We start from the raw sequence: 55047 nt of genomic DNA, 5'->3' as shown, positions 1-55047 counted from the left end.
GCCCTCGCCGTTGTAGGCAAAGCCCTCGTCGCCGCCGATCGGGTGGTCGATGGCGGTGACGCGGTGGCGGGCGTCGTAGGCGAAGCGGGTGACGATGCCGGCGGCGTTGCGCTGGGCGGTGCGGTTGCCGTGGCCGTCGTGGGTGTAGACACTGCGGTGGCCCTCGGGGCTCTCGACTTCGATCAGTTTGCCGTCGGCGTCAAAGGCGTAGCTCCACTCGGCCGCGCCCGGGCGCGTTGTCTGCGTGCGGTGATCGGCGAGGTCGTAGCCGTGGGTGGTGATGGCACTCGCGGGGTCGGTTTCTTTGGTCAGGCGCTGGCGGGGGTCGTACTCGAAGGTGCGGACGAGGCCGTCGGCGTCGGTGTGGGTCTTCGGGCTGCCCCAGGGCCAATAGGTCCAGCGCTGCACAAAGCCCAGCGCCCGGGTTTCGGTGAGCACACTGCCCGCCGGGTCGTAGGTATAGGTCGTGTCTTCGTCGCGCGCGTCGGTGCGCTTCTGCACCCGGCCAGGGCCGTCGTAGACCAGGGCCTCGATGCGCAGGCCGTCGCGCGTGCGCTCGATCACCCGGTTCTCGCCGTCGTGGCGCTGGGTGTGGACGATGCCGCGGCGGTCGACGTGGCGCACCACGTTATCGGCGACGTCGTGGCCCCAGAGCTGGGTCGTCCCCGGCGGGCTGGGGTCGGTCTGTTCGATGCGCTGGTTGCGCGGGCTGTAGCGCCACGTGGTGGTGCGATTCGCGGCGTCGGTGTGGCTCAGCAGGTTGCCGACTAGGTCGTAAGTCCAGCTGCGGTCGCGGCCGCCGCCCGACACTGCCGGCAGCGTGCTGCCGACGCGGCGGCCCAGGCCGTCGTAGCGGTGGGTGGTGGTATTGCCGTTGGCGTCGGTTTCGGCCAGCACCTCGCCGTGGATGCCGGGCTCGAACTCAAGCTCGCGCGCGCCGCTCTGGTTCGGCGGCAGCGTGCGCAGGATCTCGTGGCCGAGGGCGTTGTACTCGAAACCCGTCACCTCGCCGCGGCCGTTCTCGCGCGAAAGCACGCGGCTGTCGGTGTCGTAGCTCAGGCGCTCGATCAGGCCGATGCCGTCGGTGCTGGTCTCCAGACGGTTCAGCGCGTCGAAGGTGTTGACGATGACGCGGCCTGCGGCGTCGCTGATGCCGACCCGGTTGCCGGCCGCGTCCAGCGTGTAGTCAACGAACTGGCCCGGGCGCGGGCCGCTCTCGCGGATTTTGCGGCCGGCGCGGTCGTAGGCGTGGGTCACCGTGGCGCCGCTGGGGTCGCTGCTGGCGATCAAGCGACCGGCACGGTCGAAGGCCTGCTCCCAGCGGCCGCCACTGGCATCGGTGTAGCGGGTTTGCTGGCCGCGCACATCGAACACCCAGCTGCGCTGCTGCGGTGGATCGGTATTGAGCGTGGAAGCAGTTCGCCGGTCGGCGCCGTCGTAGGCGAAGGTCTCGACACGATCGCCCGGGGCTTCGATGCGTATCAGGCGATCGCGCGGGTCAAAGACCTGTACGGTTTCGCGGGCTTCGGGGTCGGTGCGACGCTCGAGGTTGCCGTTGTTGTCGTAAGCGCTGCGCGTCTCGGCCCAGGCCTCGTCGCTGATGCGCTGACGCTCCAGGGTCACAAGGTTGAGCGGGTGGGCGTACTCGAAGCGGGTTTCACGGGGCTCGCTGGCGCCGCCCTCGGTGCGCTGGGTGAGCACCTGACCCAGGGCGTTGTGGGTGTAGACGGTGACGCGCTGCAGCGGCGCGTCCGTGCGGGTGCGGTGGTTAGCGGCGTTGTAGGTGTGGCGAGTGACATTGCCGCGGAAGTCGCTCTCGCTGAGCAGGTTGCCGTTGTTGTCGTAGCTCATCAGCCGCTCGCCGCCAGCGGCGTGGCGCTGGCGCAGCAGGCGACCCTGGGCGTCGTGCTCGAAGACAGTGGTGTTGCCGCGCTCGTCGCGCTCGGTGCGAACGCGACCCTGGTAGTCGATATACCGCACGCCCGCGGCGTGGGTGATGCTGCGCACCCGGTCCAGCGCGTCGTAGGTGTAGCTGGTCTCTTCGCCCTCGCCGTTGCGCTCGCTGAGTTTACGACCGCGGGCATCGTAGCTCGCCGACATGCGCTGGCCGAGGTCATCGCTCTCGCTGGTGCGCAAGCCATGCGCGTCATAACCATAGGTAACCAGGGCACCTGCGCCATCGGTGTAGCTGATGAGGTCGCCGTTACCGCTGTAACCATACATCTCGGTGACGCCACCGCGACTCTGGCCCGTGCGGCGGCCGCGGGCATCGTAGGCGTAAGTCGTCGCGGCTTCGCGGCCATCTGTGGCCACACGCACGCGGTCCTTGATCGGGACGGCGAAGGCAGTGGGAGGCGCATAGGACCAGCTGCGGCTCAAGCTGCCGGCGCTATGGGTGACCGTTTCACTGAGCCGGTTGCCATGCAGATCGAACGTCCACGCGGTGCGGGTTCCGAGCGGATCGGTAATCGCGCGCGGCTGCAGGTGCTCGAAATCCCACTCGGTCAGCGTGGTGCCCGCGGGCGCGACCAGGCGCTCCGTCCCGCCGTAGCGGTTCATGGTGTACGTGCTGGGGCCGCCGCGGGCATCGGTGACCGTGGTGACGGTGGGCTCCAGTGGGCGCAGCCCGCCGTAGTTGAAGCTCACCGTGCCGCCATCGGTTTCGGCCAAGGTTTCAACGCGCATCTCGGGGATCGGGTACACGCTGCCATCCGGCACCTGCAGACCTGTCCAGCCAACCTGCCAGGTGTACTGACGGGCACTGTCGAGAACGCTATCGCGCGCTTCGATAAGGCGGAAACCCATGTGGTAATAGCGGGATTCACTGCCTTGGCGAAGCCAGAGGCCACCGAAATCACGGTACTGGTAGGAGTCTTCGCGGCGCGCATCGCCGCCGCCGCTTCGCACAGCACGCAGCAGGTTTCCGTCGCCAGAGTAGGAGTACGCGACGCGCTGGCCGCCGGGGCCGGTGACGGATGCGAGGAGGGTACGGTGCTGCACTGCGGGCACTCCGAGCACAGTGCGCTCCAAGCGCTGGGTTGCATAACTGAAAGTCAGGCTGCGGCCAGCACTGTCCTCGGCCCGGGTGACCTGTAGTCCGGCTGGGGTGCGGCTGTACTCGTAGGTAACGCGGTTCCTGCTCGGGTCCTCGATGTAGCTAAGGCGCACCCCACCGATGTCGCGCTCAGCGAAGTGGTAGCGAGTGCCATCCTTGCTGAAGAAGTCGAAATCCGTGCTGGAGCCCGTGACCCTGCGCAGCGTGCCGTGGAAGCCATTGCCAGAGCGGAAGCGCGGGCTGCCATCCGCGTTGACGCCGTCAGGCACGTAGCGCTGCCCCTGACCAGCAGCGCCCATGACCACATAGCTGCCGCAGCTGTCCGGCACGATCTTCGACTCGATGTCACTGTGCCAGCCACGGCCAAGCACGGTCTCGTCGTCGCCGGAATGCGAGCTGTAGGTGCGGGTAAAGCGTAGCCCTGGCCCACGGCCAGCCACGGAGATGTCGTCGGCGCTGATGACCGCATGGCCGTCGTGCACATCCACGCCCTTGACCAGGCTGCGGCCCAGCGCCAGCGCACCGCGGCGCTTTTCGCGGTGGATCAGCCGCCCGACATGGACTTCGTTCTCATCGTCCGTCCGCGCGCGCAGCTCGAATTCGTAGGCACCGAAGGGCAAACGGCCGAGTGCAAGTTCCTCCTCGAACACGCCGGCCTCGTAGGCCGCGTTGCTCAGGGCCAGCAGTGCGCTCGCGCCGCGGGCGCCGTTCTCGTCCAGTGCAAAGAACTCGAGGTCGACCCGCGCCGGGGTGCCGAGCGCGAACATGAAGCGGTTGCCGGTCTGACAGATGTAGTCCGTCTGCGTGTCGATCTCGGTGCGGATTTCGAGCAGACGCGGGAACCGGTCACCGAGCAGCGTGTCCAGCTCGGGCAAAGGCAGCCCTGGCTGCAAGCTGCCGTAGGCAGCGACGATGCCGCGCGAGAACGCCAGCTCGACAGGCTCCGACTGCAGGCTGTTGGCGGTGTTCGGGTTGAGCGCGTAGTAGGCCCGGTAGGCGCCGGGGCGGCTGAAGTCGGTGCCGCGTGGAACTTCACACTGGCGCGCACTGCGCACGAACGAGCGGAAGCAGGAGAACACCGCGCGTCCATCGGGCCCCTCGATCTCAAAGTAAACACCGTCCGGAGACTGATAGTCCACCGGCTGGATGTTCGCGTTCAGAGTGAAGCTCGCCTTCGATCGCCCGAACTCGTCGAGGGCGATCACCGAGTCGCGAATCTCCAGCTCGGGAAGCTGGACCGCCCAGGAGCGCTGCAGGCTGAACGTGCGGAGCACGCTTCCATTCGCGGTCAGATGGATGTAAGGCCAAACCTCGCCAGGCTGCTCGCCGGCTATCAGATCGAACTCGTACATGCCTTCGCCGATCTGGCGCCCGGGGCTTGCCGAGCCTCCCTCGATCATGAAACCTGCGCCGGCGGAGGGGCCGAAGATGTGGGTGAGGGGAAGGTACTGCGCACGGGCCAGGTTGGAACGCAGGCGCATGGCTGCGAAACGTCGAGGCTGGGGGAACGCCTGCGCGGTGCGCGCGACCTGCGCCCGCCAGTCGTAGCCGAATTCGACAAGCAGGAACGCGTCAGGATCGTAGGTCTCAATGCACTCCGGGTGCATGGGCACACCCTCTACCAGTCTGAGGGTACGGAACTGCCGCTCGGTCAGCACCCCCGAGGATTCCGCGCTTACGCGAATGGAGGACAAGATGAGATTGGTGGGGACAAGGGTGACGCTTCGCCGACCCTGTGAGTTGGTCCGCGTAGCGATGGCCGGCGCGGCGCATGGGTGCTCGGGCAGCAGCAGCGGCTCGGAGGGACATTCCCGGAACTCGTACAGCCTGCTCGGCAGCAACGGGGTGCCTTCCGGATTAGGTTGATTCAGGCATTCCGGCTGGTAGGAGTCGACCGCACTGAGCGCGACCTCGGCGCCACCCACGCGATTGCCGAACTCGTCCTTGGCCTCAACGTTCATGGCGTAGCGACCAATGTGGGGGAACACATCGGTGATGCCGGAATGGTCCGGTGTGTCGGTGGGGTGTACCCACTGCGTGATGTTTGTCCCAATTGCATAGAGCAGGGCCAGCTCGGCCACGGGCCCTGAAGTCATGTAGGCACTGAACGGGCGTCCGGATCGAAGCGCGCCATCGCCCCCGCTGACCGACACATCGATTTCGGTCAGGTAAGCCGTCTCGACGCCCTCCTCGTCCAGGGTTCGAACGAGAGTCTCCTGCAGCCCTTCTCCGGTTCGCGGCATTCGAAGGCGGATCTGGGCCTGGCCTCGCCGGTTCGAGTCCACCTGGTGCAGTGATCCACCTGCGCCGCCAGCCTCTTCGATGCGCGCCCCGCCTGCGCGGCGCTCGAAACGAACCCGCGCCCCGACCACCGGACGGCCAGCCACATCCAGCACGTGAACACGCAGGGGGCGATCGAGCACGCGATTGGCCTGGGCCCGCTGGAACTCGCTGGCGGCATCCAGCTGAATCAGCGCGGCGGCATTCGGATCCTCGTTCGGCAGCTCGGCGTAGGGATCCGCCAGCGTCGCTGCGAGTTCCTGGAAGTACCAGAGGCCAGGCGGCACGCTGGTGGCGCCTCCGGCATATCCGCCACTGAGAAAATAGCCACTCTCGCCGGTGTCGATGTCGTGTACGCGCCAGACGCTGCCAGTCCACGCCTCGACCGTCTGCGGACCTCGAGGCATCTGCACGTGCTTGCCCTGTGCAAGCCAGTGCGCGATCTGCTGTCTCACCGCTTCGGGATGCGCGCCGAGCGAGTCGAGGCTGCCGCCCGGCTGCAGGTTCACGACATCCTGAGCCTGCTGCAGCAGGCGATCCGCCGAAACCGCTCGCACCGCCCAGTGGTCTTCGAAGGCCTGCGACTCCAGGGCGCTGCCGTGCAGAGCCGTCAGCCGCAGCCAATCGCTCTCCAAGCCCGGGTGCTCGTTCAGAGCCACCGGCTCCAAAGGGCGCCGGGCGGCATCCAGCACCACCCCCCGAAAATCCAGGCTCTCGGCAAACCCGGCTGCGCCCAAAGGGGTGACCGCGGGCAAGGCGATGGCCAGCGCAGGTGCGGGGCGAAACACACGAAGCCCCATGACGGCGGAGCTCTCAGACTCCGCGTTGGCCCAGGACGCGAGGTAGGTTTCCGCGAAACGACTGAGGATCAGGCCGCCCAGCGGGATCCCGGAAGCGCTACCGGTCGTTTCGGGCTCGCGCACGCCATCGCCATGGGCGTCGATGGCGAAGCCTGCGATGCTGCCTGCGTGAACGAGATTCCGGCTGCGAAGACTGCCGTTAGGTGTCGCAAGCTCGATCTCCATTTCCAGCGCGGTGCCGCCGATGACCTCGCCACGCCCTGGACGCGCCGCTATGCCTTCGCTCATCAGGCTGGGCCGCAGACGGATAAGATTGAGTGGGAACGCGCCTAGCGAGCCGTTGGCATTGGTCATGTGCTGGTCTTCCACCGTGGCGGGCAGGAAGGCCAGAACGAAGCGATGCGATTCCAGATCGCCGAGTGCGACACGCGCATCCAGAAGAGGCGGCGCCTGCGGCTGTGATGGATCGTGCAGGCGCACACGCATCCACTGACGCTCTTCCTCCGGCAGAACACCGTACTCGGCATGCACCGCGATCACTGGATAGGGCGTACTGGCCGGCAGCAGGCCGATCGCCGCGGCGTCAACCTCGTGCTGACCGCGCAAGCTGCTCAGTTCAACCGGTGGCTGCAGGGCGGCCAGTTGCGCCGCCCAGCGCTGCCTCAGTTCGGGCCAGGGCAGCACGGTCTGCGGTGAGCGCAGATAGGACTGCAGCCACGACGTCATGTCATGTTGGATGCGACTGTGCACGCCTGCGCCCGCTTGGAAACTCGCCGGCTTCAGGGCGGGCATCAGCGGTATCCAGGTCGGCTCGGTGGTATCGGCGACAGTGCCGCGATAGTTGCCGTAGGGCACCCGCGCGGAGACCCAGATGTGGCGGATCTGATAGGCCACAACGCGACCGCCGGAAACGCGCGGTCGGTGAGCGATGCCGGCGGCCGTGAGCGCACGGCCAAGCTGGGCTTCAGGCACGCCGATCTGCTGGGCGAGATCGGCAACAGGCACTTCGACCACGCCCAATACATAGCGTGCTGGAGCACCACTGGCACGCAGGAGGGCTATCAGCAGGCTGGCCTGCTCGACGTCATTGCCGGCAAGGCGACGCAGGGTGCGGTCGGGGCTTTGGGTGGAGCCGGCTGACCACTCGGTACGAACGTTCGAGCGCACAAAATCGAAGAGTTCGACGTAGCGGTAGCCCATCGACTGCGCCTGGCGCAACACGCCTTCGGTGAACTGCACTTCGCCGGCGGGCAGCAGATCCTCGTCGAGCGGGAGGGGATCACTGGCGTCGGCATAGCTGGGCGCGATGGCGTTGCCCTGCGAGAGCGCGGCAGGCGCGAAGCCCGGGCGATGCACGGGCAGCTGCGCATTGACTTGCAGGGTCTGCGAACTGACCGTGGGCAGCAGCTTGCCGAGGCTGATATCGAGCTGCACCTGCGCCGCCTTGGCGTTGGGCGAAGTGCGAAGCGTTTCTGCAGCGGACAGTAGGGGTGCAGACACTTCATTCCATCGCGAAACAGATTCAGCGGCGCGCTGCTGCAGAACCGATTGGAGCGCAAGCCCGGCCGCGAGGGACTGATCGCTAAACATGGGGTAGCCGGCACGCAGCAGCAGATCGGCAGCTCGCAGCCGGTCCATCGTGGGCGCCAGCGCTTGAGCGAGCGACTTGCCGGAATCCGGCGAGCGCGTTGCACGCTGGAGTTCGGCGGCAGCTTCCGCGATGCGCTGGGAAGCGCCGGGCTGTTCCTGCAAGCGCCATGCGCTCAGGGCCTTGGAGTCGACGCCTGCCGCCAGAGCCTGGGCGGCGAGGTGCCGGGTGTCTTCGCCGGCAACCAGCAGCGGCACGATGGAGGGCTCAGCCGCCGAACGGGTGGGGGAGTCCGCCTTGACGGGCTCAACCGGGAGCGACAGCAAGAGGGTCAGGCAGGCCAGCGCAGGCACGAATCGAAGAGACATAAGCAGCCGCCGCAAGTGAAAGGTGAACGAACGGCCCGGACGCGGCCGCCGAGACAAGGCGAAGAGGCGGCTCACGATTCGCGCCCCCTGCGACGCAGCGCTGCGCCAGCCGCTGCGAACAGGACGAGCAACAGCCACGCGAGCATCCAAGGCTGATCGATCGGAATCGGGCGCGGCCTGGGCAAGGGGGGCGGCAGAGCCGGCTGCCCGCGCAGCTCGACCCGGGCATCCGCCAGTTGCACTTCGACCTCATCGGCCGCAAGCAGACGCAGGTTGAGAGCCCCCGCCGGCCATTCGGCAGTCGAAGGACTCACCTGATACTGCAGGGACTCACCCGGCGTGAAGCTGTGCGTACGCACGTCCAAAGCCCGCTCAATGCCGCGCGAATCACGGGCCAGCACACGCAGTTGCACCGAAGGCTGCGGATGCGCGGCGTCGTTGTTGACCTGGATGCGGATCGGAAGCAGGGCACCGATGCTCAGATCCACAGGGGACTGCAGGGCGCCGCGCAGCACGAAGCCGCCTCGCCGCTCGACCTGTACTTCGGCCCAGGGGCCCGTGTTGCCTGCGACATCGGTAGAACGCACTTGCAAGCGATTGGCGCCGATGCGCAGTGGCACTCGATCGAATCGGAACTGGCCCTTGGCATCGGCCCGCAGGCTACGCTCCAAGCCGTTTGCACGCAGCAGCACTTCGGCCGCGCCTTCGGTATGGCCTAGAACAGGCGTTTCTTCGCTGCGGATCAAGGCCCCGGCTGCGGGCGCAACAATCGTCACCTCAGGTGGCTGCAGGTCGAGTTCGAACTCTAGGGTTCGAGTGCTGACGTTGCCGGCCGCGTCAGTGGCGCGCGCGACCAATTCGTATCGGCCGTGCGCTTCAACCCATTGCCCACTGGAGAACGCAGCGCCGTTGAGCTGCAGCCGCAGGTCGACGGGTGAGGCGTCGCTCGCGCTGACCTCGACCTGCACGCGCTCGCGATACAGGCCGCCCTCGGTTACGCCGGTGATCTGGAGCTTCGGCGGCGTGCGGTCGTGAATGACGCTGCGGCTCAGGATGGGTGTCCAGTTTTGCGCGGTGTCTTGCGCCCGGATCTCGATGCTCACTCGGCCCTCGTCGAGGGACTGCAGCGCGCCCTGCCAGAGCCCGTTTGAGGCCGACTGCAGTTTGATCCACTCGCCGCCGCCAACACGTGCCTGAACCCGCGCGACTTCGCTGTGCGCATCGCTGGCCTGGGCGCGAAGCTCGATGTCGCTTCGGTGGTAGCTGTCTGGCGCCGGATCCAGATAGGCCAGCTCAGGCGGCGTTCGGTCCACCACCGCGAGGCTGCGCTGGGCGAGGTCGACCCAAGCCCCATCGAGACGTGCCTGCAGGCGCAGGCTGACGAGACCCAGCTCGGACTGGACCGGCGGATCGAGTTCGCGCGATGCCACGCCATTCGCGGCCAGGGATGCGATCCAGACAAGTTCATGCGGCGACTGCCCCGGCCGCTCAATCAGCACCCGCATATCGAGCGAATCGCGCGCCTGCCCAAGGGTTTCACGCAGTTCGGCGCGAGCCGCCCAAGTTTGACCCACGGGAATCTCGGCGACGCCATCAAGCGCGCCCAGCAGGCCCTGCTGACCGGTGATGTCGACGCGCACGCTGCGGGCGACCTCGTTGCTGGGGCGGCCCAGCATGTCGACTGCGCGCAGGGTGAGGGTGTTGAGCCCGGCGTTCAGGCCCACATCGTCGACTCTGAAGCCTCCCGTAGCATCGGCCTGAACCTCGTGCTGGGACAGCGGCCCCTGCGCGGAGACTCGGGCATTCGGCTTGGTCAGGCCCAGCACGGAGACGCGATTGCTGGGGAGGATGACTCCCTCATCGGGCGAGAGCACCTGCAAGCTCACGGGTTCGAGATCGACCTCGAACTCGATCTGACGCTCGCTGAACTGTTCCAGCTGATCCGTCGCACGCACGCTCAGGCGATAGCGACCACTCTGATCGATCAGGCTGCCCGGCACGTAGAGCTGGTCGTTCAGCGTAACCACGAGCGAGCCGGGATGGGCATCGACCATGCGCACCTGCGGTCGCGCAGGCTCGCCATACAGGCCTTGGTCGGCCACCGCTTCGATGACGATCTCGGGCGGGGTGCTGTCGACGACGATGTTCACCGGTGCCGCAGTCGCGAGGTTGCCGCTGCGATCGAGCGCGCGCGCCTCGAGGGTATGGGCGCCGTCCGGCAAGGCCAGGCTGGCGCCGAACAGAGGCGGTGCGCCAGGCGTCATCGATGTCCATGCTCCCGGGGCGCTGCGATAGCTGACCTGATCCAACGCGTCGTCGTCGCTGGCTTCCACCTGCAGGGCCACCGGACTGGCCATCAAGGCGCCAGCCCCCGGCTGCAGCACCCGCACCTGGGGTGGCAATCGATCAACCAGATTCAGGCCAGCACTGGCGAGCACCGTCTGCTCGGCGCCGTCATCAAATACCAGCTGCAGGCCGATCACGCCGAGCGGCCACAACGCCGTCGGCAAGCTCTCGGACCAGGTCTGCTGCGCGCCAGCCAGCAGTTCAATGGGCCGCCGGCTCTCGGCCAGCACGTCACCACCGGCGGATTGCGCACGCAGTAGGGCATGACCCGCCACTGCAGCGGCCGTCTGGTTGTGGACCGTCATCTGCAGTGCCAGCGCTTCGCCTCGCGGCAGTTCGGCGACGGGGACGTCCAACTGCCCGACCAGTTCGCCACCCAACTGCAGACGCGTGACCTGCACGCTGACGCGCGGCGAGCGATTGCCTGCGCGATCACTGGCTTCGGCTTCGATGCGATTCAAGCCGACCTGCAAGGGCACGGCCGTGAGTAGCACCCTGCCCTGCGCGTTGGCCTGCGCTGTGGCCTGCCAGCTGCCCACGCTCAGCTCAACATGCGCGTCGGCTTCTGTCTGAAGCTCGACCGTGGTCTCGGGCGTTGAGAGCTGAGTGCCCTGCAGCGGCGCGAGGAACTCGATCGTCGGGGCCGTGAAGTCGAGCACGAAACTCAGCTCGCGCTGCGCGCGGTTGCCGGCCGCATCGACAGCTCGGACTTCCAGCCGATGCGCGCCCTCGGCGCTCACCATGGCCCCGGATTCGATCAAGACACTGTTGTCGAAGCCCCGCACTTCGGCCAGATGCGGATCCTGCGCGCTGAACAGCGGGTGCACCGGCGCGGCGTAGTGCTCGCCGTCGGCCACGCCCTGGATGTCGATCACCGGCGGCGAATTGTCGACAAGCACGATGCGCGGCGGCATCTGCCAGCGGTTACCCCAGATGTCCTGCGCGCGCAGGGCCAGCTGATGCTCACCGTCAGGCAAGGCGCCCAGCACGCTGGAGTAGCGCTCGCCGGCACCCGGCAAAGCCCGCCAAGGCGCTCCGTTGAGGCTGTACTCGGCGAAGTCCACGCGCGAGTGGCGATCGCGAATGGCCGCTTCGAAGTAGACCGGTGTACGCACGGGCTGGCCCGTCGCGGGCACCAGAAGTTCACCGCTGGGCGGCTCGACATCGTTACTTTGCAGGCCGAGTTGAGCCAACGCGCGCCAGCCATGATCGGTCTCGGTCTCGAGCACAGCGGCATACTGCGCGGGACGCTGTGGCAACGCCGAGAGATCGAGCTCGAAGTTCAGGATCTGGGCCGGGCTCAAGCTTACGTTGCGCTGGTCGGAGACGATGGTCTGCGGATCCGCTGCACCCTGCACCCGCACGCGGATGGGGCGTTCGCTCAGCGTCGCGCTGCCGCGATTGCCGACGCGGTAGTTCAGCTGTGCCGGTTGGCCGAGCGCAATGCTTGCAGCGGGCGCGAGCGTGAGTTCGCCAAACAGATCAGGCAAGGCCGCGTCAGGCAGCAAACGCAGAGACTGGAACAACTCGCGATCCATTCCCGGCGCGCTGAAGCTGAGCCTCAGGCGAACTTCGCCCGGGCTCTCTCCTGCGGTCGCCCACGACAGACTGCGCCGCAGCCGGTAGCCGGCGCCGAGCGCGCCGGTGCTGCCGCTCCACAGGCTCTGAACACTGCCGTCGGCGCGCTCGAGGCTGAGCTCCAGGCGCCCGCCCTCGACCATGGCGTTCGCGTGGCTGACGTTCAGTCCAATCGCGACGCCCAGGTTCTGGCCCAAGGGAAGTTCGAGACTCGCAGCCTGCAGGCTGAGCGCGATGTCGAGCGAGGCCTGCAGGCTGAGATCAAGAGACTGCTCGGCACGAGCGGTGCCAGCGGTGTCGAGCAGGCGCGCATGCAGGCGATAGCTGCCCGCCAGCAGGCCCTGTGCCGGCACCCAGGTCCACGGCCGCGACCACGGCGTCAGCGAACTCAAGGGACCGGTCTCGTATCCCGGCAGGGCGAGCACCAAGTCGCCTCCGGCATCCGCAATCCAGAGTTCAAGGCGACCCGTGAAGTCGCGCGCCACCGAGACCCCGATGCTGCCCTCGAAAGGCTGGCCCGGGGGACGTTCAGAGGCGTTGGCGCTGAGATTGAGCTGGGGTTCCGCATCAGGATGGATGCGCAGGTCCGCTTGAGCGAGGTTGTTGGCCTCGCTCAACTCGACGATGCGGCCTTCCGAGTCAAGCTCGACCTGAACTCGGTACTGGCCGCTCTGCAACAAGCCCAACGGCAGACTGAGCAGCGCCTGCTCCTGCGGCCCAAGGCTCGCACGCCGCACCTGACTCGTATTTCGACCTTGCGGGTCAGTCATGCTGATGCGAACGTCGAAATCCCAGGCGTGGTTGAAGCCCACGTTGCGCACTTCGATCAACAGCGAATGCGGCTGACCGGCCACGCCCGGGCTGGGCAGGAGTCGAATGTCGGCCGCGGCCACCGCCAGATCGGGCAACTGGGCGATGCTGCTGTCGAAGTTCAGATCCAGCTGGGCGGAGGGCGCGCTGCGTACGCCGGCCTCGTTGGCGGCAATCGCGACGATCTCGTTCAGTCCGGGCGCGGCCGACAGCTCGGCGCCACACCAGGCACCTGCCGTACGAACGATCTGCACCAAGGACGAAGCTGAGGGCGCTACCACCGCCAACGTGCCCGTGCGGGACTGCAGCAGGCGATCCGCGGGTTCGCCATCGTCCAAGGCAACGACTTCAATGGGCTGACTCTGATCGAAGGCATAGCGCAAGAGCGAGCGCTCGGCGAGCACCCACACGCCCTGGCCATCCGCGCTTGGGACGAAGTCGTCTACAGGCCCGGCAATGCTGAGGACCCGCCGAGCGCTGCCAGCATCCACATACCAGAAGTCATGGCCTGTGGAAGCGAGAGCCCACACAAGTACGCCAGAGCCCAGCGGCGATGCCCGCAGGGCCACAGCATCACCATCGATCGATACCCACTCGGCCGAAGCGGCGCCGACCTGCCAGTACAGGACCCGGCCCGTTTCGCTGACTGCGAAAGTCGAAGCGCTGCGAGCATCGACCACAAGCTCCGTCAGTGCTTCAGCGGTCGGTGTCTCGATCCGCTGCGGGTCAGCGCCCTCGCTTTCGATCCACCACAGACCCGCCTGGCCCATTCGCGAACCGTAGACCAGCCAGGCGCCCTCGCGCCCGATCTGCGCAACCAGACCGACCCGGTCCAAACCGAAGTCAAGCGCAACCTGGCCGGCTTCTTGGCTCCAGACACTCCAGCGCTGACCGTCGCCGTAGCGACCCTGGAACTCTCGGGCATCCGCGCCGTAGCGAAGTTCGCCTGCCATCCAGACCCCCAGGGGGCGGACCTGGCCCGTCTGCAGATCGCGCTCGTTCACTGCACCCGTTTGATCAAGCCAGGCCATCCGCCGCGCGTCAGGGCTGAAGGCGATATCGGCGGGTAGCCCACCACTCGCGCGGAAGGTTGACGCCATTCGCGTGCTTGCCTCCGCAACGGAGCCAGACCGCTCTTCGCCATTGACCCGCAACTCGATCCGACGCCCAGGCTCAGCCACGCCGCAGACGCGATAGCGCGGCTGCAGAACGTCGAGCTGGGCTGGCGCGAGCGCAGGCCAAGTGATGCTTGGCGCTGCTGGCGTGCGCAAGTCGCGTACCCAGGCTTCAAAGGGCGAACTCAGCGCACTGAGATTGCCCGACGCATCCTCCGCCTGAACGCGGTAGTAGAGCCGCATGCCGTAGCTCAAACCGGTGTGCAGCCAGGGTGAGGCCTGCGGCCGGGCGATTTCGCGGAAGGGCTCCGCCGGGTCGTCGGCACGTGTGCTGGCGAACAGGCGATAGCGAGATGGCGTCGAGCCCTCAGCCGCGCGCCAGTGCAGTTCAAGCGCGGGAGCGTCGAGCTGTGAGCGAGCCTCAGTAACCGTGGGTGCAGCGGGCAGAGCGCCCGACACCTCGATCACCACTTCGTTCGAGGGCAAAGACAGGTTGCCCGCCTGGTCTTCGACCACGATCACATAGCGATGCGGGCCGTTCGGAAGATTCGGGTCGCGGTACTGTCGCTCGCCACCGGCATCGACTTCTGTGATCAGGCGATCTCCACGCAGGAGGCGATAGCGGCGAAGGTCGGCTGCGTCGGAAGCCGTCCACGACAACACTGCGTCGCGACCTTCTCGAACACCACCCAAGACGACCGCAGCGGGCGGCACGACGTCGCCGATCTCAGCGATCCACTCCGAAGACGGCGCCCCCTCGAAGCCGAGTGGGCTGACCGCGGAAACCGTGTAGCGGTGGCGACCGTCAGCGGGGCGCTCACTCCATTCGCCGAGGCTGACCAGGCTGCGGCTGAGCACACGCGCTTCGGCCAAGGCATGGGCTCGACCCGGCCATTGCCCACGCAAGGGCGCAAACATCAGCGCCTGGGTCGGATAGGCCGTCGCAAAGGAAATCTGATAGCTGGGGCCCGATTGATTGCGGACTTCGGCAAGCCGATTCCAGCGTTCGTCATACCAACCGTAGACATCGAAGTCGCGCGCCGAGTGATCGGCATCGCGCCATACCAGCTCGATGCCGCCCACCAGCTGCGGCGACTCCCAGCGCAACTCAAGGCGCCGACTGAGACGATCGCTGAGCGCGGCGGGTTGCTCGCTCCAGGTGGTGCTGGGCAGGCCGTCGGTCACCTCGGGCACTGCGATACCGTTGGACCACGCACTGACATGCTGAGCCAGTTCTACATCGCTCTGCACCGCCGCCCCGTTGCGATAGACACGGTATCCCGCTGCACCAGACACCGACTGCCACTGCAGAGACACTTCATCTGCGCTCACCTGCCCCTGCAGCGCCTGTGGGCTACCCGGCATTTGTCCGCGCGTCACCGGCACGTGCGTGCGAAGGCTGCGATGGCCAATGGTGTCGAGCACGGCGGCACTCACAACATTGCGCCCAGACAGTAGAGGCGCCTGCACCGAAATGACGCGGTCGACGCTCACCGATGCACCGGGTAGTTCAACTGTTTCGCCCTCGACCTGCCGCCAAAGCTGGATCTCACCCACGCGGGGGCTGGTGCCCTTCAATTCGGCCTCTGCCTCCGCGGTCGGCGTGTGCGGAAGCGGGTGCAGATCGATGGAGAAGACGTCTGCCTCGGATTCCTCGGAGGGCTCGGAGCGGTTTCCTGATGCGTCTGAAGCCAGCACCCTATAGCGGTACGTACCGATGGACCGGCCTAGATCCGTAGTCGCCAGGCTCGGGGCGTTCACGCTTTCGATCTCGATCCAGCCGCTCTCGGCGCCGAATCGTTCAACGTGATACTGAGCAAGATCGTCAGCAGTAGACGCCAACCAGGACAAGCGCACTTCGTTGCCATCGGCAAGGGCACGCAAACCCGAGGGCGCGGGCGGCGGAGTGACGTCATCGTGACGCACGTGTACTACCGGCGGCTGAGGATCGCTCAGCCCGCCTTGATCCGTGGCTACGGCGCGCAGTTCGTAATCGCCGAGCGGCCGCCCGGTCGGATTGAACACCTGGCGCCAGGGCGGCGTGCGCACCGCCTCGCCCAGTGGCGACCAATCCGACTGCCCCTCGCCACGCACGTAGAACGCGATTTGCGCTACATCGCGGTGCTCGGTTTGGGCCAGAACCTCAATCGGCTGATCGAACACCAAGCCGTCCTCAGGCCGCACCAACTCGGCACTGGGAGGCCCGCGGTCAAGTAGCTGAGTGAAGGGTGCCGAGGGTGGGCTCAGGTTACCCGCCGAATCAATGGCATACACACGGTAGACGTGCTCACCATCCGGGACGCTGGGGTCGAGATAGTGATCCTGGGCCAGCGCGAGCGGACGCAGGTCCGCAGGCAAGGTGGCACCTCCCGTCAGAAGACGGCCATTGCGGTACAGCAGGTAGCCGAGAAGGTCGGGCTCGGGATTGGGCAACCAGCGCAGCTCAAGATCGGCGCCTTGCAGTTCGCCCATAAGCCCCTGCGGCGCTGAAGGCGGCAGGTTGTCCACTTTAATAACGTTCGTGACTTCGCCGACATTGCCGCTGCGATCCCAAGCGCGCAGGCGTAGCCGAACACGGGCGCCCTCAGGCACTTCGCGACTGTCCCACAGACCCAGCTGGCCCGCGCGCACGGGCACGGAGCTTTCTCGCAGAACCTGCAATGCGCTGCCGGCCTCGTCAAACAGCGCCAGCTCATAGCGCTCGAAATCTTCAGCGCTGGAAGCGGTGCCGCGGATCACCTGCTGACCACGTACGCGCTCTCCGTCCGCCGGCTGCACAACCGCGACCTCAGGCGGCGTGCGATCGACGCGCAGATGCGCCTGATTGCTCGGGACGCTTTCATTGCCCACTGCATCGATCGCCGTTACCCGATAGGCCCAGAGGCCTTCAGGCAAATCGAGATCAAGGTACTGACGCGCCGACACTGGCTCTGCGGTGATCCGTTCTTCGAAGTCGCCGCCGCTGCGGTAAACGTGGAAGCCCGCGAGATCCGGCGCGTCGCCGCCACGCCATGCCAGACGCGCGTTGCGGCCAGCTTCCAGGCTGGCACTGAGGTCCACCGGCACCGGAGGTGCTTCAGCATCTATCAGCCACCTTCGTTCGACGCGGCTCATCCAGCCGGCACGATCCTGCACTTCCAGTCGGAACAGGCGCTCGCCCTGTGGCAAGCCCTGAACACTCGACAGGTTGGCGGCGTCGATTGCTTGATCACCCTGCGAAAGGCGGGACCATTCGCTGCGTGCGGCCTGCTCGGGCGTCGCCGTCAGGAGCTGCCAGGATTCAAAATGGGTGTCCGTCGCGGTCACGGTGAGGACGAGATCCGCGGTGACAACCTCGCCTTCGTCCGGGGAGTGGATGAGGGCGACCGGCGGCGTTCCGTCGACAGCGACCGGAACCTCCAGCTGTGCTTCATTACCGGCACGATCGCGCGCCGTCAGATGCAGGCGATATGCGCCATCGGGCACCTCAGCCGTCCAGGCCGAATCGAACTCGGCCACCGTCTGCTGGGGTAGGTCCAGCAGCACTTGGCGCTCCTGAGGATTGGATTCGGAAACCAACTCCAGCAGCACCGACCCGTGGTTGGCATCCTGCGCTCGGCCCTGCAACCGATGTTGTCGCCCCTCGCCTCGCGCCAGCACGCTTTCAGCTTCGGGCGAAGTCAAGCTGATCTCGGGCGGTGTGCAGTCGAGGGTGAATTCAGCCTCGGCTTCGCTCCGATTGCCTGCGCCATCCAGGGCCACGGCATTGAGGCGATAGCTGCCTTCTACGAGCTGAGCAAAACCGCCAAAGGCATAGCTTCCGTCAACCGTGCCGTTCAGGGTACGAACGACCGCACCGGTGGCTGCAAGCAGTTCCGCCTGGAACTCGGCGAGCAGCGGATCGGACACCATCAGCTCGGGCGGCAACTCGCAGGCAAGCACGGCAGGCAGCTCGGGGGACCAGGCGAGCGCTGGCGGCTGGCGATCGACCACGAAGTCCAGTTCAGCCTCATGAGGCTCGCCGCCGAGTTCGGCATCGCGCGCGCGGATGTGCAGCCGGTAATCGCCGTCGGCGACTGCGCTGGCATCGATGTTGCCGCCCCAAGGCAGGCTGAAGGCGCCTGCATTGATCGATTGCGACTCTGCCAGCCGTTCAAGCAGCTGTCCGCTCGAAGTCAATAGATCGATATCGACCAGCGCGGCGCGAGCCAGCAGCAGACGCAGCTCAAGCGAGTCGAGGCGACCATCGCCATTCGGCGAGATCAGGCTGCGCGACAGTCGGGCAGAGGTCAGCACATCCGGGCGCGGCAAGATGCGTATAGCTCGGACGAGCTCGGACCCATTACCGACTCGATCGCGAGCGCTCAGCTGAATCCAGACGGGTCCGACGATCCCTTGCGTCTGCAGCACGCCCAGGGCGCGCGGCGTTGGCACATTGCCACGGCCCTCTGCCAATTGCTGCCAGGGCCCTTGAGCACCTGCGCTTGAGAAGGCGAGCTCCCAAGTACCTGGATCAGCATCCTGCACCGTACCCACGGCTTGCACCGACGCAAGTCGCAGCTCGGCGTTCTCGACGGGCGATGTCAACTGCAGCGCAGGCGGCGTTGCGTCAACGCGGACGAAGTAGTCAACCTCGCGCTCGTGCCCGCACTCGTCGCGGGCGTGCAGGCGCATTCCATACACGGCGTCGGCAGCGACCTGGCCCTGCAGTCGCGCATCCCACTCGATATCGAAGTCGCCGATGGGCTGCGCACCCTCGCGCAGCGTAGCGAGGGCGGGGCCATCAATCTGGTAGCGCGGGTTCGCAGCGCTACCCAGAGCGCGCACTGCGAAGATTTCTGCGCGCAGACTTACCGGTTCACGCGCGCGGAAAGACCAATGGACCATGCGAACTTCGGGGTCACCCTGCGGCGAGATGACCGGGGCCTGGCTGCCGATAGACTCTGGCAGGGGTTCGCGCCGCGAATCGACTTCTACACTGGCATCAATATGCACGGTCGTGGTGGCGCAGGATTGCGCGCCCGACCAGTCGAGGGCGCGCAGACGTAGGCTGACCGGGCCCTCCGGAACCGAGGGATCTGGCAACGCGAGCAATCGTCGGGAAAAGGAGGCAGACGTCAGCTCGCCCTTTCCAAGGGGCTCATCCAGCAGCGCGCATCCATCGGACGCACCCTTGCGCCCATTGCAGAGCACTTGGGTGAAGCGGGGTTCTGCGCTGGAAAGACTCGCTGCTTCGAGCGCGTAAAGCGCTCGGCTTTCCGTGTTGAGGAAGGCATCCACGCCCAGTCCTTGGCCTGCGATGGAGCACACTCGCGTACCGGTGGCGGGGAAGGAGAAGCCCAGCTCGGGCCGGGTTCGATCAATCGGAAAATGCTCGTTCGCAACAAATGAACGGCCCCGATCGTCCTCGACTTGGAGCCGCAAACGCCCCTCCACGCCGGGCAATCCGTCTGTTTCAACGCGATAGCCTTCCAGGCTAACGCCTTCAGCCGCGCCAGAAGCGATGACGACGGGGGTAAGCTGACGCGGATCAAGTAGCTCAAGCCGGAAACTGCGAGCGCGCGAATTGAGCACGGGCCGTACGCGAATCGCCGCCGATGGGTCAGAGCCGCAGACGGCGCGTGTATCCGGCCAGACTTTGATCGCGCTCGCCAGATCTGACGGACCAAAGGGGTCGGTTGGATTGCCATTGCCGTCTTCTGGTGTCCTGAACTCGAAGCGCATCGCATTCGATACCCGAACGCCCTCCGGATCACGCTGCCGCACGCGCAGTGCCACGAGCTCGTCCGCTCCCACATCGCTCAAGTCGACTTCGACCTGGAACAGTCCACCGCCAAGAGATAGAGGCAAGACCTCCGTTTGAGTCTGCCAAATGACGGGCGCTGATATTGGATCGGCATGGCCAGCAGTGCGCGCAATATCAAGTGAAACGGGCTTGGGAAGTTCTTGATGCGCCATGAAGAACACCGGCACCGCGCTCTCCTGCGGTAGCATGGGCGGGGTCCGAGGCACTTCACGCATTGTTGCAGCCTGAAACGGTGGCTGTTGCCAGCTCTCAGCCGAGGGCCTGCCAAGGACCCCTGCACCGACAATTGCCAGCACGGGCGAGATGGGTGGCATTTCGCGGTACAGACGATTGCCCGCCTGATCCTCGAGCAGCCATCGGTATTGGCCCGAGAACAGCTCGATCCAGCGCAAGGAAGCCCCTGCCTGCGCTACGACATAGTCGGCCGAATGATCCAACCATTGAGAAGAAGGCTCTCTCCTATGCTGCAGTTGCACACGGAGCTCAGAAGTGATGTCAATACGCCCCCGACGATCCTGAGCACCGCTAACCCGAGCCCCATGCCCTTCGCCAGGCTCAAGAATCGGCGGATATCCTGAAGTCAGGAATACCGAGTCCACCAACGGAAAGGTATTGTCGACAGCGACAGGAAAAGCGAATCCAGCCGTCAGTTCGAGCCGGTAAACGCCGTCGGGCACCGCGGCACCCTGCTCACTCTGGCCGCTCCATATCCACTGTTGATCGCCAAGGTCCGCCGCACCGAAGGTGCGGAAGTCAGCGAACACTGTGCGGCCGGAATCATCAAGTATCGCGAAGCCGATCTCGGTGGGACGCGACACCACGAAATCGACCTGCAGCCTGTCCTTCGAACCATCGCCATTCGGTGAGATGGCCCGATGGTCTGTGCGAGCGTTGCTGATCGGCGACGCAAACACCAGCTCGGCGGAAGCAAAGCTGTCCAAGCGATTGCCCGCTCGATCCACCACCCTCAGGCGGAAGACGTAGGCGCCTGACTGGGGCGGTGCCCAGGTCATGAACTCGTCACCGCGTACCTGTTCCCGCCTCGGTGGAACGAGACTCAGCCATTCTTCGGGCGACCCGACGCTTGCGTAGTCGATCTGGTAGTAGTCGAGGTTCGCGTCGGTCGCATATCCAGTGAAGGTCACCGAGCGGCCGTTGCTGGAGGCGCGCAAGTCGCTACGCAGTCGCTGAAGGCTGCTGATGACTTGCGTTGCACGTGGGACGCTGTCAGGCCCAGAGTCAGACAACAGCAGACGGCTCTCGTCGTGGATCGAAGCAAGAAGCTGCGCCGCACGCGCCCATGGGCGCCCGACGGCACCCTGAACGCTGATTCGAGCATCTTCTCGCAGGTGTGCGCCCGCGCGCTGGAAGAAGCGTGGCCATGCGGCAGGCAGCGATGCCGTGCCTTCGCTACCGGCAACGAGTAGGTAACGCTGCCGATCCTCTGGGGATAACAGCGGCCAAGCGGTTTGGCCCGCGATCCGGCGGATCTGTCCGGTGCCTAGCGAGAGTGCAAGGTAGTCAATAGCTCCCTCGCAAACGAAGCTGTATCCCGATCCAAGTTCGCTGCCCGCGTCACCCGGGTCGGCGTCGAGAAGCACGTCGCCAGATGAGAAGTACAACTCGCGCGCAGAGGGTTCGAACATATTGCGTTCGCCCTGCCCCCAGCGGGCAAGCTTCGGCCACTCCCGGAACAGGCGAGAGGGACACAGGGCGGTGAAGCCGAGCGGCTCGCCTCTGAGGACATGGTTGGGTGAGTTGCCCTGCAGCTCGCCGTATTCTCCAGCGATGGCAGGCCGGGGCACCGGTTGCTCGAGAAGTTTGGTTCCCTGCGGCGAGTACAGGCTCGCCAGCCCCGACGCATGATCCACCAGGAAGCCTTTTGCCTCAGACCCGATCCACTGGAAATGCGCCTGCGAGAAGCCGCGCTGAGAGTTGGGGTCTTTAGACCTCGCCAGACAACCGCCAGTGGGGTGACTCAGGAGATCTCGCGACTCGCCAGTCCGCAGGTTGAACCAACGAACCTCTTCCCCCTCCAGCCGCAGCGCGTGCCAGAACAGCACTGGCTCGGACTCGACCAGATGCACGCGTGCGAAGCAGTCAAGGTCATCTCGGTAGCTCAATTGAAGCTCGGTTGGGGTCAGCGAGCCATCGAACGGGAGGAATCTGGAAGGCAGAATCCCACCCTCGATCACGGCGTCCTTGCCCACAAGAACGCCAGATGCGTAGCCGCTGAGGAAACGTTCGTCGGTGTTGACCGAGAGGGTCTGAACAACCCCGCCGTCGAGGCCAACTCGCAGCATCACACCATAATTGCTCTGAAGCAGGACATGCCTTGGCCCGGCGGTTCCGACCAGGCGTTGGGAGTGCTGACCAGCGGGCAGATCAGCCACAAGGCGGGCTTGGTCCAAGGTGCCCGCATCCTGAACCCACAACTTTGCGCCCGCAGTGAAAAACAGCTCGCGCCCCTGCGTCGGCTCAATTAGGAGCGAAGTGACTTCGCCATTCCCGGCATGGCGCTCCAGCCAACGAGCGCTGAGTACCGACTCGACGCCGCCCATGTAGGCGTGAGTGCGGGCGATGCCGCGCTTCATTGCGGCAGCACTGTTTGCCGAACTGCCCCATGTGTACAGATAGTCCTCGACTGGCGAGCCCGCCACCGGCACCAGCCACTCGTTGATTGAGTTCGGCAAACGACGACTTACCACATCGCCCGACAGCACTGACGCGAGCGCCATAGGTTGATCGTTGTCGAGCACGACCCGGACCACGCCCAAGCTTCGTTCCGCTGCTCCAACGGCCACCACGACATACTCGCCGTCGGGGGCGATTTCGCCGCGTTGATCAAGTCCGTCCCAGACAAGCAGTTTTCTGCCACCGGGGAGGTCTTCAAAGGCTTCGATCCGGGCTATCAATCGGTCTTCAACGTTCCGCACATCCGCCCTGACCAGGGGGATCGACGCACCCGCCAAGACCACGAGGGCGCGGTCACGGACGCCATCGCCGTTCGGCGAAAAGTACGGGGTCAGCGCAAGAGCGCCTTCGATGTTGGCAGCAAGAGGCAGCTGAATCTCGTTGTTGCTGCGATCGCCATCCACCGCCGATTGCTCAGGATCGATCTGAAACAACAGAGACTCGGCGCCCTCGGCACGCGCAGTCCACTGCCAACTGGCTTCGAATCTCGCCCCTGGCGCAAGCGCAGGCACATCGAGGGCAGGAGAAACAGCGTGCAGCCCGCCTTGGTGGACCTCGAACAGATGCGTACGCAGAGGCTCTGAGGACTGTTCGCCGCGATTGCTCAGCGCAACTCGCAGGATGACCGGCATGCCCGGCAAGGGCTGCTCAGGCTGCATCAACACCGACTGTGCGCTTGCGCCAACGTCAGCCATGGCGCGCGCGATGGCGTCGACGATGCCAAAGTTGTTGGACTCGTCGAGCTCTGCAATGACGAGATCGCTGTCGGCCATGAGGAATAGCGAGACATCGCCACGTGCGGGGAACGACGGGATTTCAAGGACGACCGTCGTGTCGCTTCCGGGATCCAGCCCCAACACCGTGGTGGCGGCCAAGGGCTGACCGCCAGAGCGCGGGTCGCCAAGGAACAACGAAACTGCGAAGGGCCCTGTAGCAGCCGCCCCTTGATTGAGAAGTTGCGCGCTCACCTGAAGCGGCCGCCCCTGCAGCGGCTGCGCGGGTGTTGCTTCGGTGCTGCCTGGGACGACCACAAGATCGGCCCCTTCAGAGCGAATGGGCTCGACATCGAACTCGAAGCTGTTGTTGTCTCGCGCGATCTCGTCGATCTGCTGGTCCGGATCGATCATGATCTGCAGGCGCTGCGTACCCGCGTCCTGCGGACGCCAGACAAACTCAGTCTCAACTTCGGCGCCGGCTTCCGCCTGCAAGGGTCGACGTTGCAGCAGGACCCAGCCGTTGGCATCCAGGCGCCTGAGCTCGATGCTGGCCTGCCCGGAATGGCTGTTGCCGATATTGATCGAGTTGACTCGAACGCGCTGGTCCAGCCCCACACGCGGTACCACCGGATTGAGGTCGAGCGACTCGACCATGAGCGCCAGATCTATGCCCGGCGAGGCGGGCAATTGCAGGTGCAGGGCGTTGTTGCCTCGGTGGGAGTCTTCCGCCTCTTGCAGCGGATCGAGCACCAGTTCAAGGGCGTGCTCACCCGTCCGAGAGACATCGAAACCCAGAGAGTAGGCAATGCGGCCGTTGGCGGGCACATCGACGCGGGTTTCTGCGAGCGTCTGTCGTGATTGGATCAGCACCCGCTCCAGACGCAACAAAACCTGCTGCGCCGAAGCCGCACCAAAGTTGCGGACCTGTCCACTCAGGGTGATGCGATCGCCCAGACGCTGGAAGCGATCTGGATCGAATACATGCTCGCCCAGAACAAGGGCGGGGTCCGCGCCGCTACCTGGAGCCGCGAACTGGATGGAGAGGTCGGCCTGGTTATTGTCTTCGCTCACCTCAACCAGAGCGCTCTCAGGATCGAGTTGTAGCCGGAGACGTACAAGGGCCGGCCAGCTTCCGGTCTCAATGAGAGCCTCAACAGTCGCAGCCTCACCCGGAATCAGCGATGGCAGGGTGCGCGTAAGCAGTGGGTCAAAGGTGCCCGGCTGCGAACCTCTCTCTTGCGACCAGAGGTAACTCAACTCGGGCGTAGCAAGGCCACCCGCGTTTCGTACACGTGCCCGCAGCACGACAGGCTCTCCCGCACGGGGCGCTTCCGGCACAACTGAAACCGACACGACTTCGAGGTCAGGCTGCCCAAGTCGAGCAAGCGCAAGCCCCGCGACCGCCGTGGTGTAGACGCTGCCTTCCCAGTCGCCGTCACGACCCTGCCTGGATTCCAAGGCGGCTCGCAGTCGCAGCTTCAGACTTTCAGGCAGGCGAAGCTCGCCTGCGAGAACGAGCGCATCTGCCAGTTCACTGGTGCCTGCAGAGCGCGCCCCCTGCAGCGGCAGCTCCAGCAGATGTTCAAGCAGCCAAACGCGAGCCCGCTCAGCACCCTCATGACCTTCGGGCCAGTGCACCAACAGGGCGCGAGCAGCCAGCAGGCTGGACCGCAGTCGAGCCGCTCCGTTGCTGACCGAGGCAAAGCTGCCTTGCGTGGACTGATGCCCGACCAGGCTGCTCAGCAGAGCGGCCCTGGCACCGGCATCAAATAGAACCGAATCCGCATCCAAAGCCGCAGAAAGGGCCAGATCAAGGACACCGTCTGCCCATCCATCCACGATTGCGGGGGCTGGCCGCTGGGGCTCCGACGACGCATGGACACTGGCCCGGCGCAGACGGTCATCGGCGTTGATCTCCTCGGCCGCGCTGAGAAACTCGCGAACCTCCGCAGCGCCCGCCCACCCGGGATCCACCTGAAGGATGGTGCGCAACGCCGCCACGCTGTCGCGCACCGCTGTGCTAGGGCGGTCTGCAAAGCCGCCGGTGGGCTGTCGAATGGCTTTCAACCAGTTCAGAGCGGCTGCCACCGGATCGGCATGCCTTTGAGGCGGTGAGCCCGACAGCGCCTCGGGCGCGCCGATGCGGACTTCGCCCGGGCGATCACCGATGAAACGGAGGCTCGCACGCCCCTCGGTGATGGACTGGAAGTAGCTTTCGTAGCGCTGGGCGAAACGCTGTAGCTGAGCGAGCTTGGCCTCCTCGATGCTCTGACCTGGACGGACCAGCAGGACCAAGGCGGCAGTGAACTCGCGCTGCGATGCCGCCGCCGACGGCGTGCGCGCACCTTCCGCAGCAATCACTTGGGCAAGTGTGATCTGCTCGGCTGTCCCGACGGCACGCATACCAACCTGCGGAAGCTCGGCAGGATCGAGCCCGGTGTTACGCAACAGTCTAAGGGGTGGGACTTCCTCGGGAGCAGCCCAACCTGCCAGGTAAAGATCCCAGCGCGAGAATCGCTCCAGGGCCTCGGTCAACCGAAAGCTGCCGTCAGCATCCTGTCGCCAGGCCCCGCCGTACATCACGGAGGCATTGGTATCGGCAAGCAGACTCCAATGAGAACCGTCGCGCCCAAGCAGATCCGAGCTCAACTGCCCTTGCGAAGACTGGAAGCGGACCCCCACCCCCCACCGATGCATCAGCTCATGGCTAAGAGTATTCAGAAGTACGCGGTACGCAGGGTCTCGGGTGTTGAAGCGGTAGCGGCTGAGCGCCGCCATGTCGACATAACCCTGCAGGCGCCCAGGGCTACCGAACAGCAAACTGTGATCGAACAGCTGCTGGCCGATACCTTGCACTTCATTGCGTACCGCGCTGTAGAAGGCCAGCGCTTGGCCGGTAGCGAACTCGAAGTCGGTGAAGACGACGACGAAGTCGACGTCCTGACCGGTGGCTTCGAGAAGACTGGTCGCTAAAGCCGCGCGAGCTGCGGTCTGCCCCCTGTCGTAGTTACCCGCAAAGTCAGCGGTGTACACGGCTCCGGTGAGGCCAAGCACTCGAACCGGACCGACGGAAGACTTGCTCGCCAGTAGCGACGGCTGCACCGGCTCTACGCAGGACACGGGCGGCGCAACGGGAGAGAACGAAACGGGCGCGGATGACTGGGCCTGGGCGTACCCACCGCTGCCGATCGCCAAGAAAGTCAGCGCTCGAACGGCGAAGCGCCTTAGGTGCGCCCAAACGTGGCCGCCATGTCCATGCTGATGGGGTGCCACAGGCGGGTGCACTTCAGTCAGCATCGCCGCTGCCCCCCTCAGGCGATGCAGGCGGATACGCCGCATTCAACGAAGCTGCGAGCTCACGAAGGGTTAACTCCGCGTCGAGCTCTTGGCCACGCAACAGTCTCAGTCTGAGTGGTCGGCCGTCCGGGGACGCAAGCACGACCGTAGCCCCCTCTTCAGAGAGCGCATCAAGCCGGATTCGAGTGCCCGGCAGGTCCTTGCCGAGGGGGACAGGGTGATCACCGGAGTCCGAGCGAAACACCGCAAGAGGCGGCGTGAGCGAGAACTCGATGAAAGTCCAGCGCCCTGGCGGCGGGTCCCATTCGTGGGGGATCTGCGCGGATGCAGTGCTCAGACCGAATGTCAGGAGCAGGGAAAGCAAAACGACGCCCGAAACTCGGACGCGCAGAAAAGAGGCAGCCATGATTCCCCCGAGAACATCGAAAACCGCCCTAGCGAAAAAGCGGCTTCACAAGTGCAGAAAGTTGGGTGCGCACGTTAAGTGCGCAACCCAGTGAAGTCAATGTGAACCTTACGGCGTTGCTTCGAGCGCTGGTATAGGGGGATCGATCGGTATGGGGTAGGAGTCTTGCTCAAGCGGCTGTAGTCGAGCATCACAGCCACGCGCAGGCAAAGCCAGAGCAATCGGCGGGAAGCACGAGATTTCTGGCCGCGTGCGGCGGACTCAGGGTCTTCAGTCCGATTGGGATTGCGCCCAAGCAGCCAGCATCCGGGCCGAGAGAGCGCTCGTTGCAAAGGAATTCCGCGTTCGTCGCTCTGAACCAGCTTCGCCGACGCCGGCAGAGCAGCCGCTGATCGCTCGACAACGGCCTGCTCGCGCCTCACCGCTGAGGCACTCCAGTCAAGTCATCATCCCAACGCCGCCCGACAGGTGAAGAACCCATTCACCGTCAACCGCCCCTGCTCTGGATCAGCGCTTAACAGCTCCGGCCGCGCGATGTCGCCGCTGTGGAAGAGGTCGCCACGATAGACGATCAGGCGGTTGAAGCGCGGCGGCACGGTGGCGATGTGCTCGAACCAGGGGTTGCATTCGCGCATATAGCCTTGCGCAATGCCGGGATAGCGGGCGTTGAAGTCTTCAGGCGCGAGGCGGGCGGAATCCTGCACCAGGGCCTCGATCTCCGGCATGGGGCGGCGCGGGCGGTAGAAGCTGGTGCCGCCAAGCTCAGGGCGATCGAACAGGTAGAGCACGCTGGCCGCGACCACGGTGCCGGGCTCGCTGCTCAGGCGGTCGCGGTGACAGAAGCGCTGGCAGGGCGCCAGCGTTTCCGGCGTGCGGGTGACGAGGGCGAAGCGGCTGTGCGCACGCAGGGTGCGGCGGGCGCCGAGTGCGGCGCGCGCGTGCTGGGCGAAGAAGTCGCAGAGGCGATCGGTGACCTCGGTGGCCAGCGGCAGCTCGGGGCCGGGGTAGGCATTCCAGGCGCCTTCGACGAAGCGCCCGCGGTGGGCGATCGCGGTGTCGATCCAGGCCCGAGGGTCGAGCAGCACGGCGTCGAAGACCAGGCATACGTGGCCGTCGTGCAGCGGAACGATATGGCGCGTGGGATTGGGGTTGAACATGCGGGGCTGCCGGGAGTGCGGGCCTGCGCGTCGGTGTCGCGCTGGAAGGTGGATGCCGAGAGCGTGGGGACAGGGGACGCGATGGCGAGAGTCGCGCGAGAAACAGGCAACAGCAAGTCGATAGTTCGATCGGAAGCGCGAGCAGCGTGAGCCAACAGCGAGCAGCGCGCATCAAGCAGCAATCGGTAGAGGGCGCGACACACTCGGCGAATTGCGGGTGACGGGTAGCGGGTAGCGGGCAGCGGGCAGCGGGCAGCGGGGCAAGGATGCACGCCATGGTGGGCCAGAGCCTGAGGTCTCCCCACGAATTTCCGGTCGTTCTCGGCCATCCCGGGCTATCTTTCGGCCAAAACGAAACGTGCATGACGCGGTTTTTTCCTCGGGGTACCACGCCTGAGGACCGCGCCATGCACGCTTCGACGATCTTACGCTGCTGTATCGGTGAGATTCTGGACACCCTGCACGCGACCCGCTGCCGTCGATTGCTCGACGCAGTGGAAGCGCTGGTGGCAGGTCGCCGATTGACTCTGACCGAGTTGGCACGCCAGTGGCCGGGGGCCGAGCAGGTCCATGCGCCGCTCAAGGCGCTCGACCGGCTGCTGAGCAACAGCCATCTGCATGCCGAGTCCGAGGGTCTGCAACGCGCGATCACGGCGCGGCTGCTTCAAGGCATGCCGCGACCGGTGCTGCAGGTGGATTGGTCGCCTCTCAAGAAGGACGGGCGCTGGGCCCTGTTGCGGGCTTCGGTGGCGATGGGTGGGCGCGCGATGCCGGTGCACGAACAGGTATTCCCGCTGAAACGCATGAACCACCCTGCGGCGCAGAAGGAGTTCCTTCAGCAACTGGCAAGACAGCTGCCGACGAACAGCTCGCCCATCCTGGTAACTGATGCGGGCTTCCGCAGCGACTGGTTTCGGGCGGTGCAGGCGCACGGCTGGGACTACGTCGGACGATTGCGCAGCAACACGCACACCCGCCCGCTTGAGGTCGACGACTGGGCACCCTGCGGGACCCTTCATGCGTCCGCCACCGCGCAGCCCGCGGACCTGGGGCCACACCGAATCGTGAAGGGTCAGCCCATGACCAGCCGGCTGGTGCTCTATCGTGGCCGACGTACCGGGCGCGACAAGCTCACGCGCGCAGGCGTGCCCGAACAGGGCGGCATCTCCAAGAAGGCGCGGCTGGCCGCGCGTGAGCCGTGGCTGTTAGTCACCTCTCTGGGCGCGGAGACGCACTGCGCCGAGCGCATCGTCGCGATCTATCGCACGCGCATGCAGATCGAAGAAGCCTTCCGCGATCTGAAGAGCCATCGGTTCGGCGTCGGCTTCACTGACAGCTTGACCCGCAAGTCCAAGCGCGCAGGCGTGCTACTGCTGCTCAATCGCCTGGCCAGCTTTGCCGCATGGATGATGGCCAGCGCTGCCCGCAACACCCAAAGCGTGGATCCCCTGGCACGCCAGAAGTCGCACATGCATCGCTACTCGGCGTGGCGAAGGGGGATGGAGTGGTTGCGAATCAAGCGTTTACCCCAGGATATCCGCGCCGGTCTGCAGGCCGTACTGGACGAACTCCTCGACCGAAAACTAGGGCTTGCGCTGCTATGAAAAGTGGGGAGACCTCAGGCCAGAGCCCACCCTATTCCGGCGCCAGCAGGAAGCGCAGGGGGTCGGCGAGGCGCGCCGCCCAGGCCTGTTCGCTGTGATCGGTGCCGGGGTACTCGCGGCTTCGCCACTGCGCAGGCGGCAGCGGCGAGGCGTTGAACACGGTATCGACTTCGCGCTGCAGAGGAGGATAAAGCGCGTCCAGGGTTTCGGTGCCGTGGTCCATCCAGATCTTCTGTTGGCCCAGCGTCGGCAGGCGCTCGCGCAGGTAGGTGCGCATCGCCTGCGCGAAGCTGTCGTCAGCGGGGTGGAAGCCACCGGGCCAGTGGGTGGAGAGCGCGGCGGCGCCGCCGAAGTGCTGCGGCTGTTCGAGCAGCGCATAGAGGCTGATCAGCCCGCCCATGCTGGAGCCCATCAGGAAGCGATCCTTTGGCTTGCGCGAGACCGCGAAGCGCGACTCGATCGTCTGGCGCAATTCACCCACCAGGAAGCGCACGTAGGCATCGGCAGCAGGCGGTCCGGCGAACAGCGGTCGGCCCGGCTCGCGCTCGGCAGCGCGCCAGCGCTGGCGAACCTCTTCCGGCATCGACTCGAACACACGCTGCGGGAGGTAGTCTCGATAGCGGTGCTCGCCGGCATTCCAGATGCCGACCACGATGAAGGGTCGCAGCGCGCCCGGCTCGATCAGCGCCGCGGCCGTGCGATCCACCTCCCAAGCCTGGCGATTCCAGGTGGTAGCGGCATCGAACAGCATCTGCCCGTCGTGCATGTACAGGGTGGCGTAGGGCGCAGCGTCCGGATAGCCGGGCGGCAGCCAGACATCGACCGTGCGTGTGGCCAGCCCCTCCGGCGCGAACTCGATGCGCTCCACCCTGCCCGCTTCCACCTGGGGCAGGACGGACGCGGGCGCAGGCTCGGCATGGGTGGCGAAGGGCACAAGCAGACAGCACAGCAGCCACGGAATCAGTCGCATCGAAAGCACTCCCGGATTGTTCGTCTTCATGACGCTAACGTCGATCTAAGGGCTGCGGCGCTAGGCTCCCGCCCACGCAAGTCGCATCCTGAGGATGCGAGCATCGACTCAAGACAGGAGAACTCCTCATGCAGGAACTGATCGCGGCGGGCAGCGGCATCGACTGGTGGGGCATCGCCACCTTCTGGGGCCTGCGCATCGCCGCAGCCCTGCTGATCGTGCTGGTAGGCCTGTGGCTGGCGCGCCGCATCTCCAACGCGCTGCGCGGTCTGCTGGAGCGCACCCGGATGGAGGCCATCCTCGCCAACTTCTTCAGCAACGTGGCCCACGCCGTCGTGCTGGTGCTGGTACTGGTCACCGCGCTGGATGCCCTGGGCGTACCGCCAACCTCGCTGCTGGCAGTGATGGGCGCGGCCGGCCTGGCCGTGGGCCTGGCGATGAAGGACTCGCTGTCGAACATTGCCGCCGGCGTGATGCTGATCGTGCTGCGGCCCTTCCGCACCGGCGACGTGGTCGAGATCGCCGGCATTACCGGCGTGGTCGAGCAGGTGCGGTTGTTCCAGACCGTGCTGCGCAGCTTCCAGAACCACGAGATCACCCTGCCCAACGGCCAGATCACGGCCAGCCCGATCATCAACTACACCGCCCGCGCGCAGCGCCGCGTCGACATCCCGGTCGGCGTCGACTACGGCAACGACATCCGCGGCGCACGCGAGGCGCTGCTGGGCTTTGCCAAGGCACATCCCAGCGTGCTGGCCGAGCCTGCGCCCGATGTGATTGTCGATGCGCTGGCCGACAGCAGTGTCAACCTGGTATTGCGCGCCTGGGTCAACACGCCGGACTTCGCGCAGACGCGCTCGGACCTGCTGGAGGCCGTGCATCGCGGTCTGCCCGAGGCCGGCTACAGCATTCCCTTCCCGCAGACCGACATGCACCTGCATCTGCCCGAGCCCGTGGCCAAGCTGCTGCAGCGCGCGCAGGGCGCGTCGAACGCCGAGGCGAGCGTCGACGGCAGAGGCTGATCGCTCGACGCGAGGGCTCACTGCACGGGCTCCTCGGCGTGCGCACGCTCAAGGATCCGTCGACGCAGACCATCGCTCTCGCGCGTCATCGGATAGCGCGCGGGATCGGCGGACGGCGGCGTCGCAAAGTCGAGGCCCTGCAGCAGGACCTGGGTCGAGCTCTGCACCTCGGTCTGTTCAATGGGGGCACCATCGAGCCATGCTTCGCGGCCGTCCCAGATCAGCTCGCGCGCCGCTGCGCCCAGCTCGAAGCCGACGCGCACGCGTCCGCCTTCGGCCTGCAGAAGATCGAGTTCGATGCGTTGCGACTGCCGCGGCAAGCCCTCGAAGCGCCAGCGCTGGCGGGCTGCATCCTGCTCGATCCGCAGGCCCAGAGCTTCGCCGTCGCCGAACGGGATGCGCGCCTCGGCGTTGGTCCACGCTGCCGGCAGCGCGGGCACGAAGCGCAGGGTGTTGCGCAGCAGATCGGGGCGAACGCCGAGGTAGTCCTGCCAGGCGTTGCGGGTGAACTCGGCGACACTCCAGGACTGCGCGTAGGTGCCCGAAGGCACCGGCCTGCCGTCTTCGCCAAGCGCTGCATCGAGCAGCTCGCTCATGCTGCCGCGCGTGCCGACTTCAAGGATCTGTCGCGCCAGCTCGCGCGTCAGTCGCCAGGCGAGCTCCTGCTGGCCGTGGCGGTTGAGTGCGGTGATGGTGAAGCCCGCATTCCAGCCCCAGACCGTGCCGTTGTGATAGGCGGCGTCCTTGTGGTGCAGCGCGGGCTGGCCGTGACGCAGGGCCTCGTGGCGCGGATGGAACCAGGGGTGCGCAGGCTCCAGTGAAGCGATCCCATACGGAAACAGCAGATGCTCGACGCTGTCGCGCAGCAGCTGCGCTTCGGCCCTCGGATCGAGGATCGGCGACCAGGGCACGCTGATCAGCATCAGCGCGTTGGGCCGTCGAGCGAGATCGGCGCTGCCGTCGGCGCGCAGGCGATCGGCGATGCGTCCGTCGATCACGAAGCGCTTCAGCACAGCCTCGCGGGCACGTCGTGCCTGCGCGCGCCAGGCCTGTGCATCGCCGCCCTGCCCGCGCGCTTCGGCGAGCTCGGCGGCGCTCTCCAGCGCGGTGATCCACAGCGCCTGGATCTCGACCGCACGATCGCCGCGCGGCGACCACGCCGGGCCGTTCTCGTAGACCCGCGCATCCATCCAGGTATCGGCATCGGCATGCCGCAGCAGGCCCTCGGCGTCGAGGTGGCGCTGCGCGCCGTCGAGGTAGAGACGCGCGAGATCGATCAGGCGATCGGCGAAGCCGGCATCGCCGCTGTGGCGCACGTACTCGAGCCCCGCGCGCAGCAGCCAGGGCGTGCCGTCGACGGTGTTGTAGATGGTCGGCTGGTTGGTTGCCACCCGATTGGGCACGCGGCCATAGTCGGGTGAGGACGGGTCGCGCTGCTGGCGCGCGGCAAAGGCATCGAGCACCGCGCGGGCCTCGGCGAAGCGGCCCGAAACCAGCAGGGTGCCCGGCAGCGCGATGAAAGTGTCGCGCCCCCAGTTGTCGCGGAACCAGGGCAGGCCGGCCCAGATGCCCGGCCCGTACTGCTCGACCACGAAGCTGTGCGCGCTGGCCTGGGCCCACAGCAGGGCGCGGTTGAAGTCGGCGTCCGGGGTGATGAGGCGGGCTCGGCTGAGGCGCCGATGCTGCAGTTCGACCTGCTGTTGCCAGCCGTCCTGCGCAGCCAGCGCGCGCGCCGACGCGATCGCTTCTTCGCGATTCTCGGCAAATGCGATGTGCAGGGTGAAGCGCCTGCCGGGCGTAGTCCGATGGAGGCGGATGGACATTGCTTCGCCGTGAGCGGAGGGGCTCGATTCGATACGCAGCGGTGCGTCCGCGCTGAGTGCGATCCAATCTGGATGGCCGTCCTTGGGCGTCGGTGCCGGCGGCGCCAACAGCAGGACACCAACCTCAGCGACCTCTTCGACGCGATAGCCCGAAAGCGCGGCGCTCCACAGCGGCATCAAGGCGAGTTCGGCCGCGTTGTTGGATTCGATTCGCAGACTGAGCGCAGTTCGGCCCGTATGCAGCAGCAGGCAGTCGCGCGCATTCGCATGCTCGACGCAGTGACCATAGGGGTACAGGGTTTCGCTGCGCGCGGCGTCTCTCTGCAATCGCTGCCCGTCCAGGAAGGCCGCGCGATCCTCGAACAGGCTGAGCTCACCGATGCGATAGCCGACGCCGACGCCGTGGCCATGCGTCCAGCCCTCGTAGTAGCCGGCGCGGTTGTCGCTGGCGATGAACTGCGCGCGCTCGCCGGGTGCGATCCGGATCGCCATGGCTTCGAAGAAGCGTGCGGCGTCGGTTTCTGCGCTGCCTTCGATCGCAGCTCGATTGGACGCCTGGACATCGACGCCCGGATAGGCGTGGACATCGCCTGTGGGCGCGCGCGTCGCGCAGCCAACGCCGACCGCGATGAGCAACACACCGAACAGCGCCAGAGCAAGTCGAGCGCCGTTCGACGTCGAGGGAACCGCAGACTTTGGCATGCGCAGGGCTCGTGTTGATCCGACCCGGATGCTAGCCGTGTGGCGGCAGCAATCCGTGCTGCAGTTGCGAGGCATACGTATGCAGGCCAGCCCATCAGGCCTCGCTGTCTGGCATCGTCGAGGGCCCGCCACGACGGAAGGCCGCGATGTCGAGCCCAATGAGCAGTCCATCGACCACGCCGACGCAGCGATTCGGCCTGCCCCAATCGCGGCGCCGCGCCCGCGTAGTTCTTGGCCTCGCGCTGCTGCTGGTGGCTGCGCCGGCCGCCGTACAGGCCGAAGACAGCCTGCGCGCCGACTGCGATGCATCGGGCCATTTCCGCGTGCTCGCGCGCTCGGACCTGCCGGCCGACGCGGCGGCGATCTGGCTCGATGAGCAGCGGCTGCGCTGGCCGCAGGCGCCATCCGACAAGGGCATCGTCCTGCTGCATGCGGACGACGTGATCCGCCTGGACGCCGAGGGGCGCCCCGATGCCGGGGTTGCGCAGCACCGCTTGACGGCGGTCACCAATGTCCTGCCGCTCGCCAAGGGGCAGCGCACCGCCTGGTTCGGCGGCGGCATGGAGTTCGTGCTGCCGGTGGCTGCCGACATCGGCGTGCTGCTTCGTGGCGATCTGCTGCTGGCCGCCCTCGATGCGGAGGGCCGCGTGCAGACCATGACCCGTGTGCAGCACGCGGCCGCACTCGATGATCGCTACGCGGCGGCGCTCGACGCGCCGCTCGGCGCGCTGCCGACTCCCGATGCCACGATGTTCGCACTGTGGGCACCGACCGCGCAGTCGGTGACTGTCTGCGTCTACGAGGATGACGACAGCGCTACGCGCTCGGCGCGCGCACTCAGTCGCGACGCGGCCAGCGGCGTGTGGTCGGGTCGCCTGCCGGAGGCTTCGATCGGCAGCTACTACAGCTATCTGGTCGACGTGTTCGTGCCCGGCCTGGGCCTGGTGCGCAACCGGGTGACCGACCCCTATGCCCTGGGCCTGGGCGCCGATGGCCAGCGCGCGATGGTGGTCGATCTCGATGACGCGCGCTTCAAGCCCGAAGGCTGGGACGCGCATCCGCGGCCGCCGGCACCGGAGAACAACGTCGACATGGTGCTGTACGAACTGCACGTGCGCGATTTCTCGCGCGACGACGCCAGCGTGCCGCCGGAACATCGCGGCCGCTACCTGGGCTTCGCCCAGCGCGACAGCCTGGGCATGCGCCACCTGCGCGAACTGGCCGAGGCCGGGCTCACCGATGTGCACCTGCTGCCGGTCTACGACATCAGCACGATTCCGGAAACCGGCTGCGTGACGCCGGTGGTGATGGGGCCGCCGGACAGCGAGCAGCAGCAGGCGACGATCGCCGCGATCAAGCACGAGGACTGTTTCAACTGGGGCTACGACCCGCAGCATTTCACCGTGCCCGAGGGCAGCTATGCCTCGGACGCACGCGACGGTGCGGTGCGCATCCGCGAGCTGCGGCGCATGGTGATGGCCCTGCACGCGTTGGGCCTGCGGGTCGGCCTCGATGTGGTCTACAACCACAGCAGCCATGCCGGCCAGCACGCGAAGTCGGTGCTCGACCGGATCGTTCCAGGCTATTACCACCGGCTCGATGCCAAGGGCGCGATCGAGCGCAGCACTTGCTGCGAGAACACCGCCACCGAGCACGCGATGATGGCGCGGCTGATGATCGACTCCGCCGTGGTCTGGGCGCGCGACTACCGTATCGACGGCTTCCGATTCGACCTCATGGGCCACCAGCCGAAGTCGGTGATGCTGGACCTGATGCGCGCGGTCGATGCCGCGGCCGGCAAGCGCATCCCGATCATCGGCGAGGGCTGGAACTTCGGCGAGGTCGCCGACGGCGCGCGCTTCGAGCAGGCCAGCCAGCTGAGCCTGCCAGGCAGCGGCATCGCCACCTTCAGCGACCGTGCGCGCGATGCGCTGCGTGGCGGTGGTGCGGCGACGGCGGGAGCGGAGCTGCGGACGGCGTATGGGTGGCTGAATGGGTGGGTTGAGAGCAGGGAATCGGGAGTCGGGATTCGGGATTCGGAGGAGCGCGAGTCTGCCGCTTCGTCTCCCCTCTCCCCTCGTGGAAGAGGGGCCGGGGGAGAGGGGGCAGCGCGTCGCGAGAGTTCCCCCCCTCTCCCCAACCCCTCTCCCTCCAGGGGAGAGGGGCTTGAGGTCGCCGCGTCAATCGCCCGTGCGTCGAGCGCGGAGGCGGCGCTTCCGAATCCCGAATCCCGACTCCCGAATCCCGGCTCCAAACCCCAATCCCCAATCCCCAATCCCGGCTCTCAAACCCGAATCCCGAATCCCGGCTCCACAGCCGACCTCGTCCGCGTTGGTCTCGCCGGCACGCTGCGCAGCTACCGCATGCGCGGCAGCGATGGCGTGGAGCGCGCGCTCGCCGAGTTCGACTACGCGGGCCAGCCCGCCGGCTATGTGGCCTCGCCCAATGAGGTCGTCAACTACGTCGAGAACCACGACAACCAGACCCTGTACGACATCAGCGCGCTGCGCCTGCCACAGGCGACGACGGCCGAGGAGCGCGCGCGGGTGCAGATGCTGGGCATGGCCTTCAACCTGCTGAGCCAGGGCGTGCCCTACTTCCATGCCGGCGTCGAAGTGCTGCGCAGCAAGTCGCTGGACCGCAACAGCTACGACAGCGGCGACCACTTCAACCGGCTCGACTACAGCGGCGAGGACAACGGCTTCGGCCGCGGCCTGCCGCCGGCCTGGGACAACGCGAAGGACTGGCCGCAGATGCGCGATCTGCTGGCGGACCCTGCACTCAAGCCGGCGCCCGAGGTCGTCGACTACACGCGCCGCGCCTTCCTCGACTGGCTGCGCCTGCGCGCGCAGACGCCGCTGCTGCGGCTGGATTCTGCCGAAGAGGTGCAGCGGCGGCTGCGCTTCCTCGCTAGCGATGCCCGCTCCGGCGTGATCGCGGCGCACCTGGACGGCGAGGATCTTCACGACAGCCCGCACGCGGCGGTGCTGTACGCGCTGAACGTCAGCGCGCAGGCACAGAGCTTCGAGCTGCCCCTCGGTCCGGCCACGCAGGCGCATCTGGCTGGCCCATGGCAGCTGCATCCGGCTCTGGCCGAGGGTGTGGATCTGCGCATCCGCGAAGCGGTTGTCGAAGTGGTGTCGTCGAGCGCGCCAGGCGCGGACGCGCGGCTGCACCTCAGCCTGCCCGCGCGCACGGCCGTGGTTTGGATCCGTCCGCAGGCGTCTCTTCGGTGAGCCTTGGCGCTCGCACCGGTTTTGTTGCGAGCGCGTATCGACGCAACGTGGGCGGCAGAGCCACTCAGGGGGAACACCGCGCGGATCATGCTGCGGTCGAACATGCGACGAAGGTCGTGAGCCGCAGGCCGCTGCACATGAATACGTATGCACGCTGGGCAGCGTCGGCGCACGCGCTGATTAAGCTTGGCGCCAACTTCACATCCCCTCGCCTGCACGCTGTCGCCGCCCAGGCCCCCGAATGCGGAACCCCGAAATGAGCACAGCCCCCTGGTGGCGCGGCGCCGTCATCTACCAGATCTATCCGCGCAGCTTCCAGGACAGCAATGGCGACGGCATCGGCGACCTGCCGGGCATCATAGAGCGCCTCGACTACGTGGCCAGCCTCGGCGTGGATGCGATCTGGATCAGCCCCTTCTTCAAGTCTCCGATGGCGGACTTCGGCTACGACATCGCCGACTACCGCGACGTCGATCCGATGTTCGGCACGCTCGACGATTTCGATCGCCTCGTCGCCAAGGCGCATGCGCTCGGCTTGAAGGTGGTGATCGACCAGGTGCTCAGCCACACCTCCAGCGAGCACGCCTGGTTCAAGGAGAGCCGGCAGAGTCGCGACAACCCCAAGGCCGACTGGTATGTCTGGGCCGACCCGAAGCCGGACGGTACGCCGCCGAACAACTGGCTGTCCCTGTTCGGCGGCTGCGCCTGGCAGTGGGAGCCGCGGCGCGAGCAGTACTACCTGCACAACTTCCTAGTCAGCCAGCCGGACCTCAATTTCCACCACCCCGAGGTGCAGCAGGCGACGCTGGACAACGTGCGCTTCTGGCTGCAGCGCGGGGTCGACGGGCTGCGGCTGGATGCCATCAACTTCTGCTTCCACGACCGCCAGCTGCGCGACAACCCGGCCAAGCCGGCGGAACTGCGCACCGGCCGCGGCTTCAGCCCGGACAACCCCTACGCCTACCAGTACCACTGGTACAACAACACCCAGCCCGAGAACATCGCCTTCCTGCAGCGCCTGCGCGGGCTGATGGACGAGTTCGACGAGGTCGCGGCGCTGGGCGAGATTTCGTCCGAGGATTCACTGCAGACGATGGCCGAGTACACCGGCCCGGATCGCCTGCACATGGGCTACAGCTTCGAGCTGCTGACGCCGGATTTCAGCGTCGAGCACGTGCGTCGCACGGTGAACGATCTGGAAGCGAAGATGACCGCGGGCTGGCCCTGCTGGTCGATCAGCAACCACGACTCGCAGCGCGTGGTCACCCGTTGGGGGGGGCCGCAGCCGCCGGCGCACATGGCCGCGATGCTGAGCGCCATGGCCTGCAGCCTGCGCGGCTCGATCTGCGTCTATCAGGGCGAAGAGCTCGGGCTTCCCGAAGCGGACATTCCCTTCGAGCAGCTGCAGGACCCCTACGGCATCGCGTTCTGGCCGAACTTCAAGGGCCGCGACGGCTGCCGCACGCCGATGCCCTGGCGCGGCGTTGAGCGTGGCGGGTTCACCGCGGCCCAGCCCTGGCTGCCGGTGCCGGCCGAGCATCTGCCGCTGAGCGTGGAGGCGCAGGAAGCCCTCGACGGCTCCGCACTGCAGCGCTTCCGTCGCTTCATGGCGTTCCGCCGCGAGCTGCCGGCGCTGCGCTGGGGCGCGGTGCGCGTGCTTCCGACCGCTGAACCGGTGCTGGCGTTTGAGCGCGAGTTCGAGGGCGAGCGCCTGCTCTGCGTGTTCAACCTGAGCGCGGAGGCTCAGACGCTCGCGCTGGATGAGGCGCAGGGCGCACAGGCGCTCGACGGACACGGCCTGGTCGGCGGCGCGCTGCGCGAGGGCCGCGTGGAACTGCCGGGTTTTGGGGCGGTGTTTGCTCAGATTCGCCAGTGAGATGTGCGGGCACAAGGGCGCGAGTCGGTGACGCCCAACATGTGCTCACTCAAACGTCGCCTCGCAGCGGGCTCCTCAACTTGCTCGGGCGATGCCCACAAGTCCATCAGCTACGGGATTGAGGCGAGGGTCAGTTCCGCTCCGCCCGGCCCTCACCCCAACCCCTCTCCCATGGGGAGAGGGGCTCAAAAGCCGGATGCATTTGAGGATAGGCAGAAGCTGACGCGAGCTGCCTTGCGAATCCCCAATCCCGAATCCCCAATCCCGGCTCTTCACCCATACCGCTCGGTCGCAGCCACCAGCGCATCCACATTGGCGGGCTCGAAGGCCGAATGCCCGGCGTCGGCGGTGATCACCAGCTCGGCTTCCAGGAATGCGCGCTTCAGGTCCCAGGCGTTCTGGATCGGGCAGACGACGTCGTAGCGGCCATGAACGATCGTGGTCGGGATGTGGCGGATGCGGCCAACATCGCGCAGCAACTGGTCCTCGACTTCGAAGAAGCCGCCGTTGACGAAGTAGTGGCTCTCGATGCGCGCGAAGGCGAGCGCGAAATCATCGGCCTCGTGCGAAGCGATGAAGTCGGGGTCCTGGTGCAGGAAGCTGGTGGCGGCCTCCCACACTGACCAAGCGCGCGCGGCAGCCACGCGTACCGCGGCGTCGCTGGAGGTGAGTCTGCGGTGGTAGGCGCTGATCAGGTCCGCGCGCTCGACCTCGGGGATGGGCTTCAGGTACTGGTCCCAAGCATCCGGGAACAGGCGCGAGGCGCCTTCCTGGTAGAACCACTCCAGCTCCCAGCGCCGCAGCATGAAGATGCCGCGCAGCACGAGTTCGGTGACGCGCTCGGGATGGGTTTCGGCATAGGCCAGCGCCAGGGTCGAGCCCCAGCTGCCGCCGAACACCTGCCAGCGCTCGATGCCGAGGTGCTCGCGCAGGCGCTCGATGTCGGCGACCAGGTCCCAGGTGGTGTTGTCGACCAGATCGGCATGCGGCCGCGAGCGGCCGGCGCCACGCTGGTCGAACAGCACGATGCGGTACTTCGCGGGGTCGTGGAACTGCCGCATCTTCGCGCTGCAGCCGCCGCCCGGGCCGCCGTGCAGCATCACCACCGGCTTGCCCTTGGGATTGCCGCACTCTTCGAAATACAGGGTGTGCCGTTCGGACACCGCCAGCTCGCCGCTGGCGTAAGGCTCGATTGCGGGGAAGAGTGTGCGCATCACTGGGGCTCGCTGCGTTGAGGGAGCCCGCGAGTGTAGCGGCTTGGTCGCAAACGGGCCCGCGCAAACGGGACGACCAGACGCATGCGAACGCCGCGCGAGGCTCGGCGCAGCGTGGTCTTGGGCGGAGGGATCTGAAGCAGGCGGTGGATCGGATGGTCGGGGCGGCCGGATTTGAACCGACGACCCTTTGCCCCCCAGGCAAATGCGCTACCAGGCTGCGCTACGCCCCGACGCGATTCCGATCAATACCGCGATCCGTGTGTGGGCCTTAGGGCCTCTACCGCACAGAGCGCGCAAGTATAGACGAGAGTTCTGGACTTGTCTCGGCTGCGCAGAGGTCTTCGCTGCGCGGTCGACGGTCTCAGGACCTCAGCAGCTCCAGCACCGCTTCCAGCTCCATGCGCACCTCGCGCAGGAATTGCAGCGAGCTGTCATTCGCCAAAGGGCTGGGACGCTGTCCGTCGGCCTCCAGACGCTGGCGCGCGCCGGTGATCGTGAAGCCCTCTTCGTACAGCAGGGCGCGGATCTGGCGGATGGTCAGTACGTCCTGGCGCTGGTAGTAGCGGCGGTTGCCGCGGCGCTTGACGGGCTTCAGGCTGGGAAACTCGGTTTCCCAGTAGCGAAGCACGTGTGGCTTGACGCGGCAAAGCTCGCTGACCTCACCGATGGTGAAGTAGCGCTTGGCCGGGATGGCCGGAAGTTCGGCGTTACTGCCCGGATCCAGCATAGGCTTCCACGCGCTCCTTCAGCTTCTGACCCGGACGGAAGGTGACCACGGTGCGAGCGGAGATCGGAATCTCCTCGCCGGTCTTGGGATTGCGGCCAGGCCGCTGGTTCTTCTTGCGCAGGTCGAAGTTGCCGAAACCCGACAGCTTCACCTGGTGCCCCGTCTCCAGCGCATCGCGCAGCACATCGAAGAAGGCATCGACGAACTCCTTGGCCTCACGTTTGTTGAGGCCGACTTCGTCGAACAGCTTTTCGGCCATCTCGGCCTTGGTCAGTGCCATGTCACCCCCTGAGCGTGGCGCCGAACGTCCTGGACAGCGCCGCCACCGCATCGGCGATGGCCTGATCCGCATCCTGATCCGTGAGGGTGCGTGAAACGTCCTGCAAAATCAAGCCTATAGCGAGGCTTCGGAAGCCCGGCTCGACCCCCTTCCCCTGATAGACATCGAACAGCTGGATGCCCTGTACGCGGCCCTCCAGCGCGTTCTGCAGGCAGTCGTGAAGGGCAGACCACGGGTGCTGCTCGGCGACGAGCACGGCGATATCCCGACGAACGGAGGGGAAGCGCGAGACTGGCTGGGCGCGCGGCAGCTCGCGAACCAGCACCGGTGAAAGCTCGAGCTCGAACGCCACCACCTCCTCGTCGAGGTCGAGCGCCTTCGCCAGTGCCGGGTGCAGGTGGCCAATCCAGCCGATGCAGCGGCCCTCGAGCCAGACATCAGCGGCACGCCCCGGGTGCATGAAGCCGGCCGTAGTCGGACGGAACTCGGCGCGCGCAGGATTTCCGGACAGGGCCAGCAGCGATTCCAGGTCCGCCTTGACGTCGAAGAAATCGAGCGCGCGAGCCGGCAAGCCCCACTGCTCGGCCTCGGCGCGACCGCAGGCGGCGGCGGCGACTCGCAGGGTCTCGATAGGGCCTGACTCGCCCTGGCAGAACACTCGCCCGAGCTCGAACAGCCGCGGCCGCGCGTCCTGGCGGTCGCGGTTGTGGGCCAGCGCCTGCACCAGGCCGGGCAGCAGGCCGGTGCGCATCACCGCCAGCTCGGCGCTCAGCGGATTGGCCAGCGCGATCGCGCCCTCCGCCTGACCCCAGCGATCGAGCAGCGCCTGCTCGACGAAGGCGAAGCAGATCGTCTCGCGATAGCCGCGGCCGGCAAGGGCGCGGCGCAGCTCACCCTCGCCCAGCCGCGTTTCGCTGGGCATCGCCAGCGGAATCGCGCCGGTCGGCGTGCTGGTCGGGATGGCCTCGTAGCCGTGGATGCGCACGACCTCTTCGATCAGGTCTTCCTCGATGGCGATGTCGAAACGCCGCGAGGGCGGGGTCACCCACCAGCCGCCGCCGATGTGCAAGCCACGCAGGGCATCGACAGGCTCATCCGCAGCACCGTCGAAGGCTTCGACCTGCATGCCCAGCGCGCGCAGGATGCGCTCGACCTCGGCATCGGCGATATGCACGCCAAGCACGCGCGCCAGCCGCGCACGACGCAGGCGCACCGCCTTCGGCAGGGCCAGATGTTCGGGCAATGACGCTTCCGTCACCGGACCGGCGCTGCCGCCGGCATGCGCCAGGATCAGCTGGGTCGCGCGCTCCAGCGCCAGTCGCGGCAGCTCCGGATCGACGCCGCGCTCGAAGCGGTGCGAGGCATCGGTGTGCATGCCCAGCTTGCGGGCGCGGCCGATGATGGCCTCGGGCGCGAAGTGGGCGCTCTCCAGGAACACGCTGCGGCTGTCGGTGGTGACGCGGGTGTCCCAGCCGCCCATCACGCCGGCCAGCGCGACCGCGCGGTCGGCGTCGGTGATGACGAGGAAGCCCTCGTCCAGCGTGACCTCGCGCTCGTCCAGCAGCTTCAAGGTTTCGCCCGCACGCGCAGCGCGCACGCCGACCGGCCCCTTCAGCGTGGCGCGATCGAAGGCGTGCATGGGCTGGCCCAGCTCCAGCATCACGTACTGGGTGACGTCGACCAGCAGGCTGATCGGGCGGATGCCGGAGCGGCGCAGGCGCTCGGCCATCCACAGCGGCGTGGGCGCTGCGGCATCGACACCTTCGATGACGCGGCCGCAGTAGCGCGGTGCGGCGGCGCCCGCATTCAATTCAAGCGTGAGTGCATCGGCGCTTTCGACCGCAGCGGCCGGCACATCCAGCGGAGTGACGTTCGCCCCCAGAACGGCGGCCACGTCGTAGGCGATGCCGCGCACGCCGAAGCAGTCGGCGCGGTTCGGAGTCAGCTTGATCTCGATGCTGGCGTCGGGCAGGCCAAGGAAATCGGCGAAGGCCGCGCCTACGGGGGCATCGGCCGGCAGCTCCATCAGGCCAGAAGCGTCGGCATCGACGCCGAGCTCCTTGGCCGAGCACAGCATGCCGAAGCTCTCCACGCCGCGCAGCTTGGCCGGCTTGATCGTGAGCCCGCCCGGCAGCTCGGCGCCAACGGTGGCCAGCGGGGCCTTGAGCCCTGGCCGCGCGTTCGGCGCACCGCAGACGATCTGCACCGTGCCGCTGCCGGTATCGACCGTGCAGACCTGCAGGCGATCGGCCTCGGGATGGCGGGCGCAGTCCACGATCTGCGCGACGATCACGCCGGCCAGGCCCTCACCCAGCGCGGTGATCTCTTCGACCTCCAGCCCGATCGCGGTCAGCCTGGCCGCGAGTTCCTCGCGCGAGGCTTGGACGGTGACGTGTTCGCGCAGCCAGTTCTCGGAAAACTTCATTGCCTGTGTCCATCAAAGGCCGCGCGAGCCTGACCCGCTGCGGCTTACAAATCCCGAATCCCCAATCCCGAATCCCGCAGTTCGCCTCAGGCGAACTGGGCGAGGAACCGCGCGTCGTTCTCGAAGAAGCTGCGCAGGTCGCCGACGCCGTAGCGCAGCATGGCGAAGCGCTCGATGCCGATGCCGAAGGCGAAGCCGGTGTAGCGCTCGGGATCGATACCGCAGGCACGCAGCACGTTCGGATGCACCATGCCGCAGCCCAGCACCTCCAGCCACCGCTCGCTGCCGTCCTCGCGATCCCAGCGAATGTCGACCTCGGCCGAGGGCTCGGTGAAGGGGAAGTAGCTCGGGCGGAAGCGCATCGCGAAGTCGCGCTCGAAGAAGGCGTCGACGAACTGCTTCAGCGTGCCCTTGAGATCGGCGAAGGTGCTGGTCTCGTCGATCAGCAGCCCCTCCATCTGGTGGAACATCGGCGAGTGGGTCTGGTCGGAATCCGAACGGTAGACCTTGCCGATCGCGATCATGCGGAAGGGCGGCTGGCGCTCGCGCATGTAGCGCACCTGCACCGGCGAGGTGTGGGTGCGCAGCAGGCGACCGTCCGGAAAGTAGAAGGTGTCGTGCATGGCCCGCGCAGGGTGGTGCGGCGGGAAGTTCAACGCTTCGAAGTTGTGCCAGTCGTCCTCGATCTCAGGGCCGTCGGCCAGCTCGTAGCCCATGCGCGCGAAGATGCCGGCGATGCGCTCGGCGGCGCGTGCGACCGGATGCAGGCTGCCGGCGCGGGCGCCTCGGCCGGGCAGGCTGACGTCGATGCGCTCGGAGGCAAGACGCGCATCCAGTGCGGCCTTCTCCAGCAGCGCACGGCGCGCACCGATGGCATCGGTCAGCGCCTGCTTGATGCGATTGACCTCCGCACCGGCGGCCTTGCGCGCCTCCGGACCCAGCGCGCCCAGCCGCTTCAACTGTTCGGTGATCAGGCCCGCTTTGCCCAGCAGGCGCACGCGGATGGCATCCAGCGCGTCGATGCTCTCGGCCTGTTCGATCTCGTTCGCGGCGCTCTGCGCCTGCGCTTCCAACTCGCTCATGCTCATCGCTCGTGACGGCGCCCGCGTTCGCGGGCCTGGCCCGGGCGCGAGGCCCGGGGCGTGGGTCGGCAAGCCTGCCTCGGGCGGCGCTGCGCGCCAAGCCCCTTGCAAACCCCGACCCTGAAAACGCCTGTGGGGAAGAGCATGCCCTTCCCCACAGGAGAGCCGCGATGCGAACACCGCGGGATGTCGAACGCTCCGGCCTTAGGCCAGTGCGCCCTTGGCCTTCTCGGCCAGCGCACCAAACGCCGGCAGATCGTGCACGGCCAGGTCGGCCAGGACCTTGCGGTCGAGGCTGATGCTGGCCTTCTTCAGGCCGTTCATCATGCGGCTGTAGGACAGACCGAACTGGCGGGCCGCCGCATTGATGCGGACGATCCACAGGGCGCGGAACTGACGCTTGCGCTGCTTGCGGCCGATGTAGGCGTACTGGCCGGCCTTGGTAACGGCCTGCTTGGCAACGCGGAACACCTTGCGGCGGGCGTTGTAGTAACCCTTCGCACGCGCGAGAACGGACTTGTGACGACGACGGGCGGTAACGCCACGCTTGACTCGTGCCATGGTTGCGATCCTCCCTTAGAGGTACGGGAGCATGCGCTGGACGCGACCCGCGTCCTCCGCACGAACGTGGTTGGTGGCGCGCAGACCACGCTTACGCTTGGTCGACTTCTTGGTCAGGATGTGGCTCTTGAACGCATGGCCACACTTGAACTTGCCGGAGGCGGTCTTGCGGAAACGCTTCGCGGCAGCCCGATTGGTCTTGATCTTGGGCATGGGAAACTCCTTTGCATGCAGCGGCGGACCGCTGCGATCTTGGATACCCGGGATGCGCGGATGAGGTCTGCGACCGCATCGCTTGTGGAGCACATCCCGCGCTTGTAGCCCGCCTCACGGCAGCACCGTGATCCGGGCGGAAAGGCCTGCGCGAGTGCATCGCTGCACCGCAAAGGCGCCGATCGCCAAACTGCCGCGACCGGCAAAGACCCCGGCGAACCGGGTACGTCAGCCGCGGGCTCCTGCCCGCCCTGCGCGCGCTCCGGGACTGCATGGCCCCGGCCCGCTCCCGCCGCCTCCTGCGCGGGGATCCCTTGAAGCGCAAGGCCCCGGCCGGTAACGGCCGGGGCCTGCGCGGTCTTGCTCGAAGACGCTTACTGCTTCTTCTTGGGCGCGATCATCATCACCATCTGGCGGCCTTCGAGGCGCGGGCGCTGCTCGATGACCACCTCGTCGCCCAGGTCGGCCTCGATCTTGGCAGCCATCGCCAGACCGAGCTCCTGGTGGGCCATTTCACGACCCTTGAAGCGGATGTTGATCTTGACCTTGTCGCCTTCCTCGAGGAAGCGCCGGATGTTGCGGAGCTTGATGGCGTAGTCGCCGACATCGGTGGTGGGGCGGAACTTCAGTTCCTTCAGCTCCACCTGCTTCTGCTTCTTCTTGGCGGCACTCGCCTTCTTCTGCTGCTCAAAGCGGAACTTGCCGAAATCCATGATGCGGCAGACCGGCGGGTCGACATTGGGCTGGATCTCGACCAGGTCGAGCTCCAGGTCCAGCGCCATGCGCAGGGCTTCGTCGCGGCTCAGAACGCCGATGTTCTCGCCTTCGGCACCGATGACGCGCACGCGCGGCACCCGGATTTCGTGGTTCTTGCGGTTCAGCTTTTCGGTATTGATTCGCGTGTCTCCGTGCTGGGCTGCTGGTCCAGACCTGAACGCAAGGGCTTGATTCTGAAAGAGATCACGCCTTGTCGCGGGCGGTTGGTCCGTTCTCCGCGCGCAGCCGATCGATCAGTTCGGACAGCTTCAGGCTGCCAAGATCCTCGCCGGAACGCGCGCGCACTGCGACGAGCCCTTCCTCTTTTTCGCGGTCGCCCACGACCAGGAGGTAGGGAATCTTCTGCAGGGTATGCTCGCGAATCTTATAACCGATCTTTTCGTTTCTCAAGTCGGACTGAACCCGGAAGCCTTGCTGGACAAGGGCTTGGGTCACCTCGCGAACGTAGTCGGCCTGGGCGTCGGTGATGTTCATCACCACCGCCTGCACCGGCGCCAGCCACAGCGGGAACAGGCCGGCGTGGTGCTCGATCAGGATCCCGATGAAGCGCTCCATCGAGCCGACGATCGCCCGGTGCAGCATCACCGGATGCCGGCGCGTGCTGGTCTCGTCGACGTACTCGGCACCCAGGCGGCCCGGCATCATGAAGTCGACCTGCATGGTGCCGACCTGCCAGCCGCGACCGATCGAGTCGCGCATGTGGTACTCGATCTTCGGCCCGTAGAAGGCGCCCTCGCCCGGCAGCTCCTCCCACTGCACGCCGCAGCTGCCGAGCGCCGCCCGCAGGGCGTTCTCGGCCTTGTCCCAGGTGGCGTCGTCACCGAGCCGCGAGTCCGGACGCAGCGCGATCTTCAGCGAGATGTCCTCGAAACCGAAGTCGCGGTAGACCGCCATCGCCTGCTGGTGGAAGGCCGTGACCTCGGCTTCGATCTGGTCTTCGGTGCAGAAGATGTGGCCGTCATCCTGGGTGAAGGCGCGCACGCGCATGATGCCGTGCAGGGCCCCCGAGGGCTCGTTGCGGTGGCAGCCGCCGAATTCGCCGTAGCGGATCGGCAGGTCGCGATAGCTGTGCAGGCCGGAGTTGAAGATCTGCACGTGGCCCGGGCAGTTCATGGGCTTCACCGCGTAGGTCCGCTTCTCGGACTCGGTGAAGAACATGTTCTCCTTGTAGTTGTCCCAGTGGCCCGACTTCTTCCACAGCGAGACGTCGAGGATCTGCGGGCAGCGCACTTCCTGGTAACCCGAGGCCTTGTATACGCCGCGCATGTACTGCTCGACGGTCTGCCACAGGGCCCAGCCGCGCGGATGCCAGAACACCATGCCCGGCGCTTCCTCCTGCTGGTGGAACAGGTCGAGCTGCTTGGCGATGCGGCGGTGGTCGCGCTTCTCGGCCTCCTCCAGCTGGTGCAGGTAGGCCTTGAGATCCTTGTCGTTCAACCAGGCCGTGCCGTAGATGCGCGAGAGCATCTGGTTGTTGGAATCGCCGCGCCAATAGGCGCCGGCCACCTTCATCAGCTTGAAGGCGCGCAGCTTGTCGGTGCCGGGCACGTGCGGGCCGCGGCAGAGGTCGGTGAACTCGCCCTGCGAGTACAGCGAGAGATCCTCGTTGGCGGGGATCGATTCGATGATCTCGGCCTTGTAGTGCTCGCCCAGACCGCGGAAGAAGGTGATCGCCTCGTCGCGCGACTTCACCGTGCGGCTCACGGCGAGCTTCTCGGCGACGATCTTCTGCATCTCGGCTTCGATCTTCGGCAGGTCGTCCGGGGTGAAGGGCCGCTCGTAGGCGAAGTCGTAGTAGAAGCCGTTGTCGATCACCGGGCCGATCGTCACCTGCGCGCCGGGGTAGAGGCGCTGTACGGCCTGGGCCAGCAAATGCGCGGTGGAGTGGCGCAGGATCTCCAGCGCGTCCGGATGCTTGTCGGTGACGATCTCCAGCGAAGCATCGGACTGGATGCGATGGCTGGTATCGACGAGCCTGCCGTCGACCTTGCCGGCCAGCGCCGCCTTGGCGAGGCCGGCGCCGATGCTGGCGGCGACTTCGCCCACGGACACCGGGCCTTCGAATTCACGGCGGCTGCCGTCGGGGAGCGTGATGTGGAGCATGGGTATTCACTCGTGCAGCGCCTGCGCAAGGGCCACTGGGGCGTCGGCGGCAGGCAACAAAAAAGGGCGCAAGCGCCCTCGTTACGGGTGCCAGCGCGGTCTGGGAATGTCAGTCGGCGGTAGTGGACATGTCGCACGCTAGACCGGCGTTGCCGCCTGGCCACCTCGAGGGTGATCGGTTTCGGAAAACGGACTGGGGAAGGCTCCTCCGCAGCGCCGCAAAGCTAGACCCGCCCGCCGCGCGCTGTCAAATCGCGCGGCGGGCGGGTGGGTACTTCAGCGCGACTCGATCAGCTCGACGCCGTCCATGCCCTGGGCCAGCGAATGCACGTCACCGCCCTGCGCCAGCTTGATCTTCAGGCGCACCTCGTTGGTCGAGTCGGCGTGGCGCAGCGCGTCCTCGTAGCTGATCTCGCCGGCCTGGTAGAGCTCGAACAGGGCCTGGTCGAAGGTCTTCATGCCCAGGTTCGTGGACTCCTTCATGACGTCCTTGATCTTGTGGATCTCGCCGTCGCGGATGTAGTCCTGCACCAGCGGCGTGCCGAGCAGGATTTCCATCGCCACGCGCCGCGCCTTGCCGTCGGGCGTGGGCACCAGCTGCTGCGCCACCACGCCCTTGAGGTTCATGGACAGGTCCATGAGCAGCTGGCTGCGGCGGTCTTCCGGGAAGAAGTTGATGATGCGGTCCATCGCCTGGTTGGCGTTGTTCGCATGCAGGGTACACAGCACCAGGTGGCCGGTTTCGGCGAAGGCGATGGCGTGATCCATGCCCTCGCGGGTACGCACCTCGCCGATCATGATGACGTCGGGCGCCTGGCGCAGGGTGTTCTTCAGCGCGTTCTCCCAGCTGTCGGTGTCGATACCGACCTCGCGCTGGGTGATGATGCAGCCCTCGTGCTTGTGCACGTACTCGATCGGATCCTCGATGGTGATGATGTGGCCCGAGGAATTCTGGTTGCGGTAGCCCAGCATCGCCGCCAGCGTGGTCGACTTGCCGGTGCCGGTGGCGCCGACCAGGATCACGATGCCGCGCTTGGTCATCGACAGAGTCTTGATGACCGGCGGCAGGTTCAGCTCATCGCAGGTCGGAATGCGCGTCTCGATGCGACGCAGGACCATGCCGACCTGGTTGCGCTGGTAGAAGCAGCTGACGCGGAAGCGGCCGACGCCAGACACGCCGATCGCGAAGTTGCACTCGTGGGTCTTTTCGAACTCCTCGCGCTGACTGGGCGTCATCACGTTCAGCACCAGATCGCGCGACTGCTGCGGCGTCAGCGGCGTCTGGGTGATCGGCTGCAGGCGCCCGTGCACCTTGATCGTCGGCGGCATGCCGGACGTGATGAACAGGTCCGAAGCCTTCTTGTGCGACATCAGCTTGAGGTAGCTGGTGAAGTCGATGCTGCTCATGGCGGGCTCCTTCGGAGCGGGATTCGGGATGGGGGATTCGGGATGGAACGACCGCGGGCGCGGCGACTGGGACTCTCACTGCTTCGGGCGGAGACGGAATCGGAACACGGCCACGAGGGCGCTCTCCCAATCCCGAATCCCCACTCCCGAATCCCGGCTCTCATTCAAACAAGCGCTTGTCCTTCGCATATTCCTTCGCCGCCTGACGCGTGACCAGGCCGCGCTTCACAAGATCCTGCAGGCACTGGTCGAGGGTCTGCATGCCGTAGTTCTGGCCGGTCTGGATCGCCGAGTACATCTGCGCGACCTTGTCCTCGCGGATCAGGTTACGGATCGCCGGGATGCCGACCATGATCTCGTGCGCGGCGACGCGGCCGCCACCGACCTTCTTCAGCAGCGACTGCGAGATCACCGCGCGCAGCGATTCGGACAGCATCGAGCGCACCATCGGCTTCTCACCGGCGGGGAAGACGTCGATGATGCGGTCGATGGTCTTGGCGGCCGAGCTGGTGTGCAGGGTGCCGAACACCAGGTGGCCGGTTTCCGCGGCGGTCAGGGCCAGGCGGATGGTTTCGAGGTCGCGCAGCTCGCCGACCAGGATGTAGTCCGGGTCTTCACGCAGGGCCGAGCGCAGGGCCTCGTTGAAGCCGTGGGTGTCACGGTGCACCTCGCGCTGGTTGATCAGGCACTTGTTCGAGGTGTGCACGAACTCGATCGGGTCCTCGACGGTGAGGATGTGCCCGTACTCGTTCTTGTTGACGTGGTCGATCATCGCCGCCAGCGTGGTCGACTTGCCTGAGCCGGTCGGACCGGTCACCAGGATCAGGCCCTGCGGCTGCTCGATCAGCTCGCGGAAGATCTTCGGCGCGGCGAGGTCCTCCAGCGTCAGCACCTCGGAGGGAATGGTACGGAACACCGCACCGGCGCCGCGGTTCTGGTTGAAGGCATTGACGCGGAAGCGGGCAAGGCCGGGGATCTCGAAGGAGAAATCGACTTCGTAGAACTCTTCGTAGTCTCGGCGCTGCTTGTCAGACATGATGTCGTAGATCAGCGCGTGCACCTGCTTGTGGTCCAGCGCCGGGATGTTGATGCGGCGGACGTCGCCGTCCACCCGGATCATCGGCGGCAGACCGGCGGAGAGGTGCAGGTCCGAGGCCTTGTTCTTGACCGAGAACGCCAAAAGTTCAGCGATATCCATGAGTCGCACATCCCCGCTAGATGAGTGTCGGCGCGCGCCGCCATGAGGCCTGCGAAGCGCCGCTAGACTGTGCCACAGCTCCGTCAGCCGCGCCCCCCGGGCGACGGCCGAATCTGCCCGGAGTATAGCCCCGAAGCTTGACCAGGCCATGCCGATGCAGTCGCAGCACGAGACGCCCGCCGCCGCCCGCCTGTCCGCCCTGCGCAACCGCATCGATGCGGCCGCCCGCGGCCGCGCGGTCGAACTGCTCGCGGTCAGCAAGACCCAGCCGGCGGAGGCCGTCGCCGCGCTTGCCGCCAGCGGCCAGCGCGCCTTCGGCGAGAACTACGTGCAGGAGGCCGCCGCCAAGATCGAGGCGCTGCGACGGCTCGACCTGCGCTGGCATCTGATCGGCCATCTGCAGTCAAACAAGGCCGCGCAGGCAGCGCCGCTGTTCGACTGCATCGAGAGCGTCGATCGCGCCAAGCTGCTGCCCCTGCTCGACGCCGCGCGCGCAGCCAGTGGCCGTGGGCCGCTGGACATCCTGCTGCAGGTCAATATCGACGACGAGGCCAGCAAGTCCGGCTGCGCACCTGCCGACCTGCCCGCCCTGGCCGAGGCCGCCGCCCGCTGCCCGAACCTGAGCCTGCGGGGACTCATGAGCATTCCCGCCCCCGTCGCCGATCTGGACATGCGCCGCCGCAGCTTCGCCGCCCTGCACGACCTGTTCGAGCAGCTGCGCGAGCAGCATCCGCAGATCGATACCCTGTCCATGGGCATGAGCGAGGACTTCGAGCTGGCGATCGCCGAGGGCGCGACGCGGGTGCGGGTGGGCAGCGCCCTGTTCGGTCCCCGGGGAGCTGGGAATCGAGAATCGGGAATGGAGAATCGATAGAAGCAGCTCCCGGCAAAGCTATCCTTGCCACCCCGTCGCAACCGCATCGCCGCGTCCAGCACGCTCGCCTCCGCCCATGACGATTCCCGATTCCCGATTCCCGACTCCCGGCCCCATCGCCTTCATCGGCGGCGGCAACATGGCGCGCTCGCTGGTCGCGGGCCTGCGCCGGCAGGGGGTAACGGCGGATCGCATCGTCGTCGCCGAACCGCAGGACGCGCTACGCCAGGGCCTGCAGGCCGAGTTCGGCATACGCGTCTGCGCCGAAGGGCGCGACGCGATCGCTGGCGCCTCGGTCGTGGTGCTGGCGGTGAAGCCGCAGGTCATGCAGGCGGTCTGCGAGGGCCTGCGTGGTGCGCTGGGCGATGCCGTCGTGGTCTCGGTTGCTGCCGGCTTGACCTGCGCACGGCTGAGCGAATGGCTGGGCACGCCGAGCGTGGTGAGGGCGATGCCGAACACGCCGGCCCTGCTCGGCGCGGGTGCGACCGGCCTGTTCGCCCCGCCGGAGGTCGATGCCGCGGGGCGCACTCTGGCCGAAGCGGTGCTCGCCAGCGCCGGCCTGACCCGCTGGATCGAAGACGAAGCCCTGATGGACGTCGTCACCGCACTGTCCGGCAGCGGCCCGGCCTACTTCTTCCTGCTGGTGGAATCGCTGGTCGCGGCCGCCGTGGCCCACGGCCTGCCGCGCGAGTCCGCCGAGGCGCTGGCGCGGCAGACCGCGCTGGGCGCAGCGCGCATGCTCGCCGAGTCGGGCGAGCCCGCCGAAGAACTGCGGCGCCGGGTGACCTCGCCGGGCGGTACCACCCAGGCCGCCGTCGAGTGCTTCCAGGCCGGCGGCTTCGTGTCGCTGGTCGCCGACGCCGTCAATGCCGCCGTGCAGCGCGGGCGCACGCTGGCAGGGAGCTGAGGCAGTGCCGATGCTGCGGGCAGTCGCGCGGCGCGCAGTCGCGGTCGCGCCGGCCGGCACCGACTTGATCGCCGCCGGCCCGCCCAAACCTTGGAAAGCTGCACCCGCCGTGCGGGCCTGTGCCGACAGCACTGACTGCACACGCGCCCTGCCCTCGCCCACTGCCCACCGGAACCCGCGTCCATGAGCTACTTCGCCCAAGCCGGCGTGATCCTGATCGAGGTGTTGTTCGGTCTGTTCGCCACCCTGTTCGTGCTGCGGGTGGCCCTGCCGCTGGCGCGCGCCAACTTCTACAACCCGATCTGCCAGTTCGTGTACAGCGCCACCCATCCGGTGGTCACACCGCTGCGCCGCGTCCTGCGGCCGATCGGTCGCTTCGAGACCTCGGCGGCGCTGGTCGCCTGGCTGATCGTGACGATCAAGGTGTGGGCGGTGTACGCCCTGCTGGGGCGCGGCCTGGGCCTTGGCGCCTCACTGGTCGTAGCCCTGGCGGAGACGCTGGGCTTGGTGCTCTGGATCGCCTTCGCCCTGATTCTTGTGCGGGTGATCCTGAGCTTCATCCAGCCGGCGGGGCATTCGCCGGCCCTGCCGATCATCCTGCAGCTCACCGAACCGGTGCTGGCACCGCTGCGCCGCCTGTTGCCGAATCTGGGCGGCCTCGACCTCTCGCCGCTGCTGGCGATGCTGCTGATCTCGCTCGCCCGGGTGCTGGTCATCGCGCCGATTACCGACTTCGGTCTGGCGCTGGCGCGCTGACGCCGCCTGCGCGTGCGACCGGCGTAGTCTCATGCGTTCGCGCAATCCCTGAATCGAGGACCCGCCATGAAACCGTTCCGCCTGCTGCTCGGCCTCGCCCTGTCCCTGCTGCCGATTCTCGCTTCGGCACAGAGCAGCACCACCCGCGGCCCCTACACCATTCACTACAGCGCCCTGCCCTCCACCCTGATCACGCCCGAGGTGGCGCGCAACAGCGGCCTGACCCGCTCGGCCAGCCGTGGCCTGCTCAATATCGCGGTGATCAAGAAGGACGACGCGCGCGAGTTCGCCGTCACCGCGGTGATCGAGGCCGCCGCCACCAATGCCGCCGGCCAGCGCCAGAGCCTGCGCATGCGTGAGGTGCGCGAAGGTGAGGCGATCTACTACCTCGGGGAGCCGCGCATCAGCGATGGCGAGCGCCTCGACTTCGAACTTCGCATCACCCCCGAGGGCGCCGGCGAGCCGGTGCTGCTGCGCTTCGCCCAGACCTTCCACCCCTGACATGGAGCCCGCGTGAGCCTGATCGCGATCCGCCACGGCCAGGCTTCCTACGCCGCCGCCGACTACGACCAATTGTCCGAGGCCGGCTACGAGCAGTCGCGCCGGCTGGGCCGCTGGCTGCTTCAGCATGCGCCGGTGCCCGAGCGCGTGGTGATCGGCGCCATGCGTCGCCACCGCCAGACCTGGGAGGCCTTGAGCGAGGCCTACCGGGAAGCGGGCATCGAACTGCCGGCACCCGAGTTTGACGCCGACCTCAACGAGTTCGACCATCGCGCCGTGCTGGACGGCTATGCGCGCGAGCACACCGAGGCCGCGTCGCTGTTCCGGGTCGAGCCGGAAGCCAAGCTCGACCCGCGCCGGGTGCTGCAGCAGCTGCTGGCCGCGCTGACGGCCTGGACCGAGGACCGCATCGAAGGCGTGCCCGAGCGCTGGTCGCAATTCCAGGCCCGCACCCGCGCCGGCGCCGAACGCTTGCATCCGAACGCCGGAACCGTGCTGGCGGTGTCCTCTGGCGGCGTGCTCTCGCAGTTCGCCCAGGCCGCACTCGAAACCAGCAACGCCCGCGCGATCGAACTGAACCTCAGCCTGCGCAACAGCGCGCTCTGCGAGTTCCACCACCGCACCGGCGCGATGCGCCTGTCGAGCTGGAACAGCGTCCCGCACCTGGCGGAGGCGCGGGAGCTGTGGACGTATTTCTGAAGAGCTGGGATTCGGGATTCGGGATTGGGGATTCGTAAGGGAGCCTCTGAACTACACGGTTGGCTCAGTCTTGCCAGACTTGCAGGGCCATT

General features: G+C 66.7%; 25 protein-coding genes and 1 tRNA gene. 9 read left to right on the top strand and 17 right to left on the bottom strand.

The window, feature by feature from the left end:
- From Q0654_RS14475 to Q0654_RS14465, 3 genes are all read right to left on the bottom strand, one after another.
- On the bottom strand, positions 1–8091 hold an 8091-nt coding region (locus tag Q0654_RS14475; RefSeq protein WP_298855001.1), incomplete at its 3' end, for a transglutaminase domain-containing protein.
- 71 nt (positions 8092–8162) lie between these two features.
- Entirely contained in the window at positions 8163–26168 is an 18006-nt protein-coding gene (locus Q0654_RS14470) for a CARDB domain-containing protein (protein ID WP_298854999.1), read from the bottom strand.
- A 1116-nt stretch (positions 26169–27284) separates the two neighbouring features.
- Complete coding sequence (locus Q0654_RS14465; protein ID WP_298854997.1) at positions 27285–27995, bottom strand: DUF6445 family protein; 711 nt, start codon at positions 27993–27995, stop codon at positions 27285–27287.
- A 407-nt stretch (positions 27996–28402) separates the two neighbouring features.
- On the opposite strand from Q0654_RS14465, the gene Q0654_RS14460 reads away from it, so the two are divergent.
- Entirely contained in the window at positions 28403–29599 is a 1197-nt protein-coding gene (locus Q0654_RS14460; protein WP_298854995.1) for an IS4 family transposase, read from the top strand.
- A 31-nt stretch (positions 29600–29630) separates the two neighbouring features.
- On the opposite strand, the gene Q0654_RS14455 is transcribed toward Q0654_RS14460, so the two are convergent.
- Positions 29631–30569 (bottom strand): alpha/beta hydrolase-fold protein, encoded by a 939-nt coding sequence (locus Q0654_RS14455; protein ID WP_298854993.1) that lies wholly within the window; start codon positions 30567–30569, stop codon positions 29631–29633.
- A gap of 128 nt (positions 30570–30697) precedes the next feature.
- On the opposite strand from Q0654_RS14455, the gene Q0654_RS14450 reads away from it, so the two are divergent.
- The gene (locus Q0654_RS14450) at positions 30698–31591 is read left to right on the top strand and encodes a mechanosensitive ion channel domain-containing protein (RefSeq protein WP_298854991.1); all 894 of its coding nucleotides are present in this window, start codon (positions 30698–30700) and stop codon (positions 31589–31591) included.
- Between the two features lie 17 nt (positions 31592–31608).
- Here the strand turns inward: Q0654_RS14450 and Q0654_RS14445 are convergent, their stop codons facing one another.
- A complete protein-coding gene (locus tag Q0654_RS14445; protein ID WP_298854989.1) occupies positions 31609–34116 on the bottom strand; it encodes an amylo-alpha-1,6-glucosidase in 2508 nt (835 codons plus the stop codon).
- A gap of 146 nt (positions 34117–34262) precedes the next feature.
- On the opposite strand from Q0654_RS14445, the gene Q0654_RS14440 reads away from it, so the two are divergent.
- Both Q0654_RS14440 and Q0654_RS14435 read left to right on the top strand, forming a co-directional pair.
- Entirely contained in the window at positions 34263–37352 is a 3090-nt protein-coding gene (locus tag Q0654_RS14440) for an alpha-1,6-glucosidase domain-containing protein (protein ID WP_298854987.1), read from the top strand.
- A 256-nt stretch (positions 37353–37608) separates the two neighbouring features.
- On the top strand, positions 37609–39228 hold the full coding sequence (locus Q0654_RS14435) for an alpha-glucosidase family protein (protein ID WP_298854985.1): 1620 nt from the start codon (positions 37609–37611) through the stop codon (positions 39226–39228).
- 272 nt (positions 39229–39500) lie between these two features.
- Here Q0654_RS14435 and pip read toward each other — a convergent pair whose 3' ends face one another.
- The 12 genes from pip to Q0654_RS14375 form a co-directional block, all read right to left on the bottom strand.
- Positions 39501–40442, bottom strand: coding sequence for a prolyl aminopeptidase (gene pip, locus Q0654_RS14430; protein ID WP_298854983.1), 942 nt, complete (start codon positions 40440–40442; stop codon positions 39501–39503).
- 156 nt (positions 40443–40598) lie between these two features.
- A tRNA-Pro gene (locus tag Q0654_RS14425) sits at positions 40599–40675 on the bottom strand.
- Between the two features lie 131 nt (positions 40676–40806).
- Positions 40807–41172 (bottom strand): MerR family transcriptional regulator, encoded by a 366-nt coding sequence (locus Q0654_RS14420; RefSeq protein WP_298854981.1) that lies wholly within the window; start codon positions 41170–41172, stop codon positions 40807–40809.
- Complete coding sequence (locus Q0654_RS14415) at positions 41153–41452, bottom strand: integration host factor subunit alpha (protein WP_298854979.1); 300 nt, start codon at positions 41450–41452, stop codon at positions 41153–41155. The genes Q0654_RS14420 and Q0654_RS14415 overlap by 20 nt, the downstream gene beginning before the upstream one ends.
- 1 nt (position 41453) lies before the next feature.
- Positions 41454–43877 (bottom strand): phenylalanine--tRNA ligase subunit beta, encoded by a 2424-nt coding sequence (gene pheT, locus Q0654_RS14410; protein ID WP_298854976.1) that lies wholly within the window; start codon positions 43875–43877, stop codon positions 41454–41456.
- An 86-nt stretch (positions 43878–43963) separates the two neighbouring features.
- Positions 43964–44959, bottom strand: a complete 996-nt coding sequence (pheS, locus tag Q0654_RS14405) for a phenylalanine--tRNA ligase subunit alpha (RefSeq protein WP_298854974.1) — start codon at positions 44957–44959, stop codon at positions 43964–43966.
- A gap of 204 nt (positions 44960–45163) precedes the next feature.
- The gene (gene rplT, locus Q0654_RS14400; RefSeq protein ID WP_091244325.1) at positions 45164–45520 is read right to left on the bottom strand and encodes a 50S ribosomal protein L20; all 357 of its coding nucleotides are present in this window, start codon (positions 45518–45520) and stop codon (positions 45164–45166) included.
- A gap of 15 nt (positions 45521–45535) precedes the next feature.
- A complete protein-coding gene (gene rpmI / locus Q0654_RS14395; protein ID WP_298854969.1) occupies positions 45536–45733 on the bottom strand; it encodes a 50S ribosomal protein L35 in 198 nt (65 codons plus the stop codon).
- A gap of 374 nt (positions 45734–46107) precedes the next feature.
- Complete coding sequence (infC, locus tag Q0654_RS14390) at positions 46108–46629, bottom strand: translation initiation factor IF-3 (RefSeq protein ID WP_343230141.1); 522 nt, start codon at positions 46627–46629, stop codon at positions 46108–46110.
- A gap of 64 nt (positions 46630–46693) precedes the next feature.
- Positions 46694–48613 (bottom strand): threonine--tRNA ligase, encoded by a 1920-nt coding sequence (thrS, locus tag Q0654_RS14385; protein ID WP_298854967.1) that lies wholly within the window; start codon positions 48611–48613, stop codon positions 46694–46696.
- Between the two features lie 276 nt (positions 48614–48889).
- On the bottom strand, positions 48890–50020 hold the full coding sequence (locus Q0654_RS14380) for a PilT/PilU family type 4a pilus ATPase (RefSeq protein ID WP_298854965.1): 1131 nt from the start codon (positions 50018–50020) through the stop codon (positions 48890–48892).
- A gap of 160 nt (positions 50021–50180) precedes the next feature.
- Positions 50181–51218, bottom strand: a complete 1038-nt coding sequence (locus Q0654_RS14375; RefSeq protein ID WP_091244316.1) for a type IV pilus twitching motility protein PilT — start codon at positions 51216–51218, stop codon at positions 50181–50183.
- Positions 51219–51366: 148 nt separating this feature from the next.
- On the opposite strand from Q0654_RS14375, the gene Q0654_RS14370 reads away from it, so the two are divergent.
- From Q0654_RS14370 to Q0654_RS14350, 5 genes are all read left to right on the top strand, one after another.
- Positions 51367–52092, top strand: a complete 726-nt coding sequence (locus Q0654_RS14370) for a YggS family pyridoxal phosphate-dependent enzyme (protein ID WP_298854962.1) — start codon at positions 51367–51369, stop codon at positions 52090–52092.
- Between the two features lie 76 nt (positions 52093–52168).
- Positions 52169–52999 carry a pyrroline-5-carboxylate reductase gene (gene proC / locus Q0654_RS14365; RefSeq protein ID WP_298854961.1) on the top strand — a complete coding sequence of 277 codons (831 nt, stop codon included), beginning with the start codon at positions 52169–52171 and terminating at the stop codon, positions 52997–52999.
- A gap of 183 nt (positions 53000–53182) precedes the next feature.
- Positions 53183–53755, top strand: a complete 573-nt coding sequence (locus Q0654_RS14360) for a YggT family protein (protein WP_298854959.1) — start codon at positions 53183–53185, stop codon at positions 53753–53755.
- A gap of 66 nt (positions 53756–53821) precedes the next feature.
- Positions 53822–54256 carry a DUF4426 domain-containing protein gene (locus Q0654_RS14355; RefSeq protein WP_298854958.1) on the top strand — a complete coding sequence of 145 codons (435 nt, stop codon included), beginning with the start codon at positions 53822–53824 and terminating at the stop codon, positions 54254–54256.
- Positions 54257–54268: 12 nt separating this feature from the next.
- Complete coding sequence (locus tag Q0654_RS14350; RefSeq protein ID WP_298854957.1) at positions 54269–54955, top strand: histidine phosphatase family protein; 687 nt, start codon at positions 54269–54271, stop codon at positions 54953–54955.
- Positions 54956–55047: the final 92 nt, after the last annotated feature.

The organism is uncultured Aquimonas sp. (genome assembly GCF_937888285.1).
Lineage (GTDB): Bacteria > Pseudomonadota > Gammaproteobacteria > Xanthomonadales > Xanthomonadaceae > Aquimonas.
This window is presented reverse-complemented; position numbering and strand designations above follow the sequence as displayed.

Excerpts from the sequence above, each read along its gene's own strand:
- rpmI (WP_298854969.1), bottom strand. The coding sequence starts at position 45,733 with ATGCCCAAGATCAAGACCAATCGGGCTGCCGCGAAGCGTTTCCGCAAG.
- Q0654_RS14370 (WP_298854962.1), top strand. The coding sequence starts at position 51,367 with ATGCCGATGCAGTCGCAGCACGAGACGCCCGCCGCCGCCCGCCTGTCC.
- Q0654_RS14450 (WP_298854991.1), top strand. The coding sequence starts at position 30,698 with ATGCAGGAACTGATCGCGGCGGGCAGCGGCATCGACTGGTGGGGCATC.
- pheT (WP_298854976.1), bottom strand. The coding sequence starts at position 43,877 with ATGAAGTTTTCCGAGAACTGGCTGCGCGAACACGTCACCGTCCAAGCC.
- proC (WP_298854961.1), top strand. The coding sequence starts at position 52,169 with ATGACGATTCCCGATTCCCGATTCCCGACTCCCGGCCCCATCGCCTTC.
- pheS (WP_298854974.1), bottom strand. The coding sequence starts at position 44,959 with ATGAGCGAGTTGGAAGCGCAGGCGCAGAGCGCCGCGAACGAGATCGAA.
- Q0654_RS14455 (WP_298854993.1), bottom strand. The coding sequence starts at position 30,569 with ATGCGACTGATTCCGTGGCTGCTGTGCTGTCTGCTTGTGCCCTTCGCC.
- Q0654_RS14360 (WP_298854959.1), top strand. The coding sequence starts at position 53,183 with ATGAGCTACTTCGCCCAAGCCGGCGTGATCCTGATCGAGGTGTTGTTC.
- thrS (WP_298854967.1), bottom strand. The coding sequence starts at position 48,613 with ATGCTCCACATCACGCTCCCCGACGGCAGCCGCCGTGAATTCGAAGGC.
- Q0654_RS14435 (WP_298854985.1), top strand. The coding sequence starts at position 37,609 with ATGAGCACAGCCCCCTGGTGGCGCGGCGCCGTCATCTACCAGATCTAT.
- rplT (WP_091244325.1), bottom strand. The coding sequence starts at position 45,520 with ATGGCACGAGTCAAGCGTGGCGTTACCGCCCGTCGTCGTCACAAGTCC.
- Q0654_RS14440 (WP_298854987.1), top strand. The coding sequence starts at position 34,263 with ATGTCGAGCCCAATGAGCAGTCCATCGACCACGCCGACGCAGCGATTC.
- Q0654_RS14375 (WP_091244316.1), bottom strand. The coding sequence starts at position 51,218 with ATGGATATCGCTGAACTTTTGGCGTTCTCGGTCAAGAACAAGGCCTCG.
- Q0654_RS14460 (WP_298854995.1), top strand. The coding sequence starts at position 28,403 with ATGCACGCTTCGACGATCTTACGCTGCTGTATCGGTGAGATTCTGGAC.
- Q0654_RS14465 (WP_298854997.1), bottom strand. The coding sequence starts at position 27,995 with ATGTTCAACCCCAATCCCACGCGCCATATCGTTCCGCTGCACGACGGC.
- Q0654_RS14420 (WP_298854981.1), bottom strand. The coding sequence starts at position 41,172 with ATGCTGGATCCGGGCAGTAACGCCGAACTTCCGGCCATCCCGGCCAAG.
- pip (WP_298854983.1), bottom strand. The coding sequence starts at position 40,442 with ATGCGCACACTCTTCCCCGCAATCGAGCCTTACGCCAGCGGCGAGCTG.
- Q0654_RS14445 (WP_298854989.1), bottom strand. The coding sequence starts at position 34,116 with ATGCCAAAGTCTGCGGTTCCCTCGACGTCGAACGGCGCTCGACTTGCT.
- Q0654_RS14355 (WP_298854958.1), top strand. The coding sequence starts at position 53,822 with ATGAAACCGTTCCGCCTGCTGCTCGGCCTCGCCCTGTCCCTGCTGCCG.
- Q0654_RS14415 (WP_298854979.1), bottom strand. The coding sequence starts at position 41,452 with ATGGCACTGACCAAGGCCGAGATGGCCGAAAAGCTGTTCGACGAAGTC.
- Q0654_RS14380 (WP_298854965.1), bottom strand. The coding sequence starts at position 50,020 with ATGAGCAGCATCGACTTCACCAGCTACCTCAAGCTGATGTCGCACAAG.